The organism is Pandoraea sp. CB10b_02, assembly GCF_002216225.1.
Classification (GTDB): Bacteria; Pseudomonadota; Gammaproteobacteria; order Burkholderiales; family Burkholderiaceae; genus Pandoraea; species Pandoraea nosoerga.
Genome location: NZ_NJGW02000020.1, coordinates 1 through 57671 on the forward strand (window position 1 = coordinate 1; position 57671 = coordinate 57671).

The 57671-nt window shown below is 65.8% G+C and carries 49 protein-coding genes, 2 tRNA genes and 1 pseudogene (1 of these 52 running past the window's edge); 15 read left to right on the top strand and 37 right to left on the bottom strand.

The annotated features are described in order from the left end of the window. The first annotated feature begins 146 nt into the window (after positions 1-146). Positions 147-887: a hypothetical protein gene (locus tag CDN36_RS17935; RefSeq protein ID WP_287497480.1), complete on the top strand. Its 741-nt coding sequence runs from the start codon at positions 147-149 to the stop codon at positions 885-887. 599 nt (positions 888-1486) lie between these two features. Here the strand turns inward: CDN36_RS17935 and CDN36_RS17940 are convergent. From CDN36_RS17940 to exaC, 6 genes are all read right to left on the bottom strand, one after another. Then, positions 1487-2398 carry an IS3 family transposase gene (locus CDN36_RS17940; protein WP_287497481.1) on the bottom strand — a complete coding sequence of 304 codons (912 nt, stop codon included), beginning with the start codon at positions 2396-2398 and terminating at the stop codon, positions 1487-1489. Continuing rightward, complete coding sequence (locus tag CDN36_RS17945) at positions 2395-2709, bottom strand: DUF1153 domain-containing protein (RefSeq protein ID WP_287497482.1); 315 nt, start codon at positions 2707-2709, stop codon at positions 2395-2397. The genes CDN36_RS17940 and CDN36_RS17945 overlap by 4 nt, the downstream gene beginning before the upstream one ends. A gap of 715 nt (positions 2710-3424) precedes the next feature. Further along, a complete protein-coding gene (locus CDN36_RS17950; protein ID WP_150556107.1) occupies positions 3425-3721 on the bottom strand; it encodes a hypothetical protein in 297 nt (98 codons plus the stop codon). A 235-nt stretch (positions 3722-3956) separates the two neighbouring features. Continuing rightward, positions 3957-4253, bottom strand: a complete 297-nt coding sequence (locus CDN36_RS17955; RefSeq protein ID WP_150556108.1) for a hypothetical protein — start codon at positions 4251-4253, stop codon at positions 3957-3959. 238 nt (positions 4254-4491) lie between these two features. Further along, positions 4492-5640 carry an L-threonine dehydrogenase gene (gene yiaY, locus CDN36_RS17960; RefSeq protein WP_150556109.1) on the bottom strand — a complete coding sequence of 383 codons (1149 nt, stop codon included), beginning with the start codon at positions 5638-5640 and terminating at the stop codon, positions 4492-4494. Between the two features lie 178 nt (positions 5641-5818). Further along, the gene (gene exaC / locus CDN36_RS17965; protein WP_287497483.1) at positions 5819-7339 is read right to left on the bottom strand and encodes an acetaldehyde dehydrogenase ExaC; all 1521 of its coding nucleotides are present in this window, start codon (positions 7337-7339) and stop codon (positions 5819-5821) included. Between the two features lie 296 nt (positions 7340-7635). On the opposite strand from exaC, the gene CDN36_RS17970 reads away from it, so the two are divergent. After that, positions 7636-9564, top strand: coding sequence for a sigma-54-dependent Fis family transcriptional regulator (locus CDN36_RS17970; RefSeq protein WP_287497484.1), 1929 nt, complete (start codon positions 7636-7638; stop codon positions 9562-9564). A gap of 42 nt (positions 9565-9606) precedes the next feature. Here CDN36_RS17970 and CDN36_RS17975 read toward each other — a convergent pair whose 3' ends face one another. Next, positions 9607-10071, bottom strand: coding sequence for a CreA family protein (locus tag CDN36_RS17975; RefSeq protein ID WP_150556112.1), 465 nt, complete (start codon positions 10069-10071; stop codon positions 9607-9609). A 172-nt stretch (positions 10072-10243) separates the two neighbouring features. On the opposite strand from CDN36_RS17975, the gene CDN36_RS17980 reads away from it, so the two are divergent. Together CDN36_RS17980 and CDN36_RS17985 are read left to right on the top strand one after the other, a co-directional pair. Then, positions 10244-10319, top strand: a tRNA-Ala gene (locus tag CDN36_RS17980). Positions 10320-10336: 17 nt separating this feature from the next. Then, positions 10337-10412: transfer RNA gene (locus CDN36_RS17985), tRNA-Glu, on the top strand. A 124-nt stretch (positions 10413-10536) separates the two neighbouring features. Here the strand turns inward: CDN36_RS17985 and galE are convergent. From galE to CDN36_RS18045, 12 genes and pseudogenes are all read right to left on the bottom strand, one after another. Further along, the gene (galE, locus tag CDN36_RS17990; RefSeq protein ID WP_023593971.1) at positions 10537-11559 is read right to left on the bottom strand and encodes a UDP-glucose 4-epimerase GalE; all 1023 of its coding nucleotides are present in this window, start codon (positions 11557-11559) and stop codon (positions 10537-10539) included. A gap of 30 nt (positions 11560-11589) precedes the next feature. After that, positions 11590-13422 carry a glutamine--fructose-6-phosphate transaminase (isomerizing) gene (glmS, locus tag CDN36_RS17995; RefSeq protein WP_287497485.1) on the bottom strand — a complete coding sequence of 611 codons (1833 nt, stop codon included), beginning with the start codon at positions 13420-13422 and terminating at the stop codon, positions 11590-11592. A 191-nt stretch (positions 13423-13613) separates the two neighbouring features. Then, entirely contained in the window at positions 13614-14465 is an 852-nt protein-coding gene (locus CDN36_RS18000) for an endo alpha-1,4 polygalactosaminidase (protein ID WP_287497486.1), read from the bottom strand. 71 nt (positions 14466-14536) lie between these two features. After that, positions 14537-15917 (bottom strand): annotated as a pseudogene (gene pelG, locus CDN36_RS18005) (exopolysaccharide Pel transporter PelG). Next, positions 15917-17464: a GT4 family glycosyltransferase PelF gene (pelF, locus tag CDN36_RS18010; RefSeq protein ID WP_287497487.1), complete on the bottom strand. Its 1548-nt coding sequence runs from the start codon at positions 17462-17464 to the stop codon at positions 15917-15919. The pseudogene pelG and the gene pelF overlap by 1 nt, the downstream one beginning before the upstream one ends. Then, positions 17464-18465 (bottom strand): tetratricopeptide repeat protein, encoded by a 1002-nt coding sequence (locus tag CDN36_RS18015; protein ID WP_023593976.1) that lies wholly within the window; start codon positions 18463-18465, stop codon positions 17464-17466. Before CDN36_RS18015 ends, pelF begins: the two co-directional genes overlap by 1 nt. Then, positions 18458-19870 carry a PelD GGDEF domain-containing protein gene (locus tag CDN36_RS18020; RefSeq protein ID WP_038618930.1) on the bottom strand — a complete coding sequence of 471 codons (1413 nt, stop codon included), beginning with the start codon at positions 19868-19870 and terminating at the stop codon, positions 18458-18460. The genes CDN36_RS18015 and CDN36_RS18020 overlap by 8 nt, the downstream gene beginning before the upstream one ends. Positions 19871-19880: 10 nt before the next feature. After that, complete coding sequence (locus CDN36_RS18025; RefSeq protein WP_023593978.1) at positions 19881-20426, bottom strand: hypothetical protein; 546 nt, start codon at positions 20424-20426, stop codon at positions 19881-19883. A gap of 30 nt (positions 20427-20456) precedes the next feature. Beyond that, positions 20457-24587, bottom strand: coding sequence for a tetratricopeptide repeat protein (locus CDN36_RS18030; RefSeq protein WP_287497488.1), 4131 nt, complete (start codon positions 24585-24587; stop codon positions 20457-20459). Further along, complete coding sequence (locus CDN36_RS18035; RefSeq protein ID WP_287497489.1) at positions 24580-27351, bottom strand: bifunctional glycoside hydrolase/polysaccharide deacetylase family protein; 2772 nt, start codon at positions 27349-27351, stop codon at positions 24580-24582. Before CDN36_RS18035 ends, CDN36_RS18030 begins: the two co-directional genes overlap by 8 nt. 933 nt (positions 27352-28284) lie before the next feature. After that, positions 28285-28824 carry an outer membrane lipoprotein gene (locus CDN36_RS18040; RefSeq protein WP_287497490.1) on the bottom strand — a complete coding sequence of 180 codons (540 nt, stop codon included), beginning with the start codon at positions 28822-28824 and terminating at the stop codon, positions 28285-28287. A 37-nt stretch (positions 28825-28861) separates the two neighbouring features. Continuing rightward, the gene (locus CDN36_RS18045; RefSeq protein ID WP_287497491.1) at positions 28862-29080 is read right to left on the bottom strand and encodes a hypothetical protein; all 219 of its coding nucleotides are present in this window, start codon (positions 29078-29080) and stop codon (positions 28862-28864) included. Positions 29081-29352: 272 nt separating this feature from the next. Here CDN36_RS18045 and CDN36_RS18050 point away from each other — a divergent pair, with 272 nt between their 5' ends. Next, the gene (locus tag CDN36_RS18050) at positions 29353-30834 is read left to right on the top strand and encodes an MFS transporter (RefSeq protein ID WP_287497492.1); all 1482 of its coding nucleotides are present in this window, start codon (positions 29353-29355) and stop codon (positions 30832-30834) included. A 220-nt stretch (positions 30835-31054) separates the two neighbouring features. On the opposite strand, the gene CDN36_RS18055 is transcribed toward CDN36_RS18050, so the two are convergent. Continuing rightward, entirely contained in the window at positions 31055-31531 is a 477-nt protein-coding gene (locus CDN36_RS18055; protein ID WP_150556126.1) for a CBS domain-containing protein, read from the bottom strand. 587 nt (positions 31532-32118) lie between these two features. Between CDN36_RS18055 and infA the strand changes: the two genes are divergently transcribed. Continuing rightward, the gene (gene infA / locus CDN36_RS18060; RefSeq protein ID WP_039393473.1) at positions 32119-32340 is read left to right on the top strand and encodes a translation initiation factor IF-1; all 222 of its coding nucleotides are present in this window, start codon (positions 32119-32121) and stop codon (positions 32338-32340) included. Here infA and CDN36_RS18065 read toward each other — a convergent pair. From CDN36_RS18065 to CDN36_RS18080, 4 genes are all read right to left on the bottom strand, one after another. Further along, positions 32337-32798, bottom strand: a complete 462-nt coding sequence (locus CDN36_RS18065) for a GNAT family N-acetyltransferase (protein ID WP_150556127.1) — start codon at positions 32796-32798, stop codon at positions 32337-32339. The two genes, infA and CDN36_RS18065, sit on opposite strands and share 4 nt — an antisense overlap. Before the next feature lies 1 nt (position 32799). After that, on the bottom strand, positions 32800-33096 hold the full coding sequence (locus CDN36_RS18070) for an acylphosphatase (RefSeq protein ID WP_174966392.1): 297 nt from the start codon (positions 33094-33096) through the stop codon (positions 32800-32802). 132 nt (positions 33097-33228) lie between these two features. Further along, positions 33229-34341, bottom strand: a complete 1113-nt coding sequence (locus CDN36_RS18075; RefSeq protein ID WP_287497493.1) for a metallophosphoesterase — start codon at positions 34339-34341, stop codon at positions 33229-33231. Between the two features lie 286 nt (positions 34342-34627). Beyond that, the gene (locus tag CDN36_RS18080; RefSeq protein WP_287497519.1) at positions 34628-34945 is read right to left on the bottom strand and encodes a nucleotide pyrophosphohydrolase; all 318 of its coding nucleotides are present in this window, start codon (positions 34943-34945) and stop codon (positions 34628-34630) included. 360 nt (positions 34946-35305) lie between these two features. Here CDN36_RS18080 and CDN36_RS18085 point away from each other — a divergent pair, with 360 nt between their 5' ends. The 4 genes from CDN36_RS18085 (at position 35306) to CDN36_RS18100 (ending at position 39645) form a co-directional block, all read left to right on the top strand. Continuing rightward, complete coding sequence (locus tag CDN36_RS18085; RefSeq protein WP_353846867.1) at positions 35306-35692, top strand: 2Fe-2S iron-sulfur cluster-binding protein; 387 nt, start codon at positions 35306-35308, stop codon at positions 35690-35692. Between the two features lie 63 nt (positions 35693-35755). Next, a complete protein-coding gene (ettA, locus tag CDN36_RS18090) occupies positions 35756-37423 on the top strand; it encodes an energy-dependent translational throttle protein EttA (protein ID WP_287497494.1) in 1668 nt (555 codons plus the stop codon). A 151-nt stretch (positions 37424-37574) separates the two neighbouring features. Beyond that, positions 37575-38360, top strand: a complete 786-nt coding sequence (locus CDN36_RS18095; RefSeq protein ID WP_150556185.1) for a 3-hydroxybutyrate dehydrogenase — start codon at positions 37575-37577, stop codon at positions 38358-38360. Between the two features lie 103 nt (positions 38361-38463). Further along, positions 38464-39645, top strand: coding sequence for a DUF3734 domain-containing protein (locus CDN36_RS18100; protein ID WP_150556130.1), 1182 nt, complete (start codon positions 38464-38466; stop codon positions 39643-39645). Between the two features lie 119 nt (positions 39646-39764). Here the strand turns inward: CDN36_RS18100 and CDN36_RS18105 are convergent, their stop codons facing one another. The 4 genes from CDN36_RS18105 to CDN36_RS18120 form a co-directional block, all read right to left on the bottom strand. Further along, positions 39765-41498, bottom strand: a complete 1734-nt coding sequence (locus tag CDN36_RS18105; RefSeq protein ID WP_287497495.1) for a chemotaxis protein CheW — start codon at positions 41496-41498, stop codon at positions 39765-39767. Beyond that, complete coding sequence (locus tag CDN36_RS18110) at positions 41495-42022, bottom strand: chemotaxis protein CheD (RefSeq protein WP_150556132.1); 528 nt, start codon at positions 42020-42022, stop codon at positions 41495-41497. The genes CDN36_RS18105 and CDN36_RS18110 overlap by 4 nt, the downstream gene beginning before the upstream one ends. Then, positions 42006-42848: a CheR family methyltransferase gene (locus tag CDN36_RS18115; RefSeq protein WP_150556133.1), complete on the bottom strand. Its 843-nt coding sequence runs from the start codon at positions 42846-42848 to the stop codon at positions 42006-42008. The genes CDN36_RS18110 and CDN36_RS18115 overlap by 17 nt, the downstream gene beginning before the upstream one ends. A 175-nt stretch (positions 42849-43023) precedes the next feature. After that, the gene (locus CDN36_RS18120) at positions 43024-44721 is read right to left on the bottom strand and encodes a methyl-accepting chemotaxis protein (protein WP_287497496.1); all 1698 of its coding nucleotides are present in this window, start codon (positions 44719-44721) and stop codon (positions 43024-43026) included. 720 nt (positions 44722-45441) lie between these two features. Between CDN36_RS18120 and CDN36_RS18125 the strand changes: the two genes are divergently transcribed. Continuing rightward, positions 45442-45579, top strand: coding sequence for a hypothetical protein (locus CDN36_RS18125; protein ID WP_174966393.1), 138 nt, complete (start codon positions 45442-45444; stop codon positions 45577-45579). Between the two features lie 134 nt (positions 45580-45713). Here CDN36_RS18125 and CDN36_RS18130 read toward each other — a convergent pair whose 3' ends face one another. Beyond that, positions 45714-46019, bottom strand: coding sequence for a hypothetical protein (locus CDN36_RS18130; RefSeq protein ID WP_150556135.1), 306 nt, complete (start codon positions 46017-46019; stop codon positions 45714-45716). Positions 46020-46419: 400 nt separating this feature from the next. Further along, positions 46420-46713: a hypothetical protein gene (locus tag CDN36_RS18135; RefSeq protein WP_287497497.1), complete on the bottom strand. Its 294-nt coding sequence runs from the start codon at positions 46711-46713 to the stop codon at positions 46420-46422. Positions 46714-46940: 227 nt separating this feature from the next. On the opposite strand from CDN36_RS18135, the gene CDN36_RS18140 reads away from it, so the two are divergent. After that, a complete protein-coding gene (locus tag CDN36_RS18140) occupies positions 46941-47453 on the top strand; it encodes a VOC family protein (protein ID WP_174966394.1) in 513 nt (170 codons plus the stop codon). Between the two features lie 27 nt (positions 47454-47480). On the opposite strand, the gene CDN36_RS18145 is transcribed toward CDN36_RS18140, so the two are convergent. The 5 genes from CDN36_RS18145 to hemA form a co-directional block, all read right to left on the bottom strand. Then, entirely contained in the window at positions 47481-48080 is a 600-nt protein-coding gene (locus CDN36_RS18145) for a UbiX family flavin prenyltransferase (protein ID WP_287497498.1), read from the bottom strand. A gap of 58 nt (positions 48081-48138) precedes the next feature. Then, on the bottom strand, positions 48139-48453 hold the full coding sequence (grxD, locus tag CDN36_RS18150; RefSeq protein ID WP_150556139.1) for a Grx4 family monothiol glutaredoxin: 315 nt from the start codon (positions 48451-48453) through the stop codon (positions 48139-48141). A 137-nt stretch (positions 48454-48590) separates the two neighbouring features. After that, entirely contained in the window at positions 48591-49451 is an 861-nt protein-coding gene (prmC, locus tag CDN36_RS18155; RefSeq protein ID WP_150556140.1) for a peptide chain release factor N(5)-glutamine methyltransferase, read from the bottom strand. Beyond that, on the bottom strand, positions 49451-50533 hold the full coding sequence (gene prfA / locus CDN36_RS18160; protein ID WP_150556141.1) for a peptide chain release factor 1: 1083 nt from the start codon (positions 50531-50533) through the stop codon (positions 49451-49453). Before prfA ends, prmC begins: the two co-directional genes overlap by 1 nt. After that, positions 50534-51826, bottom strand: a complete 1293-nt coding sequence (gene hemA, locus CDN36_RS18165; RefSeq protein WP_150556142.1) for a glutamyl-tRNA reductase — start codon at positions 51824-51826, stop codon at positions 50534-50536. 309 nt (positions 51827-52135) lie between these two features. On the opposite strand from hemA, the gene CDN36_RS18170 reads away from it, so the two are divergent. Next, positions 52136-52390: a GlsB/YeaQ/YmgE family stress response membrane protein gene (locus CDN36_RS18170; protein WP_150556143.1), complete on the top strand. Its 255-nt coding sequence runs from the start codon at positions 52136-52138 to the stop codon at positions 52388-52390. Positions 52391-52789: 399 nt separating this feature from the next. Next, positions 52790-54289: an MDR family MFS transporter gene (locus tag CDN36_RS18175; RefSeq protein ID WP_150556144.1), complete on the top strand. Its 1500-nt coding sequence runs from the start codon at positions 52790-52792 to the stop codon at positions 54287-54289. Positions 54290-54386: 97 nt separating this feature from the next. On the opposite strand, the gene CDN36_RS18180 is transcribed toward CDN36_RS18175, so the two are convergent. Continuing rightward, a complete protein-coding gene (locus CDN36_RS18180) occupies positions 54387-56840 on the bottom strand; it encodes a penicillin acylase family protein (RefSeq protein ID WP_287497499.1) in 2454 nt (817 codons plus the stop codon). A 206-nt stretch (positions 56841-57046) separates the two neighbouring features. On the opposite strand from CDN36_RS18180, the gene CDN36_RS18185 reads away from it, so the two are divergent. Then, positions 57047-57481 (top strand): GtrA family protein, encoded by a 435-nt coding sequence (locus CDN36_RS18185; protein ID WP_150556146.1) that lies wholly within the window; start codon positions 57047-57049, stop codon positions 57479-57481. Positions 57482-57503: 22 nt separating this feature from the next. On the opposite strand, the gene CDN36_RS18190 is transcribed toward CDN36_RS18185, so the two are convergent. Next, positions 57504-57671, bottom strand: the 3' portion of a protein-coding gene (locus tag CDN36_RS18190; RefSeq protein ID WP_287497500.1) for a glycosyltransferase family 2 protein. Its footprint extends 978 nt past the window's final position; 168 of the gene's 1146 nt are visible here — the last part of the coding sequence; the start codon falls outside the window, past its right edge; its stop codon occupies positions 57504-57506.

Here is a 57671-nt window from a genome sequence, read left to right on the forward strand (position 1 = left end):
CAAAGCCCTGAAATACCGCTCGCCTCGCGAGTTCAGGCGAGCAGCGGCGTCATCAACCTAACGGTGTCCACGTGTCCTGAGTTACAGGGGCAACTCCACCTGGTCGGGAAGAGCGTCGAGCGCTTCGTGATCTTGCCGCGCGATATTTGAGTGAGATCGCCGGTAAGCCAACGGCCTATCTGAAAATTGCAGATACAACGGGGTTTGGTTCATTTAGTTTCGATGAGCTTTACGCAAAAATTCCAGGGGATTCAGTTCTATCAGCGGGGCCTCAAGCGGTGCTTCGAGGTGGAGCGGACTCCTTGGCACATTTGGTCTCGGCGTTAGCTTGGTTGCCGGAGTTGGAGCTTGCGCTTGGAAAAGGTCGTGGCCTCATGGATGTGTCGGCAGTCGCTCGTGTCGTAGAAGGTTGGATTGGCGGCAAGACGGTTCGAGAGCTGGCGCCTGAGTTTCAGGGAAACGAGGTCGACCAGCTTCGCAGTGCTGGCACCTATCTTTTTACAAAGGTGTCGCAGACGATATCCTGGGGGGCTCACGCATATATCCGCGGTTGGAATCTGGGTGGTAAAGGTGAGATTAATGAGCAGAGTATGGATGCACTCATGTTACCTGCATACATACAACACGGCGTGAACACGCCAGAGGCGGCGGTAGCATCACTCTTTTCGGTCCCTCGACTAATGGCGGAACCGTTGGCGAAGTGTTTTCGAGCTGCGGAAGGAAGACTTACGCCTGATAATGTTAAGCAGTTTCGCGCGTTTATCGAGCAAGCCGATGAGAAAACCTGGGGATTGGCTTTGGAGAACTCAAAGTTGAAGGGCAAGGTGGCGCCAGCTCAAGCACGGGCTGTTTGGCGACGGATGCGTGGGTTGGATGCTTCGCGTTGATTTTCCGGCTACGCCACGCCAGGCTTCGATTCATTGCTAGCGACCGTGATTGTGCGATTTGAGACTTTAGTGCCATAGGTTTTACGTGTTGCTACCTCATTCCATCGAAAAAGTAAGGAACTTTTAATTTTGATTTCGCGATGGATAGACACCTGTCGAGCAGCGACACTGTCCTTAGGTGCGTGTCTTGCTCGCGCTTGAAGGCCGGCTGCCAGGCGTTCACAGGGGGCAGCTGTTGCGCTCGTAGTGACGCATCTGGAAGAGTCCCATCCCTGTCGAGCAGGAGTCAAACCTGGTTCAGTCGGGCGCAAGGGGAGCGCCCGGCCCCATTGCGTCTCAGGTCTGATGGACCATGCCCGGATGTGCAGTACACGAGCGGTACACAAGTAAGTTCGTCCCCATTTCTCTGCACTTCTCTAAGCTACTGAATCTAAAGTTCTTTTTGTTTTTCGGTGTTACTGTCTTTTTCCCTGAATTATCAGTAACCTATTGTTTTGCAAGGAAATTTGTAATCATCAGGTGGCGGGTTCGAGTCCTGCAGCCGGCACCAATACCGAAGCGGGTCCCAGAGATGGGACCCGTTTTCTTTTTGTTCTACATCATGCGGCCTGTTCTACAAAAAGTGCTCGCCGCTCAAGCGCTACACGACGATCGCCGGCTTGTTGTGATTCCTCAGCTTCCGTCGTAGGCGTAGGTGTCGTGCTGAGCTCGGCAACTTCCACCAACATCGAGGCGATGTGGTGCCTCGTGTTTGCGTTCCAATCCATATTCCGGTCGGCAATCGCGCGGCTGGCATGTTGCAGCGTCTCGAACCGATGGCGATGCACGCATTGCTCTTTGAGCGTGCGGATCACGCGCTCAACCATGCCGTTTTGCTGCGGGCAGTGCGGCGTAATGAACTCCTGCCGCAACCCGTAACGGCGCACCAATGCCGTGTAATCGCGGCTCGTAAAGACCGGGCCATTGTCGCTGCGGAGCAGGAATGGCTTTGGCACCCGTCCGAGTGTCCCGAACCGGGCAATCAGCGCATGCTCCAACGCGCTCGAGGCAGTGCTGGCCTTGCCGCTGCGCGACAGGCGCCAACCCAGTAGTTCACGCGTATGGCAGTCGATCACCAGCGCCAACGTAGCCCAACCGTCGCGACCGGCCCAGACGCGGCACATATCCGTTGACCATCGCTCGTTCGGTGCGGTGGCGACCGACGGCATCGCTTGAACGCGAGGGCGGAAGCCAATCGGTCGCTTGCGAACCTGCCAGCCCTTCAACTGGAAGATCCGCTGCACCGTGTTCTTGTTGAACCCCAGCAGGTGCGCCACGGTCCGGTAGCCGAACGACGGCGATTCCTCAATCAGTGCTTTGATCGGTTCGGAAAAACGCGCCTGAACCTTCGGTGCAGACTTAACCGGCCGGTAATACACGGTGCGACGCGGCACCTCGAACCAACGGCACAGCTTCGAGATCGAGACGGTAATACCGTCAACTTGCAGTCCCTGGCGGATCGTCTCGATCACTTGTCGTCCTCGCCCAGCAGGGACCGCAATTTTTTTCGGGCGCGCAGCTCCAGCATCGCTTCGCCATACGCCTCTTGCAATTCCTTGATCTGCCGTTCGTACTGCCCTTTCAGATCCAGTGGATTGGCCCGTAGCGCGTTCTCCATACCCCGCTTGCCGTCGTCGACCCAGTTCTCAACCTCGGAAGGCGACAGGTCATAAGCGCGACTGGCTTCCGCCACCGCCGTTTTGCCTTGGATGATGTCCAGCACCAGGGCGCTCTTGCGCTTCGCCGTCCATCGCTTGATGTCTTCGTCCATCTTCGTGCTCATCGTCTTTTCGTCCATTATGGCGTGAGCAGGAATTCACTGGGCCAATACAGGTGTTTGTTGTATGGCCGGCTGAGCGTCGTTTTTCCTCCCGTCCCCTCTCTGACACTTCAATGTGGCGCGTCTATACGCGGCGCTTGCCGGGATATTCGCCTTCAGTTCTGGGCATGGCGTTTCCAATGCCAACGTTGGCGTCGGGGCTGCACAGGCGCAGCGCCCGGACGCGAGCGGCATTCGCCGCCATGAAAGTCGTTCGAAGCGGCGCTCGCAATGGGGCCACGCTCGCGGCAAGTCGATTCCAGATGACTTCGACTTGCCCCTTCTGCCCTTGCGTCCCTTCGCCTCTTTTGCCCTTCCACGCGCGCCGCGGGCGCGGGCTTCTCGGCCATCCTGACCATCGCCCGCTTGCTCGCCTTACGCCTGCAATGACGGTGGAGGCCCAACCCCGCACGGCAACGCCGGTTTCGCGATTCGCATGGTTTCTTTCCGCTCCTCCGCGAATGCCGTACTGCTCAATGCCGATCCCGACCATCCTGAGATCGCGCCGGCACCGGCCGGTCCAATCACAATCGGAACCGTCCTACACCCACACGATACGCCGGCGACCGGCCAGACGATGCCGCGTACCCGCATCGGCGCGCCGGGCGCCCGCTCGTTAGCGCAACGCCAACACGCTCGACGGCCCGCTCCCAGAGCGGGCCCATATCCTCCGCTTCCGTTATCCCATCACCTTGACTGGCATTCCCCGGCCCGGCGAGTAGAGCACCAGGCTGGGGCTGGTCAGGCGATCCGAGGCGACGACGGCGTGCGCGAAGCTGTCGAAGTAGATGGCGTTTTCCGAGTCCGCCACATGAGCCTTCTTGATTTCTCCGGCCGACTCATCCCATTCCAGGCCGAGATATCGCCTGTGCTGATAGAACCAGACGACGTGTCCCTCGCGTGCCAGTGACTTAGGGATATCGAGCCCGCCCCAGTCGCCGCCAGCGCCTGCTTTCGTTCCGTTTCCGACGATCATAGATGTTCCTCATGAAAGGAGGGTTGATTGGCCCATAGTGGCCAATTTCATCATCGCAGCAGTGCCGTGCCTTGAGTTTCAGCAACGTCTGAATCCATTTTTCCGACGCGTCGACACTCGAAACGTATCGACGCCGAAAGAAAACGCGCGCGGCGTATCGACGCAGCCGAACGAAAAAAGGGCCACGCGATTCGCGTGACCCTTCCCGGTCAACCCGATGAACTTGCCGCTATCGTCAGCCCTTCACCTGTGGACGGAGCCCTTTGCCGGGCGAGTAGAGAACGAGACTCGGGCTCACCAGGCGGTCCGAGGCGACAACCGCGTGCGCGAACGTATCGAAGTAAATGGCGTTCTCGGGATTCGCGACATGCGCCTTCTTGATTTCGCCCGCCAGTTCGTCCCACTCCAAGCCCAGATACCGGTTGTGCTCATAAAACCAGACGACATGCCCTTCACGCGCCAGCGATTTCGGAATGTCGAGTCCGCCCCATTTACCGTCCCCACCTGTCTTCGTACCGTCTTTGGCGCTCATAGAGAACCTCCGTAGAAGTGTGTGAATTGGCCGGTCCCGTGGCCAATTTCATCATCGCAGCAGCGCCGGGCCTTGAGTTTCAGTAACTTCCGAATAATTCGTCGAATGCGTCTACGCTCGAAACGTATCGAAACGCATCCGACGGCAATGGGATACGCTCGCAAGGTGTCACAACACGAGTCACGGAAACGGCGGTGACTCGGGGGCATGGAACGCGAAGAGGCGGGGGGCTCCTTGATCAGAACGCCCGCCGGAAAATCTCCTCGATTTCGGCCTGTTCGGCTCGCCGCGGGTTCGTGAAGCCGCACGCGTCCTGCATCGCGTTGGCCGCCAGCGTCGGAATGTCTTCCTGCTTCGCGCCGAGCTCGGTCAGACCCGCCGGAATGCCGATGTCCTTCGACAGGCGGCGAATCGCGGCAATCGCGGCCTTGGCGCCCGCTTCGTCGCTCAGACCATCGACCTTCTCGCCCATGGCCCGGGCGATGTCCTTCAGGCGGCCGGCGCTCACGCTCGCGTTGAACTCCTCCACGTGCGGCAGCAGCACGGCGTTGCAAACTCCGTGCGGCAGATCGTAGAAGCCTCCGAGCTGATGCGCCATCGCATGAACATAGCCGAGCGATGCATTGTTGAATGCCATCCCCGCAAGGAACTGCGCATACGCCATGTTCTCGCGCGCCGTCATGTCGTCACCGTGCGATACGGCGCGCCGCAGGTTCTGTGAGATCAGCGTCACGGCCTTCAGTGCGCAGGCGTCGGTGATCGGTGTCGCGGCCGTCGAGACGTAGGCTTCGGTCGCGTGCGTGAGGGCGTCCATGCCGGTGGCCGCACTCAGCCCTGGGGGCATGGCCGCCATCAACGCGGGATCGTTGACCGACAGCAGCGGCGTCACGTTGCGATCGACGATCGCCATTTTCACGTGGCGCTTTTCATCCGTGATGATGCAAAAGCGCGTCATCTCGCTTGCCGTCCCGGCCGTCGTATTGATGGCGACGAGCGGCAACTGCGGCTTCTTCGAGCGATCGACGCCCTCGTAGTCGGCAATCGTCCCGCCGTTGGTCGCACACAAGGCAATGCCCTTCGCACAGTCGTGCGGCGAGCCGCCGCCGAGCGAGATCACGAAGTCGCACTGATGCTGCCGGAGCAGTGCGAGGCCGGCTTCCACGTTGCCCACCGTGGGGTTGGGCTTCGCGCCATCGAAAATCACCGACTGGATGTCCTGCTGCGCCAGCAGCTTCGACACTTTCCCGGCAACACCGGCCTTGGCGAGTCCCGCGTCGGTCACGATCAACGCGCGGCGAAAAGGGTATTGACGCAGCGCGGCAATCGCCTCGTCGAGACTGCCGATGCCCATCATGTTGACTGCGGGGATGAAGAAGGTCGTGCTCATGGTCGTGCTCCTTGTCGATTCCGTGAACGGCGTACCGTCGCGCGTGTCAGGCCATGCGGGGCCGGACGCCAACGCCGGACGATGTCGGATTCATTCGCGGATGTTGAGGACAGCATCGCACCGCAGGCGCGATGCGTCCTTGATCTGCTGCAAACGCAACGCCGAATAGAGGCGGTACTCAAAAGAAGCCGAGCGGCTGCGTGCCGTAGCTCACCAGCAGGTTCTTCGTTTGCTGGTAGTGGTCGAGCATCATCTTGTGCGTCTCGCGACCGATGCCGGACTTCTTGTAGCCGCCGAACGCCGCGTGGGCCGGGTAGAGGTGATAGCAGTTCGTCCACACGCGTCCGGCCTGGATGGCGCGACCCACGCGATAGGCGCGGTTGATGTCGCGCGTCCACACGCCGGCGCCCAGGCCGAACTCGGTGTCGTTGGCAATGGCGAGCGCTTCGGCTTCGTCGCGGAACGTCGTTACGCCAACGACCGGCCCGAAGATCTCTTCCTGGAACACCCGCATGCGGTTTTCGCCCTTGAGCAGCGTCGGCTGAATGTAGTAGCCCGAGGCGAGCGGACCGTCCAGCATCTCGATGCCGCCGCCGGTGAGCACCTGCGCGCCCTCCTTGCGTGCGAGATCGAGGTACGTGAGGATCTTGTCGAACTGCTGCTGCGACGCCTGCGCACCGACCGCCGTCTCCGTGTCGAGCGGGTCGCCGCGCTTGATGCGCGCGACGCGCGCCATCACCACTTCCATGAAGGGCTCGTAGATCGATTCCTGCACGAGGGCGCGCGACGGGCACGTGCACACTTCCCCCTGATTCAGGAATCCCAGCACGAGCCCTTCGGCGGCCTTCTCGATGAATTCCGGCTCGGCTTTCATGATGTCGTCGAAGAAGAGATTCGGCGACTTGCCGCCGAGCTCCACCGTGCTGGGGATGAGGTTGGCCGCAGCATTTGCCAGGATCTGTCCCCCCACGGGCGTCGATCCCGTGAAGGCGATCTTCGCGATGCGGCGGCTCGTCGCAAGCGCTTCGCCGGCCTCCCGACCGTAGCCCTGGACGATGTTGAGCACACCCGACGGCAGCAGATCGCCGACCAGTTCAGCGAACAGCGTGATCGTGAGCGGCGTTTGTTCGGCCGGCTTGAGCACGACGCAGTTGCCCGCCGCCAGCGCCGGGGCCAGCTTCCACGCCGCCATCAGCAGCGGGAAGTTCCACGGGATGATCTGGCCGACGACGCCGAGCGGTTCATGAAAGTGATAGGCCGCCGTGTGCGCGTCGATCTCGGCTGCCGTGCCTTCCTGTGCGCGGATGCAGCCGGCGAAGTAGCGGAAATGATCGATGGCAAGCGGCATGTCCGCAGCGAGCGTTTCGCGCACCGGCTTGCCGTTGTCCCAGGTCTCGGCGACGGCAAAACGCTCCAGATTTTCTTCGAGCCTGTCCGCGATCTGCAGCAAGACGCGCGAGCGCGCCTGAACGGACGTCTTGCCCCACCCGGGCGCCGCCGCATGCGCGGCATCGAGCGCGAGCTCGACGTCGGCCCCGCTCGAGCGGGGGAATTCGCCGATCACGCTGCCAGTGACCGGCGACGTGTTGGTGAAGTAGCGTCCTTCCACCGGCGGGACGAACTTGCCGCCAATGTAGTTTTCATAACGCGGTTGCAGGCACAGCAGGGCGCCGGGCGTGCCGGGCGGGGCGTATCGCATGTCGTGTCTCCGGATATTGTGGTGTCGGTGGCGGCGCATCGGCCACGCGCCACGCCCAAGCAATTCGCGGGCCATCGGCGCCGAGCCTCGCGCCGACGAGCCTTGTCCGATATTCGAGCGGTCGACGTGTATCGGATCCGTGACAGTGGTGTCACCTCTCATGACACTACGTGTCACGTCCGTGGAACAGCCAATCGCCGCACGCCACGCGATTGATTTCCCGCATTGCGCTCGGCCTCGGCATGGGGGATGCTTCGGGAACGACTACGCGACCATCCGGCAGGGGGAGACGACCAATGCCAGCCACTCCAGAATTCGCGCACGCGCGCCGCGTGCTCAACGTCGTGCAGGGCGATGCGACGTCAGCGGTTGCTGCGACGGATCCGAACATCGCCAGTTCATGGCGCCGCTGCCTCGATGAACACGCACTCGATCCCGGCGCGCGCATGGCGCCGCGTGTGCTCGCGTCATCGGAGCTGCGCGAGCGACGCCATGCGATGGAGCGCCTGCGTCACGTGTCGATGCCCGTGCTCGAACGCCTGCAACGCCAGTTGACGCACCCCGATCAGGCCGTACTGCTGACCGGCCCGGACGGCGTGATCGTCGACTCCCGCCTGCACGACCGTTCGCGCGACGCTTTCCATCGTGCGGGCCTCTGGCCGGGTGCGGACTGGAGCGAGTCGAGCGAGGGCACCAATGGCATTGGCACGTGCCTGGTGGAGCGTGCGCCCGTGATCATTTGCCGGCAGGACCACTTCCGCGCGCTGCATACCTCGCTCACGTGTACCGCGAGCCCGGTCTTCGCGCCGCAGGGCGAGCTGCTCGCCGTCATCGACGTGTCGTCCACGAGCGCTGACGTTACCCGGCAGAGCCAATTCCACACGCTGGCCCTCGTGAACCTGAGCGCCAAGGTCGTGGAGAGCGAGTATTTCTTCCAGCAGTATCGCGACGAATGGCTGTTGCAATTGCAGGAGCAGGCCGATCACCTCGGCGGCTTCGCGCAGGCGCTGATCGCTTTCGACGACACGGGGCGTGTGCTCGCCGCGAACCAAAGCGCACTCAATCGCCTGGGTGCAACGCGCGGGGAAATCGTGGGCTCGCGCATCGACCGGTGGTTCGCGCCAACGCTCGATTCGCTCTTCGCGCAGGGGCACCCCGCGCCGAACACGTGCTGGCCGATTCGCACCCATACGAGCGAGCTGTTGCTGGCCATGGTGCGGGCGCCCTCGCGCGCGGCAGTGCGTGGGCCGCGTCGCAGCCACGAGGTCCCTGGCGTCGCGCAGCGCAAGGCGGCGAAACCGTTCGCCGACCCGGCGCTCGCGCAAGCCTTTGCGCGGGCGTGCCGCGTATTCGCGCATGACGTGCCCATACTGATCCGCGGCGAGACCGGAAGCGGCAAGGAGGTCTTCGCCCGCGCCGTTCATGCGGCGAGCGCCCGGGCGAACGGACCGTTCGTTGCCCTCAATTGCGCGGCGATTCCCGAGTCGCTGATCGAGAGCGAGCTCTTCGGTTATGTGGGCGGAAGCTTCACCGGTGCGCGCAAGGAGGGCATGAACGGCAAGCTGTGGCAGGCCAACGGCGGCACGTTGTTTCTCGACGAAATCGGCGACATGCCGTTTGCCATGCAGACCCGCCTGCTGCGCGTGCTGGAAGAGCGCATGGTGATGCCGCTGGGCGGCGGCGAACCGGTGCCGCTCGACATACGCGTGCTCAGCGCGACGCATCGCGACTTGCCGGCGCGCATTGTCGAGCGCCAGTTTCGCGAGGACCTTTTTTACCGGCTGAACGGTCTGGAAGTCAGCGTGCCGCCGCTGCGCGAGCGTGAGGACAAGCGCGAACTGATCTTCCATCTGCTCTCGCAAACGCACGCGCAAGGCCGCATCGCGCTCACGCACGAAGCGCAGGAGCGCCTTTGCGCCTATGCGTGGCCCGGCAATGTGCGTCAGATGCGCAGCGTCATCCGCACGCTCGTGGCGCTATGCGAGAACGGTGTGATCGCGCTGGGCGACCTTCCGGATGAATTGCGAGAGACGGACACTTCGCGGCTCGGGCGCGACGAGGCGGCACGGGAGCTCGAAGCGCCGCTGGAGGCTGCGGAGCGCCAGGCGCTGCGCGCCGCGCTCGACGCCTGCCAGGGACAGGTGAGCGCCGCGGCGCGCCGGCTCGGCGTGAGCCGCAACACGCTGTATCGGAAGTTGAAGCGATTCGGGTTGCCGCGCGCGTGACGCAGGTGGCGGTCCGCTCCCGCCCGGCGCGTGCGCCGTCGGCTACTTCGTGGGAATCGGTGTGGCGCGATCGATGGGAACGGCGGTGATGCTGTTCTGCGGCGACCCGTCGATGAGCTTGTCGGAATAGGTGAGGTAGACGAGCGTGTTGCGCGTCTTGTCGACCATGCGCACCACGCGCAGCTTCTTGAACAGCGGCGACAGCCCTTCGGAGAAGACCTCTTCCTCGTGCGGGAGTGGCTTGCCGAAGGCGACCGGTCCGACCTGGCGGCAGGCAATCGACGCTTCGGCCTTGTCCTCGGCCAGTCCGACCATGCCTTTCACGCCGCCGGTCTTGGCGCGCGAGACGTAGCATGTGATGCCTGGTACCCTGGGGTCGTCGTAGGCGTCCACGACGATCTTGTGATCCGGCCCCAACAACTTGAATGCGGTACTGACGTCGCCGACGCGCTCGGCGTGTGCCCAGCTCGCGGCGACCGTCAGTGCCAGTGCAACCACTTTCTTCATGAGGATGTCCCGTCAAAAGTCGCGGCACGCGGCCGCGCGATGCGATTCTACTCGCGTCGCGTGACGACAAACGCGTCCGGTGAACGGCCCGCCGATGGCGCCTGGGTAGCGCGCAAGGACGAAAGCGGTTGCCCACCGCGTTCAAACGCGCTATAGTCACGCCTCTTCGCGCGGGGGTATAGCTCAGCTGGGAGAGCGCTTGCATGGCATGCAAGAGGTCAGCGGTTCGATCCCGCTTACCTCCACCAAACGAATGACGGTCTCCGTCCCCTTCGTCTAGAGGCCTAGGACATCACCCTTTCACGGTGAGTACAGGGGTTCGAATCCCCTAGGGGACGCCATCTATCGGCATCGGTGCGACATCCGCACATCGCGGCCCGCCGGCGTCGGGTTCGGCAAAACGAAAAAGCCGGATGTCTTCACGACATCCGGCTTTTTTGCGTTCAGCGCCTTCGGAAGCGCGGCTTACCGATAGCCGTCCGGGTTCTGCATCTGCCAGCGCCAATGGTCGGCGCACATGCGATCGATGCCGTACTCGGCTTCCCATCCCAGCAGGGTGCGGGCCAGATCGGTCGCCGCATAGCAACTCTCGATGTCGCCCGGGCGGCGCTCGGTCACCTTGAACGGCACCGGGCGTCCGCTGGCCGCTTCGAATGCCTTGATCACCTCCAGCACGGAATAGCCGCGCCCGGTGCCGAGGTTGACCGTGAAGCCCCGGTTGAGCCGCTGGAGCGATGCCAGCGCGGCCAGGTGACCGCGGGCGAGATCGACCACGTGGATGTAGTCGCGGATGCCCGTGCCGTCCGGTGTGTTCCAGTTGCCGCCGAACACGTTCACCGCGGGGCGCTTGCCGATCGCTACCTGCGCGACGAACGGCATCAGGTTGCTCGGCACGCCCACGGGGTCTTCGCCGATGCGCCCGCTCTCATGCGCCCCCACGGGATTGAAATAACGCAGCAACGCGATACGCCAGGCCGGGTCGGCCGCCGCGACGTCGTTGAGGATGGTCTCCGCCATGAGCTTCGTCTGCCCGTACGGGTTCGTTGCCGATAGCGGGAACGACTCATCGATCGGAACGGACGCGGGGTTGCCGTAGACCGTGGCCGACGAGCTGAAGACGAGATCCTTGACGTTGAAGTCCCGCATCGTCTCGACCAGCGCCAGCAGGCTGTCGAGGTTGTTGCGGTAGTACTCGACGGGCTTTTCCACCGATTCGCCCACCGCTTTGAGGGCTGCGAAGTGAATCGCGCCGGTGAAGCGGAAGCGCGCGAACAGGTCGGCAAGCAACGGCTTCGAGCAGGCGTCTCCCTCGATGAAAACAGGCGCGCGGCCGGCGAGTTCGCCGACGCGGACCACCGACTCGCGGTGGCTGTTGACCAGATTGTCGACGATGACGACGTCATAGCCGTGCGAGAGCAGTTCGACGCACGTATGCGAGCCGATGTAGCCTGCGCCGCCCGTGACGAGAATGGTTCCGGAATTGTTCATGTGTTGCGTTCCAGGCACGATGTGCGTTGCCTATTCGACGGTGACGGATTTTGCCAGATTGCGCGGTTTGTCCACATCTGTGCCCCTCGCGCACGCGGTGTGATAGGCCAGCAGTTGCAGCGGCACCACGTGAAGCACCGGCGAGAGGTTGCCATAGTGCTCCGGCATGCGAATGACACGAATGCCCTGCCCGCTGCTCATTTTCATGTCGTCGTCGGCCAGCACGAAAAGTTCGCCGCCGCGCGCACGCACTTCCTGCATGTTGGATTTCAGCTTCTCGACGAGCACGTCGTTGGGTGCGACGGTAACGACCGGCATCTGCTCGCTCACGAGGGCGAGCGGACCGTGCTTGAGCTCCCCGGCAGGATACGCCTCTGCGTGGATGTACGAGATTTCCTTGAGCTTGAGCGCGCCCTCGAGGGCGATCGGATAATGCAGTCCACGCCCCAGGAACAGGGCGCTCGGCACACTGGCGAACTTCAGCGACCAGTCGATCAGTTGCGGCTCCAGGGCGAGCACGCTTGCGACGGCCGCCGGCAAGTGGCGCAGCTGCGAGAGGTAGTCTGCCGCGCTGTCGGCGTCGATACGGCCACGTTCCACGCCGAGTGTGACCGCCAGCGTGAACAGCGCGACGAGCTGGGTGGTGAAGGCCTTGGTCGATGCCACGCCGATCTCCGCCCCCGCGCGGGTGATGAACGACATCGCCGTCTGACGCACGAGCGCGCTGGTGGCGACATTGCAAATCGCCAGCGTGTGTTCGTGACCGAGATGCTGGGCGTGCCTGAGCGCGGCCAGCGTGTCGGCGGTCTCGCCCGATTGCGAGATGGTCACCACGAGCGCTTGCGGATTGGGTACGGATTCGCGATAACGGTACTCGCTGGCGATCTCGACCTGCGTGGGAATGCCGGCAAGCGACTCCAGCCAGTACTTCGCCGTCAGCCCGGCGTAGTAGCTGGTGCCGCACGCGAGGATCAGGACGCTTTCCGCGCGACCCAGCGCGTGCGCGGCAGCCTCGCCGAACAGGGCGGGCGAGAACGCGGCGATGCCGGAGATCGTGTCAGCGATCGCGCGAGGTTGCTCGAAGATCTCCTTTTGCATGTAGTGCTGGTAAGGCCCGAGCTCGACTTCAGCTTGATAGGCAGCCATGGTGCGCACCGCGCGCGTCACTTCGACGCCATGACTGTCGAGGATCGTCACCGTGTCGGGGGTAAGCAACGCCACGTCGCCCTCCTCGAGATAGGTAAAGCGATCGCAGCGCCCGGCAAGCGCAAGCGCATCGGACGCCAGGAAATGGCCGTCCGGCGCGAAGCCGATCACGAGCGGCGATCCCTGCCGGGCGCACACCAGGCGTCCGGGTGCGTCGTCGCTGACGACGGCAATCGCAAACGCGCCATGAAGTTGCGCAATGGCCGCTCGCACCGCCTGCACGAGATCACCGCGCTCGCCGCCATGCAGATGGGCATCGACCAGATGCGCGATGACTTCGGTATCGGTCTGGCTGGCAAACTCGTAACCCTTGGCGCGCAGCGCGTCGCGCAGGACTTCATGGTTCTCGATGATGCCGTTGTGCACCAGCCCGACGCGGTCGCGCGAGAAGATCGGGTGCGCGTTTTCGGTGGCCGGCGCGCCATGGGTCGCCCAACGGGTATGCGCGATGCCGAGCGGCGCGGCCAGGGCAGCCTCGGCCGCCTGCGCCCGCAGTTCGGCAACGCGCGCCACGCTGCGCACGCGGGTGAGCTTCTGTTGCGCATCCAGCACGGCGACTCCGCACGAGTCGTAACCGCGGTATTCGAGACGCCGCAGTCCTTCCACCAGCACCGGCACCACGTCGCTGCGCGCAACGCCGCCTACGATTCCACACATGACTTTCCCCTAAAGGCAATTGACGGGTGGCACCCCATGCGCCGTTTCGGCGAACGATGGCGCGTGCCTGCCCTGATTGATATTCCGCTCATGGATGTCCGGCATTTCGGTCGCGGTGAGCCGGTGTCGCTTACCTGCCTGTCCTGTTGCTTCGCGACCTGTTGGCGCCTCGCTGGTGGCCCGGCCGGGTCTCAATCCAGCGCGGACGCCGGATTGACCTGCATCAGATGGCCGTCGCCGACATACGGCACGAGTCCGTCGGCACGGATGCGGTTGACGGTCTGTCGGGCACATGCGACGTCGTCCGGCGGGCAATAGTCGATCGCGATGACGGGAAGCCCGTAGTTCTCGCGAATCTCCCGGGCGCGGGCGAGCAGCCATTCGCGATCCTTGTCGGACACGGCCACGTAGCGGCGCTGCGCCTCGTCCCAACCGCGATAAAGCGACTCGAAGGCCACCGCCGAGACGTCGTCATGCACTTCGGGCATCAACTCGAATCCCCGGTTCATGATGACCTCGGCGCGCGGAAAGCGACGATGAATGCGTTTGATGACGGCGACCAGACCGGCTCGCTGCCGCGCGCGTTCGGCGTCGGTCCTGCTCACGAGCTGGTACGAGTCGAGCGTGTCGAGGAAAAAACCGCGGTAGCCGTTGGCCCATAGCGGCGCGATAACCTTGTCGACGAAGAACTGCGGCCATCCCGGCGCGGACTGGTCGATGACTTCGGATTTCCACTCGCCGTTGCGGCCGATGCGCCAGGCTTTCGGCATGGCCTTGTAGTAGTCGCGCGAGGGCAGCACTTCGCCCACGCTGACATACGCGATCCAGCGCATGCCCTTCGGTTCCGCGCCGGAAGCTTCCGCGACCTTCGGGACGAAGCCGTTGTCCGGCTCCACCACCGCCTGATCGTATCCGGCGAATGCGCTGGGGTCGATCGTCTCGCCGTAATAGAACGCGATGCGCCCGGGCGAGGGCGCCTGTGCCGACGCCGCATTGAGAAAGCAGCCGGCGAACACGCCCGCCATGCCGCGGGCGAGTCGCATCAGTGCTCGGCTGCGCCGCGCGGGCGGCCGCTGTATCGTCTTGTCGGACATATCGACGTCAGGCCAAATCGTCAGTGCTGGTTCTGCAGCATGTAGGTTTCGTATTCCAGCGCGTCGAGCCGCCGGTCGAGCAGTTGCATCGCGACGATGACGACCACCGCCAGCGCGAGCGCAAATCCGTATCCGTAGGTGTTTGGGCCCAGCATCAGCGTACCCCATGTGAACACGCCGTTGGCGACGACCATCGCGAACGTGAGCGCCAACACCGTCAGGCGCCGGTCGAGATAGAAGAAGATGTTCAGAATGCCCAGGAAGAGCACCTGCAAGCTCGCGGAAATCACGTCGATGTGCAGCAACGGCAGGTACAGCACGGAAATGCCGATCAGCCGCAGCAGATGGTCGCCGAACGCGAAGATCAGCAGCGTCACCACGGCCTGAATCTTCAGGATTTCATATAGACCGGTGCGCACGGAGCGCACCATCATGTCGCGCGACATCTTCGATGTACTTGAGCGTGCCGCCGGTGCGCACCGCGTTGTAGAACTGGTCGTAATACTCCACGAAGTCGGTCTCGATGCGCAGCAGGAACACCGCCATGCCGGGAATCACGCAGAGGTACGAGATGAACACCGGGAGATCGTAAATCACCGACGCGCGCAGCGGTCCGATCACGTCCTGCCCGGTCACCGGGTAGAACCAGAACATGAACTTGTCGAGCCAGATGCCCAGGTTGAAGAGCAACCCGACGAACATCAGCGACGGGTAGGAGAAACGGCGATCGAACACCTGCCAGAGCAGGTACTCGTCGGTGCGGTAGTTGCGGTGAATCAGGCACCCCATGCCGAGCAGCAGGATCAGGTGGCCGATGACGAAGCCGCCGAGCAGGCCTTCGAGTCCATGACGATTGAGCAGCACGGCGCTCACCACCGTGACGCCGTATCCGACGAAGAAGATCGCCAGAATGGCGCGGTACTGCTTCACGCTGGTGAGAAACAGTACGCCGATCCAGATGTTGCTCACGATCACGAAGCCCGCGAGCATCAACAGGCGATAGCCCGTCGACTGGTCGCGGAACGCGGTGAGCGCGAGGATCAGACCGATGAGCCCGGTGCCGACGGTCGTGACGAGCGAGACCGCGTTGTAGTTCGGGAGCACCAGATCGGGACGCCGCTCGAAAAGGCGGTCGCTCAGGAATCGCGTGAAGGAGAGTTGCAGCACACCGGTGACGACCAGGCTGAACGCGATCAGGTAAGTGACCGACACCTGGAACTGCACGATCAGACCGGGCGGCTGAACGACCGCCAGGCTCATCATGCCGATGAGCAGGATGCCGAGAATCGACAGAATCAGCGGGCCGGCGCTGATGACGCCGGCGTAGCCATAAGCCGCAAGCGTGCTCGTCAGCGTGTCGCGCCGCAGGATCTTGCGCAGTTCGAAGCCAATGCCGGCCATCAGACCCCTCCCGCTGCCGTGGCGCGTTCCGAGCGCGCGAGCAGCATCTCGTACAGATGACGGTAGGCGTCCTGCATCTGTCCGAGTGTGTAATAACGTTCCACGCGCGCGATCGCGGCGCGTTGCGCGGCGTGCCAGGTCCGCGGTTCGAGCAGGTCCACCACGGCCTGGGCGAAGTGTTCGGGGTTCGCGATCTGCACGACCTTGCCGGCCGCGCCGAGCGCCCGGTCCTCGTCGCCCAGCCCCTCGACCAGTTGGCGGCACGATCCGACGTCGGTCGTGACGACCGGCACACCGGCCGCGTAGGCTTCGAGCACCACCAGCGGCAGCGCTTCGGAAATGGACGACAACGCGACGACGCCCACCTGCGGCAGGATGTCGGCGACGTTCTGGAAGCCCAGGAACCGCAGGTTGTCTTCCATGCCAAGGCTCGCGGCGATGTCGCGACATTCCTGCGCGTAAGCCGGATCTTCCTCCTCGGGACCGACGATCCAGCCTTGCAGGCCAGGCATCTGGCGGCTGGCGATGAAGATCGCGCGAATGAAGGTCTTGATGTCCTTGATGGGGACGACGCGACCGATCAGTGCCACGACGGGCGGAATTTCGGCGGGGCGTCGTGCGCGCAGTGGCGCGAACTTTTCCACCGGAATGCCGTTCGGGGTATTGCGTGTCTTGTGCTCGGGAGCGCCGTCGGCGATCTGGCGCAGACGATTGCCCTCGAACAGCGCGGTGATCTCGTCGGCGGCTTCGTAACAGACGCGCCCCAGTGCCTCGAAGAAGCGCACCCACAAATCCTGGAAATAGCCGACGCGCGAAATGTCGCGCTCGAAAAGACCGCGGTTGTCGCGAATCCATTGCCCCTGGAGCAGGTCGATCTTGCGCTCCTTGGTGTAGATGCCGTGCTCGGAGACGAGCAGGGGGCGCTGGTGCTTGAAGCGCAGCAGCGCGCCGAGAAAGCCCGCATAACCCGTGGACACGGTGTGATATACCCGGGCCGGAACCAGCTGGTCGCAAATGCGTGCGAGCTGCCAGAGCGGCTTGTGCATGATCCGCACGGTCCAGAAGTAGTCGGTAAACGAGGGGTCCAGACAGTACTTCTTGTAGCGCTCGGAAATGACGTCCCAGGATCGGCGGCTGTGCAGGAAGTTGGCCTCGCTGATCTGGCCGTCGTCGCCCATCATGGGGATCACGTCGTGAATCAGCTTGCCGATGCCCTGCAGGTCGTTGCGCTGGCGCAGCATGTCGTGCATCTTCTCCATCTGCGCGAACGCCTGCGCATCGCCTTCGACGGCACGCACCGGGGGCGGCGCATCGAACTCGTAGAGATAGTGCTCTTCGAAGTGCACGATGTTGTCATGCAGCTTGCAGACCTTGTCGCCGTAGTCTTCCCGGCGGCTGCCGATGAACACGACGGCAAACGTCAGGTCGGGGAACGCGCGGATCATCTGATCCACCCATGACGACACGCCTCCGCGAACATACGGGAAGGTGCCCTCCAGAAGCAACGCGATGTCTGCCGGCCGGGCGAGACGTTCGGATGTACGCATTAGCGGGTCCAGAAACGCATGACGGGATTGAGCGTCGGTGTGGACGTACCACTGCCGAGGCTGGCGAGCATGGGCCCGACCCGTCCGTATTGATGTTTGAGGAAGGCGACTTCGGCAAGCCAGGGCACGAGCCGGTCGGCGGGGAAGTGATGCGCTTCCGCGCGCTCCAGGCAAGCCTGAGCCTCGTCCGGATCGCGGCGAAGCAGCGCGCAGCGGCCCAGGAGATACCACATGGCGGCGTCGCTCTCGCGATGCGCGAGCGCTTCGCGGGCATACTTCTCGACCTGCCCCAACGTGAATCGGTAGACCTCGCCGCGCACGAGATTCTGATAGATCAGCTCCCAGTACAGCTCGGCCAGGCGGTGACTTCCCTCCGCGCGCTCGTCGTCGTTGGCGGCACGCTCACGCTGCGAGCGCGCATCGAAAATGCGCTGCATGATCTGCTTTTCCACGCCGTCGACGATGCCGTAGGCGAGCAGGCGGATTTCCTCCACCGGGTCGGACAACAGATCGCGCATGATCTCGCCGGTCGCCCGCGACGGCAGCGCCTGCACCGACACCAATGCCGCCACGCGATCCTCGTTCGTGCCGCGCACGTTGCGCAGACGGGCGCGCAGGCGCGCCCCGGCGCCGTGCGTGACCTGCGAGACGAGGTACGTCACGAACTCTGGCCGGTCCACGGCGCCCGAGCGGGCCAGCTCTCGCGGCGGGGGGAACACGAAGCCGATCGTCATGATGCCCAGGAACAGCACCAGACCACCCACGGGAATGAACAGACAGACGGCGAAGCTGTGCCAGAACGCGCCGTTTCGCCCGTGATAATGCTCGGGCAGCGCCGCACGCACGAACGTTGCGGTCAGCCCGGCGCTGAGCGTCTGCCACGCGAAGAAGAGCAGTAGCGGATCGATCGCGCCGACCGGCGCGAACAGGGTGCGGATCGCCAGCGCCTGTGCGAGCAGGGCCACGATCCCGATCACAGCCACCAGCAGTTTCTTAAGCATGATCTTGGCAGCGCTCCAGCAGCTTTTTCAGTCCTTCGCCCGGCGTGCGTTCGTCGACGCTCGCCGTATGCACCGCGATGTGCCCTGTCTGGAAATCGAGCCCGTACTGCTGGCGCAGCCCGTTCTCGATGCGCAACAGGTAGCCGTCGATGCCGCTGTCGTCGGTAATCGGCATGAGTGAGATGGCAATCTGATGGCGCGGCGTCGACTGGATCCATTGCGCGTCGAGCGCGCGACGTGAACGCACCGTCTGCTCGAACAGCGAGTCGCCGCTGGCGCCGCGGGGGAACACCAGCGCGACCAGCGACGATTGAATACCGCTCTCGCGCTTGGCGCGTGCCAGGCGCCCGAGCTCCAGCGCGAAGTCGTAGGGCGCGGCCGGGACTTCGTCGCGCACACTGGCCACCGGGGCCTGCTGGGCCACGCCGTCGGCGTAGTACGACAGCAGAACGAGCAGCAATTGCAGATTGTCGTGATTGAGCGCGAGGAACGACATGCTGCGCACGATCAACATGCCATTGATCTCGCCGTTGCCGTCGGTCAACGGCGCACACACCACGTAGGCGCTGTCTTCGCCCACGGTCGTGTCTTCGCGCACGTGCGCGAGGCGACCTTCGCGCAGGCAGGTCTGCACGAGCGGATCGCTCTCGTCGGGCGCGAAGGCTTCGCCCACGCTGGCCACGGCCGCCGTGTCGAGACGGTTGCGGTGCACGGGGAAGAGCGACGCCGTTTCGATCTGGCAGGTGAGCGCGGCGAACTCGAGCATCGGCTGCGCATTGGGCAGCGGTGTGTCCTTGCCCGGTGCGTCCTCGGTGAGCGTGAGCTCGCGCAGCCGGGTGATGGCGTCGCGCATGGTGCTCGGCTTGGTGAGCAAGTCACGTTCGAGCCGTTCATGCGACACGCGCAGCAGGTAGTGATTGCTGGTCAGCGCGAGGAGGCGATCGTTCAGGTACGTGTTGATGCCGCGCGCGCGCGTTGCCCGATTGCCCCAGATGTCGCAGAAGTGTCCGCCAACGACGATCATCGTGAAGCCGCCGGTGAAGAACATCGTCGGGAAGGGCTGGCCGTGCTGCCCATACAGGCCGTACCAGGCGGCCGCGAGCACGAGGCCCGCCACCACGCCGAGCAGTGCGCCGTATCGCAACGCCATGACGAGGGCGACGAGCCACATCCACGGAAAGCCCAGCTCGATGAGCAGCGGATCCTGGGGATGCAGCAGCCAGGCGATGGCCACGGCCAGCGCCATGCCCGTGATGACCTCGAACACCATCACGGGGCGTGTCGCCGCCGGTGCGAGCAGGCGGCCATAGGTGCTCACATTCCCGAACGGCTCCGAGCGTCGCACCTGCCCGGCAACCCTGGGCTTCGCGTCGACGGAAGCGTCCTGTTGATTGGCGGTATTCACGATGATTCCGTTACTGTTGCGCCAGCGGTGCCAGCAGATTGCGAATCAATGTCTGGCCCACGCCGGCGAGGCTCGAACGGCTCCAGCCGCTGCGGCTGCCCGTGGCGCTCCAGACCGTGTTGCCGTTGGACACGTCGATGACATCGAACGTCACGCCCGCGACCGGCTCGCCGTCGACGCCGACCTTGTAGCGCCATTCCGTTACCGCGCCCGAGAGCGCGTACTTGGCACCGATCTTGCGCGCCCATGCGAGTGCGCGCACGCGGGTCTGGGCGTTGTTGCCGCCGATCAGCGAGTCGCCGCCGTCGGGGTCGCCCACATAGCGGTGCAGGTCGGTAAAGCCGTTCTGCACCAGGATGCTCTGGGCGATGCTCTCCGCGCGCTGCCCGGCATCAGGCGTTTCGGTCGTGTTGGCGATGGGCAGAATCACCCAGCTCGCCGTCTTCGGCAGCTTCGGTGCGTCGCCGACGTTCATCGTCGAACAACCGGCCATCAACACGGCGAGGACGGCGACGCCGAAAAAGCGCTGCCACTTCTTGAATGCGTTGGTCTTCATGGTACGGCTCTCCCTTGCGGATGCGAAATATCAGTAGAACAGTCGGTAGGCGACACCGACCTGCGTGGTGGCAACACCAGTGCCGTTGGTGATGTCGTGCGAGTAGTAAATGCGTGCGTGGTCGTTGCCGATGACCGACCCGGCGATGCCCAGGTTGACCTGGGGCCCCCAGCCCTGCTGGCTGTCGTGAATGTAGCCGGCGTCCAGATACGGCCGCCAGGCGCGACGGTAGGTGTTCTGGTAGTCCTGGCCGAATCCGGCCATCACGCCGTATTGCGTGGTCGTGATCGGCATGAACTCGGACGCCAGGGGTACCGTGCCGGTCGGCAGCAGGACGGCGAGCGAATTGACGGTGTTGTTGCTCGGCGTATAGATGCCGCGCTCGGCCACGAGGCGGATGTTCAGGTCGGGGTAATCGATGCGCAGCTTGTATCCCAGTTCACCGCCGAAGCGCCAGCCGCGGCCGAGGTAGGTGCGGTCCTGCGCGTGAAAGCGATCGTATTCCGCGTTGGCCTGACCATACCACCGCCCATCGCCCGCCCACAGCATCTGCATGCTGCCGAAATCGCGGGTGGCCGCGACCTGCGTGTTGGGCGCAATGTCGGTGAACTGGTTGTAGCCGACCTGGAACGTGGTCGTGAGCGGCGAGTTGCGGTTGAACGCGGCCGACACGAGCCCCGTGAAGAAGCTGTTGAGTTCGGTGCGATGGCCGAGCGTGAACGCCAGATCCCGATCGACCGTGCGATCGCGCACGGTGAAGTTGAATATCCGGTCGTGCGCGGGCACCCAGGCCAGCTGCGAGGTATCGACGGTTCGCTGGTTGCGCTGAATGGCCTCGAGCGTCACGCCGATCCGGCTCGTGAGGTTGAGGCTGCCGATCAGCGAACTCTCAAGGTAGCTCAGCGGCGCCTGACGGGAATAGAAGAGATCGAAGCCGGCGTTGGAACGGTCGCGCAGGATCGTGTCGGTAAACGTCGTGTGAACGGCGTCGTTGTTCGGGGCGCCGTCGGCGGCGCGCCAGGCGAGCGTTTGCGCCTGCGGTGCGCGGCCGAGCCGCTCGTTGGCCTCGATTTCGTTCTCGATGGGCATGCGGCCCTGACGGCGATCGAGCAATTGCGCCATCTTGTCGCGATCGTTGTTCTCCAGCGCGAGCGCGATCTCGGCATCGGCCGGGCGCAGGAGCCGGTTCGTATACTCGCGCGCCAGCCATGCGCGCGCGAGATCGAAATCCTCGCCGGAGAGTGCCCAGGCGAGCCCGACGTCGCGCGTGGTCGCGCTGATGACGGCCTGACGCGACATCAACGACGGATCGCGCTGCCCGGGGTTGTCGGTCGCGGGCTTGAGCGGGGCCAGCTCGGCCGAGTCGCCGAGCAGCGAGTCGGCGACCTTGGCGCTGTCGGCGGAGCGTCGATCCTCGCGCAGGAGGTTGACGAGCAACTGACGCGACGTGTCCGCGTTCGAGAACACCTGCGCCAGCGTGACGCGGGCGGCCTGGGCTTCGAGCACGCCGTCGTTGTCGGACGTGAGCGCTGCCAGACGTTGCACCACGGCGCCCTGGCGGCGGCGCGACGCGAAACGCAACTGCCCCGATTCCGCGCGGGCCTGAAGATCCTTCCAGGCGCCCTGGCGAATCTTCCAGGCCGTGCCGGCGTCGCCGGCGGCCTCTTCCGCGTCGGCGAGCGACAGCATCCAGAGCGGATCGTCGTCGGAGAGCGCGGCCTGCTGGCGCAGATAGGTCAGCGCCTCGCGAGGATTGCCCAGGCGCAGCAACCCCGCACCGTAGGCGCCCCAGTAGCTGGCGTTGTCGGCGACCATGGGACGGTAGTCGTGCAGGACCGTGCGAAGCTCGTCGTCGCTGCCGTAGTCGACCAGCGCCCACAGGTAGGCCACGCGGACTTCGTCGCCGGCGTTGTCCAATTTCGAGGCGACGCGCAGATCGGCCAGCGCCGCGTCCCAGCGCTGGATCTGCTGGAAATAGACGGCGCGCGTGGCGAGCAGGTCGCCGGATTTTGCGAACTTGTCGCGCTGTTGCGCATCGAGGCCGTCGAGCAATGCCTGCACGCGGTCGTAGGCCCGCGCCTGCGTATAGAAGTAAATCGCCGCCTGCAGCGCGAGGTCCGAATCGTTCTGCCGGAACTCCGCTTCCGCCGTGCGGCCGGCGTCGAGCGGATAGCCCTGGTAGAAGTACGTCATCGCGTTGAAGTCGAGCGCCTCGGCCTTGCCGGTGCGCAACAGCTGTCGATACGCGAAGTTGGCGTCCTCGTCGCTTTGCGTGAGACGCGCGACCTCGGCGGACGTGCGCCAGTAGCCGGCGTCGGCGGGCAAGGTGCCCGCGACGTCGCGCACGCTGCGCAGCTCGGCCAGTGCCTGCGCGAGATGCCCTTTCTGGTAAAGCAGGCTGGAAATGCGCAGCGCATACTGGGACGACGGGCCGAACTCCTTTTGCAACGTCTGGAACGTGGCGAGGGCTTCGGCGTCCTGGCCGATGCGCTGCGCGACGTCGCCTTCGCGCTCGAGCAGGGCGCGACGCTGGCTGCCCGTGGCATGGCGCTTGAGATAGGCGAGCCCTTCTTCCGGACGCCCGAGCCGCTCGTACGTGTTGACGATATCGTCCTTGAGCTTGAGGTTGTCCGGCTGGCGGTCCGCCTCGAAAATCTGGGCCGCCAGATAGGCGTGGTCGTCGTTGAGTTGGGGGGCGAGCTGGTAGACGTTTTCCCACGCCTGCGCGTTGCCCGTGGATTCCGCGTACTTGAGCCAGTAGGCCAGTGCCAGCGGCGCGTGCCCGTTCCACTGCGCGACCTGAGCGAGACGGCGCGTCCAGACGAGCGGGTCGAGCTTGCGTTGCAAGGCCTGCTGCGCGAGCTTCTCGGCGTCGTCGAGCTGACGCGCTTCGACGAACGCCTTGAACGCCAGGTCGTAATCGCTGGCGTTCACGCCGTTGGCGTCGGTGCCCCCGGCGGCGGGTCGCGAGGGCGAGTCCCAGTCGGGACTGCCCGGGATGGCGAGCCTGGCTTTCGGGTCGGCCTGCGCCGGTTGCGAGGACGGCGCGGCATCGGCGGCACTCGCGCCTCGGGCCAGACCCACGTCAGCCACCCGGATGATGCGTGGGCCGTTCGACCGGTGCAGTGCACGCACGCCCGCCGGTCCATCGAGGTAGCGAAAACGTGCGGGCGCGGCGCCGTCGAGACCGCGGCCATCTGCGCCCACGCCGGGCAGCCAGCCCGCAAGGCGGAGGGTTGCGCCATGCGACGTCGGCGTGAGGCTCGAGAGCTTGGTGAGTGCGCGGGCGTACGTCGTCATCAGGTCGGTTCGGCCCGCCTGACGGGCCACGTCGAGCAGATAGCGCAGCGTAACAGGATCGTTGGACAGATCGCCGATGCGCTTTTCCCCTTCGGTGCAGGCGCGCGCCACCTGATTCGCGGAGACGAGCACCCGCATGCCGGCGAGGAACAGCCGCCGACGGTCATCGCGGGTGCGGGCCACGGCCTGCGCGGCGAAATAGGCGTTCGCGGCGTCATCGTAGGCGGACTGGGACAGCGCGGCGTTGGCGAGCTTTTCCTGCCATTGCGCGGCATTGGCGGCGTCGGCTGCCGCCAGCAGGCGGTAGTCGCGCAACATCAATTCGGTCGCGCCCGCCAGACGGGCCTTCTCGGCGAGCATGCGCAGCGTCGGCACGTCCCATTGATATTGCGACGTGGCGTCGAGCAGTTCCACGTACTGCGCCATGCGCTCGGCGCGGCCCGGATCGTCGGCCGGTACGTCGTAGGCGCGTTGCTCGGCGGCGGCCAGGGAGAGCAGGATGCCGCGACGGCGATTCTGTTCGTCGGGCATGGCGCGCAGCTTGTCCGCCACGCGCGTGGCATCGTCCCAGCGGCCGAGGCCGAGATACTGCTGGCCGAGCAGGTCGAGATAGCGCGGTGCGTCGGGCTCGATGCGCAGCCAGGCTTCGAGATAGGCGACGGAGAGCTCGCTCGGCGGTTGCGATGCCACCGAACGCGTTTGCTCCTCATCGCTCGGATGCGCCGCGCCGAGCGCGAGCACGACGCCGGCGCCGATGGCTGCCGTCAGCCACGGCGGGCTCAGGCGCTCTCGCTTCTCGACCGGCCGGGAAGCGGCGGCGCTGTCGAGCGCACGGTCGTTGGGTCGCGTTGCGTCAGTCACATTCCACCCCGATGACATGCATGGTGACAGGCTTCTCGGCAACGCCCGAGACATCGACGCGCAGGCGGCCGGCGCCATCGGCACGACCCTTCGTCACGCCGTCGACGCTCAGGCGGCACCCCGCGGCATTGGCGACGCTCACGAACGGCTTGTAGTACCCGCCGAACCGGAACGACAGGTTGCGGCCCGTGCGCTTGAAGTCGCGCACGAATCCGGCCGCCTCGCTGATGTAGGGCGTACGGTCGGCGCCCTTCGCGCCGATCGAGAATTCGGCCGTGTCGCCGCCCATGTGGATGTAGAGACCGCCCGGACCCGGCAGATAGCCTGCGATGTCCTCGGACGTGCCCATGACGGGCACGCCTTCGCCCGGCCAGCGCATTTCGCGCAGATCCGCGCCGCTGCGAACGCGCCAGCGCACGGGGGCACCGTCTGCCGTCACTTCGCGAGCAACCGCGACGCGACGCCAATCCAGCACGCGCCGAATGTATTCAGTGGTGAAGATCGGGAAGACCGGTTGCCGGAGCACGGCGTTGTAGACGTCCTTCAATGCGTTGAGCGAGGCGACCTTCGTGCCCGAGTACATGTGGTAGTAGAGGTTGACGGCCTTGAAACGGATCGGCTTGTCGGTCATCTCGAAGGTCTCGAGCACGCGCGTGTAGCCGTAATACGGGCCGAGCCAGTCGTTCGTGTAGACGTTCTCGTCCATCACCGCCGCGTACACCTGGAATTCCGTGGGCAGCAGGCCCTTCGCCACGCCGTACGGCGCGATGTTGGTCCAGCTGTTGTTCGTCTTCGTGATGATCGTATCGCCGCCATTGATTGACAGCACGCCCGCCTTCCACGCCTTGCGAATGGCGATGGCCGGCGCCTGGGCGTCGCCGGGCCACTGGAGCACCACCACCTTCTTTCCGGGAGGCGCCAGCCGCTGGTTGATGTAATCGATCGATCCCTGGATCTCGCGGTCGAGGTTGAACCGGTAGTTGGGAATGTCGAGCGAGAAGGCGTCGTCGCCGCCCCATTCCTTGTTGGCCTTGCCGTAGATGCGCTCGCCGGTCTTCTGATTGATCTGTTCGAGGTTGAACGGGTGGGAGTAGGTATGCGTGCCGATCTCGACGTTGGGCAGCGCGAACATCTTGCGCGCGATCTCTTCCAGGCGCGGCGAGATCTTCGGGTACAGGCCCGTGGGTCCGACTTCCCCCTCGATCACCGACAGCGTGGTGGGCACGAGGTATTTCGAGAAGATCTGCTCGTACAGCGCCATCGAACCGTAATCGACGCCGGGGAACTCCGCGCGCGACGCGAAGCCGTCGCCGTCGACGTGCGCGAACATCAGACGGCGCCCGTTTTCGGTCGTCACGTCGGGCACGGGCATCTGCGGCAGCGCGAGTGCCTGGCGCAGGAAGTCGATGGGCTGGATCGCCCAGCGTTCCTGTTCGATGCCCGCGAGCGACGTCACACCGTACGGGTTGAGGGAGTAACCGCCCCACGGCAGCATGCCGGCCATGTCGTAGGTGTAGTCGCCGGCCTTGAGGCGAAGCAGCGGCTCGCCCTTCGGGCCGACACGAACGCCAAGGGCGTCGCGTACGTCCGGCGTCGGCATGATCTCGAAGCCGATCATCGGCGACTTGCTCACCACCCGGGGCTCGACGGCGCCCGGCACGGTGCCCGCCACGCGTTCCAGTCCGAGCACCTGCGCCGTCTGCTGGTCGATGGGGAAGCCGAACTGGCCGATCACCGCCACACGCATGCCTTCGCGGATGCGGGCGAGCAACCAGCGGCGCCAGGCACCGGCGTTGTTCACGTTGCGGTCGATCGACACGACGATGCCCGCATACCGGTCGGTGCGCACGTTCGCCGGCATCTGGCCGCTGTTGGCATTGACGTACTGGACGTCGTAGCCGAGGTAGTTCAGCGGCATCGAAATGTCGCGCGCACCGGTGGTCAGGTCGATCGGCTCGCCGTCGCCCGGCGTCTGCACCATGAGGATCTTGCGCGGCATCACTTCGATACGGCCAACGCCGACGGTTTGCACGTCGGGATCCGTGACGAAGGCACGCACGCCTTTCTGATCGAGCGAGCGCGCGGTGGTGCGACGGCAGGCGAGGTCGGCGCTCTCGCAATAGTCCATGGCGAACGTCGGCAGATGCGCCTGGTTGCGCAACGCGTCGAGCTGCGCGAACGCCGCCGCCTGCACGTTGGCGGGGGTGTCGACGAAGATCATCGCCGCCGCGTCGTAACGGCGATACAGCCCGTCGGCCAGCACGCCGGCCAGCGCGGGGGCGAGCGAGGTCGCCGCGTTCAGGTGATTCCTCAGCACGAGCCGGGCGTCCGGGTAGCGTGCATGAATGCCTTGTACGCGCGCGACGATGCGTGCATCGCTCTCGGCGTCGCCGGTGAGCGGTGCGCCGTCGTCGATCAGGAAGTTGCGAAAGCCTTTTTGCCACAGCGGCGCGATACGCGCGTCGACGAAGGCGTCGGGCGTTTGCGTCGTGTCGCGCGCGTCGGCACGCGCGAACCACTGGGTGCGGGGAGCGATCGAGGCGTCGGGCAACGATGCCTGTGCCGGATCGATCACGACCCAGTCGAATGCCTGAAGCGCGTCGACAGGAATATCGTCGCCGTAGTACAACGCGATGTCCGGGATGGCCGACTGCGGCGAAGCCAGGGACAACGATGTCGTCGACTGGGCCTGCGCGGCCGTCGGGGCCGCTGCGACCCCGACCGTGCCGATCGCCACCGCGGCGGCGAGCAGCAGGTGAGCCATCGCTCGTACAGGCCGTGCGATCACCGGTGCGGTCCCCCCGAGGTCCATGACCGTTTGACCATGGTGCGTTGTCGATGCGTCGTGTTGTCCAGTCGAAACCATTGGCATGAGTGCAATTTGCGTTCCACGATCCACCGCTCGTCATGGGGACAGCAGGTCGATCGATCGTCGGATTAGCGCTGGCGTGCGGCCAGTACGATCGGATGCCGCGCCCGCGCGATAGATGACCACGAGTGCGGGTGATGCACATGCTGTGCCGAAGACGGGTGCGTGAATGACGTGCAACGGGCAATCGTGGCGATTGCGCGTTCCCCGACACGACGCGTCCGTGTTCCCGGCGTTGTCGCGATTGCGCGCTGTCGACGCGGCTCGGTCAGGATTCCAAATCACAGGATTCCGAAGCGGTCGAGAACGCAAAACGCCGGATCCGATGCGGGATACAGCGTGAAATTGCGCGGCAAGTTCTTGTCGACTTGCTTAGGCGACGAACTCTAAAGTACGGCCGTCCCAATAACGTCCCCCAAAAACGTGCATGGTCGCGCGGTAAATCCAGGCCCGTCGGGCCGCGGTGAGGGAAGCGACCGGCATTGCATGTTTCGCAGCATGGAAGTTGCAAAAGACGCGGGCATTTCCGGTGCGATGGCGCGTTTGCGCGCGAGGTGAAATGGGCGATGACGGCGGTGTCGTCTGGCGCAACGTAATGGACGCGAAGCGTAGCATAAGTGCGTGACACCATAAAGCGCCCTTGCGGTGCTTGGCACACCCATGTGTCGCGGCTATTTCGTCTGGTCAAATGGTCGGGGTCGAGCCATCCCGACAGGCACCGACAAGCAGGGGAGGCGTGCGGTGAGGCGACCCGGAAAACAAAACGCCCGCCGGAGGGCAACCGGCGGGCGTTTCGATTCGTTTCGCCGTGCGTCGACGGCGCGATGCTCAGTACGGATACACCGTGTCGTTCGCCACGGCACAGCGCTGACCCTGCTGCACGCGCAGCGGCGGCGCCTGCGTGACCGTGGCGACGCGGCCGTCGTCCAGACGCACGGTGATGCGATAGAGCACGTTCGGCTCACCCATGCTGTTCTCGATGCGGTTGCCCGCGATGCCGCCGATGACCGCGCCGGCAATGGTGGTGGCGGTGCGTCCGCGTCCGCCGCCCATCGTGTTGCCGAGCAGCCCGCCCGCGGCACCGCCGAGGACCGTACCGAGAATGTTCGGGCTGTTATTGGCGCCGTTCAGTTGTTCGATCGACTGGACCGTTCCGTAGAGCGCTCCCTGCTGCTGCGGCTGCTGGTATCCCTGCTGATAGCCTTGCTGGTAACCCGGCTGATAGCCCTGCTGGTAGCCCGGTTGCTGGTATCCCTGTTGGTATCCCGGCTGCTGGTAGCCGCCATATTGCTGGCCCGGAGCCACGCAACCGGCGAGCATGACGGCGCCCAGGGCCGCGCTGATTCCCGTAAGTGCTTTGATGTTCATTTTGGATCGTCCTCGTGAGCGTGAGGTAAATGCGGCGTCACCGCAGATCGAGCGTGACGTTGCGCACAATGTGGCACATCTGTTGCGACCACGACGCGGAATGTAGGGTTCCGCCGATCTTTATGCTGTAAGAAAAGGTAAGCGTTTGTAATGACGCGGCGTGGCGCACGCCGCCGGCGCCGAGGTCAGGCTCGGCATCGCGTCGAAAGGCGTTGGTGCGCGCGAGGCTGCCACGATTCCCCTGCAAAGCCTGCAAAGGGCTCCCCGATGATATTCCCATCAGGCAAGACGAGGGGGCATGCTCTGTAAATGCTTAATCCCAAAGTGGAATCCTCTCAAATTTCCGAAAAATATCGAGTGTTTATGAAGTAATCGCCCGGATATTGATCGTCTCGCGCGGGAATCATCTAAGCATATAACCAGAAATCACTTGGATGAGGCGGTACCAAGCGGTAACATCGCGACCTTTGGCGACGGCTGCCCCACGGGCCTTGTCGCTCCCACTCACGCATTTTTCCGTTCCGTTTCATGTCCGTTGACGTTTCCCTGTCTTCCGCCGCGTCTGTGCACGCTGGCTCCGCGGCGTCGGCCGCGTCCGCTGGCTCCGCCGGCTCCGCCGTCATCCGCTCGGCGGCCGACGTTGCCCGACTCGTCAACGAGGGCGGCGCCCGCGTGTCGAACGCCCGATGGATCGTGGCCATCGCACTGGGCGGTGTGTTCCTCGATGCCTACGACCTCGGCGCACTCGCCTTCGGCCTCAAGGACGTGACACGCGAGTTCAATCTCACCCCGGCGGGCACTGGCATGGTGGCGTCCGCGATCACATTCGGTGCGATTGTCGGGGCGTTCCTTGGCGGGTTCCTGACCGACCGTATCGGCCGCTACCGGGTGTTCATGGCCGACATGCTGTGCTTCGTGATTGCAGCCATCGCCTGTGCGCTCGCCCCCAACGAGTATGTACTTGCTGGCGCGCGTTTCGTGATGGGGTTGGGCGTCGGTATCGATTTGCCGGTGGCCATGGCATTCCTCGCCGAGTTTTCCAAGCTCAAGGGGCGGGGGAACAAGGCTGCGAGGGTCGCGATGTGGTGCCCGACGTGGTACGCGGCGATCTGCGCGTCGTACCTGCTGGTGCTGCTGTGCTACTCGGCGCTGCCGTCGTCGCACAGTGCGCTGCTGTGGCGCATCATCCTGGGCTTCGGGGCAATTCCCGCACTGGCGATCATCGCCGTGCGCAGCCGTTATATGAGCGAGTCGCCGGTGTGGGCGGCTAACCAGGGCGATCTCGACGGCGCGGCGAAGATTCTGAAGCGCTCGTACGGGATCGACGCCGTGGTGGCACCGGATGCCGAGCGCGCCGCGCCGAAGCGTCCCGCGTCGTGGAGCAACTACGGTGCCCTGCTCAAGGGGGTGTACCTGCGTCGTACCACGCTCGCGACGATCATCGCCGTGGCGTCGTCGTTCGCCTATAACGCGGTGGCGTTCGGGCTGCCTGTGATCATCGCCAGCTTCCTTGCCCAATCGATGCTCACGACGATCCTGACGTCGCTCGCGCTCAATCTGCTGTTCGCATTCACCGGCGGCCTGCTGGGCGTGCGCCTGGTGCCGAAGGTGGGGGCCTGGAAACTCACGGTGGTCGGCTACGCGTTTCAACTGACGGCGCTCGTCGGCCTGGCGCTTGTGGGCAAGCCCGCGGGGGGTGTCCAGGTGGCCTGGGCGCTAGGCTTCCTTGCGCTGTTCCTGCTGGGGCAGGGCTTCGGTCCGGGCGCGCATTCGATGACGTTCGCGTCGCTGAGCTATCCGACGTCGTTGCGTGGCGTGGGCGTCGGCTTCAACCAGACGCTCATGCGCGCCAGCTCGACGGTTTCGCTGTTCCTGTTTCCGGTGCTGGCCGCCGCGCTCTCGACGAAGGTGTTCTGGGTGATCGCCGTCGCACCGGCCATCGGTCTGCTGGCGCTGCTCGCGATTCGCTGGGAGCCGTCGAACTACGACGTCGACGCCGAGGACTTCTGACGTTCTGCGGGGCCACGGGCAGAATGACACGGCCGCCGTCATGGCGGCCGTTTTTCGTTGTGGGCCGGGCCGTGGCCCGTCCGTCGACGATTTGCTCGCTCGCTCCGGAAAAAACGGCGCTTCGTGTGAAGCGCCGTGCCCCCTGATTGCGCCGCCGACGGGTTCGCGAGCGGTCGGCCCGGACCGGCCCGGCTTTCCGGGCTTTCCGGCCTTTCCGGCGTCAGCTCGGCCGCGAAGGCGAGCGGCCCGCCATGGCGGCGGCGCCTCCCATGATGTAGTTCTCGAGCTGGTCGATGGTGAACTGCTGCTCGGAGATGATCGCCTTGACGAGGTCGCCGATCGAGAGCAGGCCCACGAGTTCGCCGTCCTTCATGACGGGCAGGTGGCGGATGCGATGCTCCGTCATCAGCGACATGCATTCCTCGTTCGTCTGATCGGGGCTCACGTAGCGCACTGCCGAGGTCATGACGTCGCGCACCGGGGTGTTGACCGATGTGCGTCCCATGAGCGCCACTTTGCGCGCATAGTCGCGCTCGGTGAAGATGCCCACGATCGTGCGGTCGTCTTCGCTCACGAGCACCGCACCGATGCGCGCTTCAGCCATCAGCGTCAGGGCGTCGAGCACCGAATCGGACGGGCGCACCTTGTACACCGTGTTCACCGATTTGGACTTCAGGATCTGAGCGACTGTTTTCATGATCAATCCTCCTGCGGGCTACGGGTACTTACAGCATAGTTGAGGGCGCGCCGCGCGTCATGCTCGCGTTCTCACCGAGTCGACCGGACGCCCCGGGGCGCGAAATGGTCCCTCGGTGCTCGCCATGATGCAATGCGCCACAAATTGCCTCGGAAAGCCCCCGGCATGGCCTGCCGGCAGCACATTTTTCCCACGGGCGACGCAGAAAGGCGTATGCTTGCGGAATCGGCGAAAATTCGCCGATCATCGCCTGACGATCGCGAAATGCTTTATCGGCGCCGCTGACAGCCATGTCCCGCGGGCCGGACCACTCGCTGTGCCGATGACGCGGACCGCACGGTCTTCGCCCTCCCGACACGCACTGCTCGTCATTGCGGCACTGCCGCAATGTGCCTTGCTCCTTCGAACCATCGCCGCGTTTCGGTGCGCCGCCATGTCCGACATGGCCGGTCCGCCGGGTAGGCTCCTTTTGGCGTTCGATGTGCACCCCGCCAAGCACCGGGGTGCGGCGAAGGTATTGGCGAACGAACCTTCTGTAACACCGGTGCCGCGCCCCTCGCGAGCGGCGCCCAAAAGAGGACACGATATTGGCCAAGGAAGAACTGATCGAATTCAGCGGACACGTTTCGGATGTGTTGCCGGACAATCGCTTTCGCGTCACGCTCGAGAACGGCGTGGAAGTGGTGGCATATGCGAGCGGCCGCATGCAGAAGAACCGCATCCGCATTCTCGCGGGTGACCGCGTGACGCTGGAGATGTCGCCCTACGACCTGAGCAAGGGCCGCATCAACTACCGTCACAAGAACTAGGTCAGCGACGTCGTCTGACTCTGACGCGCCAGCCGCTGCCCGTCGCGGGCGTAGCCATGGCGCGCATAGAAGCGATGCGCGGCGACCCGATGGTCGCTGCTCGTCACTTCGAATTTCTCGCACCCCCGCTCGCGGAACCACGCGTGCGCGGCCGCCATCAGCGCGTGCCCCACGCCCGAGCCCCGCACATTTTCTTCCACCACCAGCGCCGTAATGCGCCCTAGCCGCCCCGCCAGATGGAACATGGTGAGCGCGTGCAACCCGATGCATCCCACAATCTGCCCGTCGGCGTCGAGCGCGACGAACGCGGCGTCGTCGCCCTGCGCCGCCGACAGCGCGATATTGCGCCGGACGATCTCCAACGGCGTGTCGTAGCCGAGCTGCGAGAGCAGCGTCACGATGCGCGGCGCGTCATCGTCGATGGCAAGGCGTGTGCGAAGCGTGGCGGGGCGCGTCATGTCAGAGCTGTTCGAAACGGTCGAAACGCCGGCTCGTGTACTCGACTTCGCTCTCGAAGTCGGTCACGCGTGCACCGGGCGGGCCATGCCGCATCCACTCCAGCATTTTGTCGACCTGGTCGGGCGTGCCCTGCACCATGGCGACGATGTCGCCCTCGGGCAGCGCCTGCACCCAGCCGCGCACGCCGATCAGGTGACCCTCGCGCACGGCCGCCTGACGGTAGCCGACGCCCGTGATCTTGCCGCGCAGACGCACGGCAACGGTTTCGAGCGAAGAGGCGGGTGGCAGTGACTTCATGACGGCAGCAGCATGGGACATTCAGGCAAGGGCGATTGTAGCGTCATCGAATGCCGCTCGCCCGGGCAGCGCGGCGGCGCCGGGGAAGGCGCGAAGGCACGAAGGCGGATGCCGCGCAGACCGGGCCCGGGCTCAGGCGTTGCCCGGAACCAGCCGGATCCGCGTGATCTCCGAGGGCGCGCCGAAGCGCTTGGGCGGGCCCCAGTAACCGGTGCCGCGGCTCACGTACACGGCCAGCCGCCCCAGCCGATGCAGGCCATGCACGAAGGGCTGTTGCAGCGGCACGAAGTACATCCACGGCCAGAATTGTCCGCCATGCGTGTGACCGGAGAGTTGCAGATCGAAGCCGGCTTCCTGGGCCGCGGGCGCGCTGCGCGGCTGGTGTGCGAGCAATACGCGCGGGACGCCTTCGGGCGAGCCCGCCGCGGCGGCCATGGGGTCGCTGCGCTTTGCCGGGTCGAAGTGATGCGCGGTGAAATCCGTCACGCCGGCAATGGTCAGCGCCGCGCCCTCGTGGTCGAGCACCACATGCTCGTTTTCCAGCACGGTGAGGCCGAGTCGGCGCAATTCTTCGACCCACGCCGGCGCGCCCGAGTAGTACTCGTGGTTGCCGGTGCAGACATAGGTTCCGTGGCGCGACGTGAGCCGGGCGAGCGGCGCAATGTGCTCGCGCAGCGCGGGCACGCCGCCGTCGACCAGATCGCCGGTGATGGCCACCAGGTCGGGCTTGAGTTCGTTCGCGGCCTCGACGATCGCTTCGATGTACCGGCGCCGGATCGTCGAGCTCACGTGAATGTCGCTCAACTGCACGATGGTGAAGCCTTTGAGTGCGGGCGGCAGGTCGGCGATGGGCACGTCGATCTCGACCACGCGGGCGAGGCGCCGCGCGTTGTAGAAGCCGAGCAGGGTCGACACGGCGGTGAGCACCAGCACGATGATGGCCGAGCGCGTGGCGAGTTGGGCGTCGGCCCCGGAGACCGCCAGCGCCACGCCGAGCACCACGTCGCGCAGGACCGTGAGTACGAACAGCGACGAGAAGATGCCGATGGCCGTCATGCCGGCCCAGGTCAGCAGCGTCGCAAGCGGCTCGCGCTGGATGGCGCGGCTCATGAGGCCCAGGGGGATGAGCACCGTCGACGCCACGAGCCACGCCGCGCCGAGCACCTTCCAGCCGGGGGCGACCGGCAGGGGCGTGAGCAGGCGCCAGCCGATGTAGGCGTGCAGCAGCGCGATGATGGCGAGCATGAGCCAGCGCGGCCGCGCGGGCAGCGTGCGTCGCGACGGCTTGCCGTGCGCGTGCGCCGCGCCAGGCGGTGACGGCGACGCCGTGGGCGCCGTGGGGGGCGGGGACGCCTGAGAGGCCCGAGAGCCTGGAGAGGACTGCGACATGGACATGAATCTCTTCGACATTCGAGGGAATCGCCTTGGGACGCGCGCAACCGTAATGCCCGGTATGGCCGGTATGCCCGATACGCCCGGTACGCCCGGTACGCCTGGTATGGGGGCGCGGGGCGACATTGCAAGGTGTGGGTCAGGCCGGCGGCACCGGATACTTTTCGGCGTTCATGACGAGTTTCTCGTGTACGGCGCGATTCAGGTCGACACCGAGTACCGAGGCGAGCCGCACGAGATACATGGCGATATCGGCCAGTTCCTGCTCCACGTGTCGCGCTTCGCTCGTCTGCATGACGGCCTTCGCTTCGGCCTCGGTGTGCCACTGGAAGATTTCGACCAGTTCGGCGACTTCGACCGACAACGCCATCGCAAGGTTCTTCGGCGTGTGATGGCGGTGCCAATCGCGCGCATCGGCAAACGCGTGCAGCGCGGCTTCCAGGCCGGACGTGTCGATGAGGCCGGTGGGCCCGGTGGATCCAGCAGGCTGTCCCGCAGCCGCGGCCTCCGATGACGGCGCGTTGACGGTCATATTGGCGGCCACATTGGCGGCCACATTGGCGGGCTTGCCGTTGGGCTTACTGGCGGGCGCGTGTGCAGGCGTAGTTTCGGGGGCGGCGGACATGGGCGGACCGTAATGGAGATCGCAGCGCACGGCGGGCACGGAGCGAAGGGGCGGCCGGGCATTGCCGGGCGACGGACCTCGATGCCCGCGACGCGCCCGCCGAGGCGACAAAAGGTCGGGGAACGGGTTATGGTAGCGCGTTGGCGCAAGATGCGCCGTGCACCGTTTCGACGCCCACCGAGCGCCTTTGCCTTGAACCGTCCGCCCCCCGACTCCGCCAACGTCTCCGAACCGTGCGCCGACGCCGCGCGCGACACTCGTGCGCCAGGCGCGCCTGCATGCCGCATCACGCTTGCGCCGTCGGGCTGGCAATTCGATGCGCCGCCCGACGTGCCGATTCTGCTCGCCGCGCAGGCGGCGGGCGTCAGGCTGCCGAGCCTGTGCCGCAACGGCACGTGCCGGGCCTGTCTGTGCCGGGCGCAGACGGGCGGCGCACCGGCGCCGGTAACGTACCGCATCGAGTGGCCGGGCATGTCGCGCGAGGAGAAGGCCGAGGGCTGGCTGTTGCCTTGCTGCGCCTACGCGCGCGGCGAACTCGTGATCGACGCGCCCGATGCCGTGCGTGTCGCCCTTTGTTAAACTTGCCGCTATCTGGCGCTCGCCCGAGAGCCGTCACAACCGTTTCAGAATCAGGAAAGCCGAATGGCACAGTACGTATTCAGCATGAACCGCGTGGGCAAGATCGTGCCGCCCAAGCGTCATATCCTCAAGGACATCTCCCTGTCGTTCTTCCCGGGCGCCAAGATCGGCGTGCTGGGCCTGAACGGCTCGGGCAAATCGACGCTGCTCAGGATCATGGCGGGCGTCGACAAGGAGATCGAGGGCGAAGCGATCCCGATGGCAAACCTGAACATCGGTTATCTGCCGCAGGAGCCGCAGCTCGACCCGGAGCAGACAGTGCGCGAGGCCGTGGAAGGCGGCATGGGCGAGGTGATGCAGGCACGCGCGAAGCTCGACGAAATCTATGCCGCATACGCCGAGCCTGACGCCGACTTCGACGCTCTCGCCGCCGAGCAGGCCAAGTACGAAGCGATTCTTGCCGCGAGCGACGGCAACAATATCGAGCAGACGCTGGAAGTTGCCGCCGACGCGCTGCGCCTGCCGCCGTGGGACGCCAGGATCGGCGTGCTCTCGGGCGGCGAGAAGCGCCGCGTGGCGCTCGCGCGTTTGCTGCTCTCCAAGCCCGACATGCTGCTGCTCGACGAGCCGACCAACCACCTGGACGCCGAATCGGTCGACTGGCTCGAACAGTTCCTCACGCGCTTTCCGGGCACCGTGGTGGCCGTGACCCACGACCGTTACTTCCTCGACAATGCCGCCGAGTGGATTCTCGAACTCGACCGCGGTCACGGCATTCCCTGGAAGGGCAACTACAGCTCGTGGCTCGACCAGAAGGAGCAGCGCCTGAAGCAGGAAGAGGCGAGCGAGTCGGCCCGTCAGAAGGCGCTCAAGAAGGAACTGGAGTGGGTGCGCCAGAACCCGAAGGGCCGTCAGGCGAAGTCGAAGGCGCGTCTGGCCCGCTTCGACGAGCTGAACAATCAGGAATACCAGAAGCGCAACGAGACCCAGGAAATCTTCATCCCCGTGGGTGAGCGCCTGGGCAACGAGGTGATCGAATTCAGGAACGTCTCGAAGGCCTTCGGCGACCGTCTGCTGATCGACGATCTGAGCTTCACGGTGCCGCCGGGCGCCATCGTCGGCATCATCGGCCCGAACGGCGCCGGTAAATCGACCCTGTTCAAGATGCTCACGGGCCGCGAGCAGCCGGACAGCGGCGAGATCAAGATCGGGCCGACCGTGAAGATGGCCTACGTCGATCAGAGCCGCGACGCGCTCGACGGCAACAAGACCGTGTTCGAGGAGATTTCGGGCGGCGCCGATGTGCTTACCGTGGGCAAGTACGAAACGCCGTCGCGCGCCTACATCGGCCGCTTCAACTTCAAGGGCTCGGACCAGCAGAAGCAGGTCGGCTCGCTCTCGGGCGGCGAGCGCGGCCGTCTGCACATGGCCAAGACCCTGATCTCCGGTGGCAACGTGCTGCTGCTCGATGAACCGTCGAACGACCTGGACGTCGAGACGCTGCGCGCGCTGGAAGACGCCTTGCTCGAATTCGCCGGCTGCGTGCTGGTGATCTCGCACGACCGCTGGTTCCTCGATCGCATCGCCACGCATATTCTGGCTTTCGAGGGCGACTCGCACGTCGAGTTCTTCCCGGGCAACTATCAGGAGTACGAGGCCGACAAGAAGAAGCGCCTCGGCGAGGAGGCAGCAAAGCCGAAGCGAATCCGCTACAAGCCGATCGCGCGGTAATGCAGGAAAAGGCGCCGCAAGGCGCCTTTTCCGTTTGGACGCGATCAAGCGAACGTGGTGAACGCTGTATATCCGACGAGCCATGCCGGTGCGCCCAGCACCGCATGACCCGCCATTTTGACGAATCGGGAGTGTGCAAATGAGCCAGTCAGTGAATCAGTTGGATGGAAAGGTCGCCGTGGTCACCGGGGCGGCGAGCGGCATCGGCAAGGAAATCGCGCTCACGCTCGCGCGTGCCGGCGCGGCAGTCGCCATTGCCGATCTGAACCAGCAGGGCGCCGACGCCGTGGCCGAAGAGATCAAGGCGGCGGGCGGGCGCGCGATCGGCGTGGCGATGGACGTGACGAACGAAGACGCCGTGAACGGCGGCATCGACAAGGTCGCCGAAACGTTCGGTTCGATCGACATTCTGATTTCGAACGCGGGCATTCAGATCGTCAATCCGATCGAGAACTACGCGTTCGCCGACTGGAAGAAGATGCAGGCCATTCACGTGGACGGCGCCTTCCTCACCACGAAGGCGGCGCTCAAGCACATGTACAAGGACGATCGCGGCGGCATCGTGATCTACATGGGCTCGGTGCACTCGCACGAGGCCTCGCCGCTGAAGTCGGCCTACGTGGCGGCCAAGCACGCGCTGCTCGGGCTCGCGCGCGTGCTCGCCAAGGAGGGCGCGAAGCACAACGTGCGCTCGCACGTCATCTGCCCGGGCTTCGTGCGCACACCGCTCGTCGACAAACAGATTCCCGAACAGGCCAAGGAACTCGGCATTTCGGAAGACGAGGTCATCAAGAAGGTCATGCTCGGCGGCACGGTCGACGGCGTATTCACCACCGTGGACGACGTCGCGCAGACCGCGCTCTTCCTGTGCACGTTCCCGTCGGCCGCCTTCACGGGGCAGTCCTTCGTGGTGAGCCACGGCTGGTTCATGCAGTAACCGGCCAATTAGTAGCCGGCCAATTCCCGACGCGCGAGGCGGGGGCGGGAGCCGCCCGCGCCGTCGCACCCGGTCAGCGTCTGCAAGCCTCAGGAGAACGTTCATGACGGCCAATCCGCCGAAAGTCCCCAAGCGGGCCATCGAACTGCCGCCTTACGAGACGGTGGCGCTCGTGTTGCAGGGCGGCGGCGCGCTCGGGGCCTACCAGGCGGGTGTGTACGCGGGTCTGTACGAAGCGGGCATCGAGCCGAACTGGATCGCGGGTATTTCGATCGGTGCGCTCAATACCGCCATCATCGCCGGCAATGCGCCCGAGCGTCGCGTGGCTCAGCTCGAAGCGTTCTGGCGCACGATCTGCGAGCCGGCCGTGTTCCCACCGCTGCCCGCACCGTTCGAAGCAGCCATCCTCAACGGTCCGGAATCGGGGCGTATTGCGTACAGCGCGTGGCAGGCCTGGCGCGCGTTGGTCGAGGGGCAGAAGGGCTTCTTCACACCGCGCTGGCCGCAGCCGCTGCCCACCGCCATGGGCGATCCCGCGCACGCGAGCTATTACGACACGACCGCGCTGCGCGCCACGCTCGAACGCTTCGCCGACTTCGATCGCATCAACTCGCGCGAGATTCGCGTATCCGTCGGGGCGGTCAACGTGCATACCGGCAACTTCGTCTATTTCGACAATACGCGCGAGGTCCTGCGTCCGGAGCACTTCATGGCGTCCGGTGCGCTGCCGCCGGGCTTTCCCGCCGTGGAGATCGATGGGCAGTATTTCTGGGACGGCGGTCTCGTATCGAATACCCCGCTCTCGGAGGTGCTGGGCACCTCGCCGCGGCGCGACACGATCGCGTTCCAGGTGGATCTGTGGAGTGCGCGCGGCCCGCTGCCGGACAATCTGAACGACGTGGCCGACCGGCAAAAGGACATCCAGTTCTCGAGCCGCACGCGTCTCGTCACGGACAACTTGCAGCGTGCGCAGCATTATCGCCGCGTGTTGCGCGAGGTGCTCGAGCGCGTGCCTGCCGACGTGCGCGCGCATGATCCGTGGTGCCACGCGGCGCAGGAAATCGCGTGCAGCAAACGCTACAACGTGATCCAGCTCATTTACCGGAACAAGGAATACGAGGGCCACTACAAGGATTACCAGTTCGGGCTGGCTGCCATGCTCGATCACTGGTCGAGCGGTCTCGACGACATGCGACGCACCCTCGCGCATCCCGACTGGCTCGCCATGCCGAGCGACACCACGGGCTTCGTCACGCACGACATCCACCGCCACGAAGCCGTCTGAGCCGGGCTGTCACCGTCCCGGCTTCGCGCATAAGCCACGGCGCGCGCCATCACTTCGCCCGCCCGCGGCGCGCCGCTCCCCGCCCCCCCGAGACGCCGCAAGGCTTTGGCGCCGGCGCATCACTGCGCCAGCGCGGTCTCCAGCCGTAGCCTGAGCGGCTGCAGGTCCAGCAGCATCGCCGTGCGCGCCTGAGCGCCGGCCGCCGGCAACTCCACGGCTTCACGCATGTCGTGGCGCATCTCGTGCGTGGCACGGCCGAGCAGCAGCGCCGGCACTGGCAGCTTGTCGGCGTCGTCGAGCGTGACGATGTTCTCGATCGCGTCGACCAGCAGGCCAAACTTGTCCTTGCCGTGTTCGATTACGAGGATCTTGCGCCCCTGCGCATCGTCGTGCGGCGGCATGCCGTAGAGCGCGCGCAAATCGACGATGGTGACCAGCTCGCGGCGCAGGTTCAGGATGCCGCGCACGAAGGGCGGCGCGCCCGGCGCCGGCATGACGTCGGGCGAGTCGTGAATGATCTCTCGCAACTGATCGAGGCGCACCGCGAGCATGTGCTGCAAACGGAACGATACGTAAGCGTGGCGCGTGCCGCGCGACGACTTCGCGCCCATGCGCGCCGCCGCCTCGCTCGCGCTCGCGTGCTGCGTGGCGGGCGCCTCGCGATACAGCTCGCGGTGGCCGCGCGTGAGTTCGAGCACCTGTGAATGCGTGAAGAGTTCGTCGGCGTTGAGCAGCACGATGTCGTCCGCCGGATCGCGCGCGATGCAGCCGGCGAAGAGCTGCGCATGCGACGCGCTGAAGGACGGCACGGCGAGCAGTTCATCGGCGAAGTACGTGACGATGCTGTCCACGGCGTCCACGAGCAGCCCGAAGTGGACGTCCTCCTGCCTGACGATCAGGATGCGGCGCGGGTCGGACGCCGTGCCTGCGATGCCCGCATCCGGGCGGGCGGCCTGCAGGCCGAGGAAGTGCGCGAAGTCGATCACCGGCACGATCGTGCCCCGGAGGTTGAGCATGCCGACGCAGAACGCGCTCGCGAGCGCCGAATTCTGCAGCTCGGGCACGCGGATGATTTCGCGAATCGCGCTCATCGGCAGCGCGAGTCGCGAGCGCTCGACGGTGAACGACACGCACTGCAGGCGCTGACGTTGCTGGCGGCGCTGCGGCGCGCTGAGCGCCTGGCGTGCGATCAACTGCGGCATGTTTTCGATGCGCACGAGGGCGCCCGGCGCGAGGATTTGCAGAATGCGATCGCCGCCGTCGAGCTTGAGCGCGCCCGCGATGACCCGTGGCGCCGTATGCGAGGTGCCGTACTGAAAGCTGGTGCGTTGCGACGCGCGCACGCGCAGGAGCTCGCCTGTGGCGTCGAACCACAGCCCCACGCGCACGCCATCGACGTCGACGATGGCGATCTTGCCGGCGTCGTGGTGCGCCGCGGGCGCGTCGGCCGTCATCGCCAGCAGCGGCTTCAGATCGACGATGGGGATGAGCGTGCCGCGCAGGTTGAACAGCCCGAGCAGGAACGGCGGCGCGAGCGGCACGGGCGTGACGCGCGACGGATAGTTCACCACTTCCTGCAGCGCGGCGATGGGCAGTGCGAATTCAATGCCGCCGAGATGGAACGAGCCGAAGACTTCGGCCTCGTCCGTCCTGGGCATCGTGGGCACTTTGGGCACTTTGGGCACTTTGGGCACTTTGGGCACTTTGGGCGCCTCGGGCGTTGCCTTTGCCGGCGCGCCGACGCCTTGATACGCGTGATAGGGCGACGTCGTCTGCGGCAGAACGGCCGTGCCGGCGACGGCGTCGCGCGTGGAGACCGGCAGGAAGGGAAAGCCTGGCGTGCGAGCATTCATGATTCACGTCCCACGAGTCGGAGGGCCGGGCGGCGAGGGGCGGCCGCGCCGCCGTTGCAGCCGATGGTGCGCACGGCAAATGCGTGCCGTGCGCAGTCGATGGTCAGTTGGCGGCCGACGTCGCCGCCGACTTCGATATGCACGATCGGGATGCCCGCCGCGGTGACGAGCGCCTGCGCCACTCTGGCATTGGCCTCGCCGATCAGCCCGTGCCTCGCCGGCGGCTGGTGCGGCATCATGTTGCCGCCCCCGGCAATCACGGCCTCGATCTCGCCGCGCCGTGCACCGGTCGCCTTCAGGAGCGCGAGCAGCGACGGCACTGCCTGCGTGACGTACTTCGCGCCGATGGCGAGCACCGGCTGCGGCGACTCGGGTAGCAGACAGTGCGCCAGCGCGTACAGGCCGCGCGCCCGCCACATCAGGCCGATACCCACGCAGGAGCCGAGGGTTGCGCGCAACACGTCGCCGCCGCGCCCCAGGCGCACCTCGCCCATCAATACCTGGATGTCATGCGACGGCCCCATTCGGTGCTCCCTGGTTCCGGTAGATGAGCGGCTGCTCGAAGCGATAGCCGGTCGAGAGCCGCGCAAGCGACTCCGATTCGCCGACGATCAGCACGCCGTGGGGGGCGAGCGTGCGGCGCACGTTCTCGAGCACGCGTTCCTGGTCGGCAGTCTCGAAATAGATCAGCACGTTGCGCAGCATGACGAGATCGAAAGCCTCGCGTCGCGCCATGTGCTGGTACAGGTTGTGCTCGGCGAACGTGATGTGGGCGCGTAGCTCCGGCACGACCGTGAAGCCGGCCGCGTCGGCACGGAAGTACTTCGCGAGCATGGCCGGGCGCTGCTGCCGCAGACCGTCGATGCTGCGTCCGCCGTAGCGCCCCGCCGCCGCCGAGGCGAGCACCTGGCTCGAAATGTCGGTGGCGTGGATCTGATACTGGAAGCCCGGGTGGCGCGCGCGAAATTCCTCGCAAATCATCGCCGCCGAATACGGCTCCTCGCCGGAGGACGCCGCCGCCGACCACAGGCGCAGGCTGCGCCCGGGGTTCGCGGCATACCAGCGCGGCAGGTAGTGCTGCGCGAAGTAGTCCCAGACGCGCGGCGTGCGGAAGAACGCCGTTTCATTCGTCGTGACGAGATTCACGAAATTGCGCACTTCGTCCGGTGCGTTCTCCAGCAGCGCGAGATAGTCGCGGTAGCAGCGCAGTGACAGCGTGCGCAGGCGCGGACGCAGGCGGCCTTGCAGCATCGTCCACTTCTTCTCGTTCATCGAGATGCCGGTGTGGCGATGCACGGCGCGCAACAGCGCCTGCTGGGTGCCGGGGTCGACGTCGGCTTCGATTTCCATGGCGGGCCCTCCGGGCGGACGGGTGAGCCGGCCGCGCACGGCGGGACTGTCGGGCGTGGCCGGGGCAATGAGGTAATGAGGCAATGACGCAATGAGGCAGGCCGGGGGCGGGGGGACGGCGCCCTCGGGCGCGCCGCTCGCGGACGCAGCCCGCAGCGGCGCGCGCGCTCCTTCGTTACACCCTGAAGCGCGATACCGTGCGATCGAGCTCCTCGGCGCCCTGGCTCAGACCGGTGGTCGCTTGCGCGATCGTCTCGCACGCGCCCGCCGAGCGCTCGGTTTCCTCGGCCACGTGCTGGATCGCCACGCTCACTTCGCGCGCGGCCACGAGCTGCTCCTCGGCTGCGCAGGAAATTTCCGAGATCGCCTGCGTGGTGCGCGACACGCCCGCCACGATCTTCTCGAACGCTTCGCCCGCCTGACGCGAGACGTCGCTGCCCTGCGCCACGCGTTTGGTCGATTCGTTGATCAGCTTGGAGATTTCCTTGGTGGCCTGTGACGAGCGCTCGGCCAGCTTGCGCACTTCGTCTGCCACGACCGAGAAGCCGAGCCCATGCTCGCCGGCGCGGGCCGCCTCGATGGCCGCGTTGAACGCGAGCAGATTCGTCTGGCCGGCGATCTCGCCAATGACCTTCACGATCTCGCTGATGTCCTCGGATGACTTGTTGATGAGCTCCATCGCTTCGACCGAGCGGGCAATGGCGCGCGCCCCCGTCTCCGCTTCCTGCTGCGTCGATCGGGCGAGCTGATCCGCGCCCTTGGTGTTGTCGGCAATGGAGTTGATCGACGCGGTGAGTTCCTCGATCGATGCATTCATCTCTTCGACGGTCGCCCCGAGCGCCTGCGCGCCCGTGGCGACGGTATTGGCCCGCTCGGCGATGTCGCGCGAGGCGCCCGTGAACTCGCCGGCCGAGTTGACCACCTTGCCGATGACGGCGCGCAGGTCGTCCATCATATGACGAATGCCTTCGGCCAATTGGTCGATGGGATCGGTGCCCGCCACGGCGATCTCACCGGTCAGATCGCCTGCCGCCGCGCGGTTGACCGTCTCGAGCAGGCGCGCCACCTTGCGCTGATCTTCCTCCGCGCGGCGCTTCACGCTTGCCTCGAGCTCGACCTGCTGCGTGATGTCGGTGGCGAACTTCACCACCTTGTACGGTCGGCCGCTGGCGTCGAGGATCGGGTTGTACGTCGCCTGAATCCACACTTCGCGCCCGCCGCGCCCCAGCCGCTTGTAGCGGCCCGCGTCGAATTCACCGCGGTTGAGCTTCGCCCAGAACTCACGATAGGCGTCGGAGAGCGCGTAGTCCGGCTCGCAGAACAGGCGGTGATGCTTGCCGCGAATGTCGTCGAGCGTGTAGCCGAGCGTCTTCAGAAAGTTGTCGTTCGCGGTAATGACCGTGCCGTCGAGATTGAATTCGATGACCGCCTGAGCCAGATCGATCGCGCGCACCTTGCCCTCGAACTCGGCCGTCTGGCGCCGCTGCGCGGTGATGTCGGAGGCGAACTTCACCACCTTGTACGGACGGCCCTCGGCGTCCATGACGGGGTTGTACGACGCCTGGATCCACACTTCGCGCCCGCCCTTGCCGATGCGGCGGTACTCGCCCGAGTCGAATTCGCCCCGATTGAGCCGCGCCCAGAAGTCTTGGTAGGCGCTCGAGCCCGCGTACTCCGGGTCGCAGAACATGCGATGGTGCTTGCCCTCGATCTCGTCGAGCGAATAGCCGAGCGTCTTCAGGAAATTATCGTTTGCGTGCAGTACGTGGCCCTGCATGTCGAATTCGATGATGGCCTGAACCCGGTTGAGTGCGGCGCTGATGGCCTGCAGTTCCTGCTGTTCCATCTGGAATTCAGGCGTTGCGATTTCCATGACTTTTTCCCCTGTTGCGCTTGCCCCGGCGCGTAACTTGCGGCCATCACGAAAGCACTGTTGTTTGAATTCAAATTACCTAACCGAATTGCACAGCCCCCTATAGCGGTGATTACGACACCATCAAATTCGACTTTAGGTCGGTACTTGCCCGAGGATTGCCTGGTCTTTGAAAGGCGAACGCTTCGGAAAGGCCCGTCGGATAAGGATTCAAAGATAAAGGAAACAAATTGAAAGTCGACGCCGTTATCGCGTTATTACCTTTCAAACGCATGGATGGAATAAAGACTCGATTTGAGCCGCGAAGGAAAGGCGCGGCCGAGTGGCGTAGCTCGATGGCGGGGAAGGAGAGGCGGTCCGGCATGTGAAATCCCATGCCTGCCGAACGGGAAAAAAAGTCCCTCCTCCCGCGTCTGAAACGGGAGGAGGGTTGACTCAAGGCCGCACTTTTCGGGGCAATTGAAAGAGCGACGCTTAGCCATACGCAAACCGCATGCCAGCGTCGTTGCCTCGCCAAAACCCGCATGGTGACTGGTTTCGATCGGTGAATCGGGGTGCGGTGTTACGGCTTCGCCCGGCCATGTTACGTAACAAAGTGCGACACGTGTGCTGTTTGGCAACCTTCGCTTACACGGCTTACAGACGCGTGATGGGCCCGCAGACGACGCAACGATATAAAGGAAGCGAACGGATGCACGTTCCCCTATCAGGAGTCAGACCATGAAGTTAGTCGTTGCTGCATTGCTGGCCGTCACCCTTGCCGGATGCGTCGTCGTACCGGCGCGGCCGTACTACGGCGGATATCACGGTGGATATTACGGCGGGTATTACAGTCACCCCTGCTGCTACCGCTATTGACCCTTCGCCGGCCTCGGGCGGACAAGCGGCAATCCGGTCCCCGGCGCCCCAGGCGGTGAAACCGCACCGCCAGCAAGACGAAGCCCCGCGGGATGGTTGTCCGGCGGGGCTTTTCGTTGCTGCGCTTGCGTGGATCAGTGGCGATAGTGGCCGCCGTGGCGGTCCCAGCGGCGATCCCAGCCGCGATCGTGACGCCAGTGCCCCGGGGGCGGTCCACGCCAGTAGTGCGGGCGCGGTGCATAGATCACCGGCGGGGGCGGCGCCACGACCAGCGGTGCGGGCGCCGCATAGAGGGGAGGCGGCGCATAGACCGGCGCCGGCGCCACGATGGCGGGACCGGGAATGCCGATGTTGACCGAGACGTCGGTGCGCGCGAGGGCGCTGCCCGAGGCGATCGCGGCCGCGAAGCCCACAGCGGCGATCCAGTAGTGACCTTTCATCTGTTCTCCTTGTTTGACGACGCGCTCCCCGCGCGGACGAGGTCGGTGCGACCTTGTGGCGACCTTGTGGCGACTGTGGGGCGACCGTGTGGTGGTCCTGTCGTGACCCCGTGGTCGGCGTCTGCCTGTGCGCCGGCGCGCGAATCACGAGCCCCGATTTTACGAAGCGTGCACGCCCGACGGTGCTACGGCGGCACTACAGATGTAACAAGGCGTAAGGGGCTAAGGGGCTAAGGGGCTAAGGGGCTAAGGGGCCGAGGGGCCGAGGGGCCGAGGGGCTGAGGGGCTGAGGGCGTGGGGAGGCATGAGCGCCGTAAGAGGCGTGAGGGACGCAAGAGACGCAAGAGACGTCAGGGAAGTCAGGGAAGTCAGGGAAGTCAGGGAATTGAGGGGGGGGCGCTCAGCGCCGCTCGTGGTCCCGCGGCGCGAGAAAGCTGGCCGGACGACGGCCGCGCCGGGCCGAGGTGGCGAAATACGACGGACGCCGAAGCGCCTGCGTGTCCTGCGGGGAGCGCCAATAGGGCGTGCGCGGCGTGCCGAGCAACTCGCCCGGCCGGTGCGGCGAGAGCGGCGGCATCGACGCCGGCCACGCGAGCGTGCGCCAGCGCGCGCCCGCCGGTACGGCGAGCACGAGCATGACGAACAGAAGCATGACAACGGCGTAGACGACAACAGGCGAGAGGGCGGTCTCCATGGCGAACTCCGGTTGCGGACATGTCGCATGCAGGGGGCATGCGGCCTGGCACGCGAAGTGTAGCGTTTTTACTATAGTTCATGCCGCTCGGACTGACACTCGGTTGTCGCCACGCGGGTTGCGAGACTACACTACAAACGCAGTTTCCCGAATGCCGTCGCCCCGCGCGGCGGCTCGCTGGCGTGCATCGCCACTTCGCTGCCCGGGGGATCGTGATGACTCAGGCCGTGCTTGACCCCACCTCCGCCGTCGATCCGTCGGCAACGGTGACCCCCGTGGCCATCGACCATGTCGCGTATCCGAGCTACGACGCGATTCTCACCCACCGCTTCTACGTCGACGTCATGGGCTTTCGGCTTGCGGGCGCGCAGACGGGCATGAGCCGTCTGTGGGGCAAACCCTACCTGCTCGTGAGCTACGAACTCGCGCCCGGTGCGGCGCTGGCCTTCTTCAATTGCGACGGACTCGCGCCGACCGACCATCACGACACGCCCGCGGCGCAGATCCACCATGTGGCGCTGCGCGTGCGCGATCGCGAAGGCATCGAGCGCTGGAAGGCGCGGCTCGACGCCTACGACGTGCCGTTCGCCGCCGAGCGGCATGGCGACGGCGAGCATCTCTATCTGCTCGATCCCAACGAGGTCATGCTGGAGTTGTGCGTGCAGACGCCCGAGTCCGCCGCCGGCCAGCCACAGGGCGCGCTCGACACGCTGCAGCGCTGGGTCGACGGCGTGCGCTAGTGCGTGCGCTGCGCGGGACTGCCGGCTTCAGGCTTCCGCGCCCTTGCCGAGGCCGTCCCAGCTCGTGGAGACCGGCGGGGCGATGCCGAACAGATCGATGACGCGCGCAACCGTGTCGTCGACCATTGCGTCGAGCGATGCCGGGTGGTTGTAGAAGGCGGGCAGCGGCGGATAGACGATGCCGCCCATCTCGGTGACGGCGGTCATGTTGCGCAGATGCGCGAGGTTGAACGGCGTCTCCCGCACCATCAGCACGAGACGGCGCCGTTCCTTGAGCGTGACGTCGGCGGCGCGCGAGATGAGGTTGTCGGACAGACCGTGCGCCACGCTGGCAAGCGTCTTCATCGAGCAAGGCGCCACGACCATTCCGGCCGTGGCGAACGAGCCGCTCGCGATGTTCGCGCCGATCTCGCGCACGCTGTGGTATTGATCGGCCAGCGCCTGCACGTCGGCGCGTTCGAGTCCCAGCTCGTGGCGCAGGGTCAGCCAGCCGGCGCTCGAGACGAGCAGGTGAGTCTCCACACCGCCCATGGCGCGCAGGCGCTCGAGCAGACGCACCCCGTAGACGGCGCCGGTCGCCCCCGTGATGGCGACGACCAGCCGCGCGGGTGTCGCCGCCGTTGCCATCGAGGGTGCCGAGGGCGCGGAGGACGCGGGGGGCGTCGAAGGCGTCATTGGCGCCGAATTACGCGACTTCGGCGAGGATCTGCTTGAGTTCGCCGCTCTGGTACATCTCCATCATGATGTCCGAGCCGCCGATGAATTCGCCGTTGATATAGAGCTGCGGAATGGTCGGCCAGTTGGCGAATTCCTTCACGCCCTGACGGATTTCCTCGTCCTGCAGCACGTCCACCGTGAACAGGTTGTCGACGCCGCACGCCTTCAGGATCTGCACGGCACGGCCCGAAAAGCCGCACATCGGGAATTGCGCATTGCCCTTCATGAAGAGCACGACCGGGTGGTCGGTGACGATTTGCTGGATACGTTGCTGGGTAGTCATGGTGGAAAGCCCGTGGGGATGCCGGAAAATCGGCGTATCCGCCATTTTAGCGGTTTTCCGCCGCGGCCGTCGGGGCCAACGCGACGGCCGCGGCGGACATCGCGTCGGTGCCCCGCAATGCCGGCGCCGGCCCGAGCTCAGGGGCGCCGTCCGCCCGTCGTGCGCTCGATGCCGGCCAGATCGCGCTCGGAGACTACGTCCGCGAAGCCCGCCGCGGCGCACAGCGCCCGCACGTCGGCCGCCTGATGGTAGCCGTGCTCGCACAGCAGCCAGCCGTTCGCCACCAGTCGCGAGGGCGCACCGCTCACGATCGTGCGCAGCGCGGCGAGGCCGTCCGCGTGATCGGTGAGCGCGTCGACGGGCTCGAAGCGCAGATCGCCCCGCGACAGGTGCTCGTCGCCGGCGACGATGTACGGCGGATTCGAGACGATGACGTCGAAGGGCGCGGTGTCGGCCGGCAGGGCGGCGTACCAGTCGCTCGCGAGCCATTGCACGTGCGTCAGGCCGAGCCGGCGGGCGTTCTCGCGGGCGACGCCGAGCGCCGCGTCCGAGCGATCGAGCGCGATCACTTTCGCGTCGGGGCGCGCGTGGGCGATCGCCAGGGCGATCGCGCCGCTGCCGGTGCCCAGATCGAGCACGCGCGGCGCCTGGCGTGCGGCCAGACGCTCGAGCGCCAGCTCCACGAGCAATTCGGTTTCCGGGCGGGGAATGAGGACGGCGGGGCTGACCGAGAGCGTCAGCCCGAAGAACTCGCGCGTGCCGACCAGATAGGCAATGGGCTCGCCGGCGAGGCGTCGGGCGCGCAACTCGCGATAGGCGGCGACCGTGTCGGGCGCGAGGGGTTCGCGGTCTCGCGTGATGAGCTGCGTCCGGCTCCAGCCAAGCACGTGCGCGAGCAGGATGCGCGTCTCGAGCGCCGGCAGACCGGGCTCGCGCAACAACGTCGCGACGGTGAGCGGCCCGGACGCCGGCGCGTTTCCCGTCGGGCCGTGCGCCATCACGCCGTCTCGCCCAGCGACGCCAGCAGTTCCGCCTGATGCTCGGTCACCAGCGCGTTGATCAACTCGTCGAGATCGCCGTCCATGATGTATTCGAGCTTGTAGAGCGTGAGATTGATGCGGTGATCCGTCATCCGCCCCTGCGGGAAGTTGTACGTGCGGATGCGCTCCGAGCGGTCGCCAGAGCCGATCAGGCTCTTGCGCGTGGCCGCTTCCCTGGCCTGCTGGGCGCGCAACTGCGCGTCCTTGATGCGCGCGGCCAGGACCTTGAGCGCCTTGTCCTTGTTGCGATGCTGCGAGCGATCGTCCTGGCACTCGACGACGATGCCCGTGGGCAGGTGCGTAATGCGCACGGCCGAGTCCGTCTTGTTGACGTGCTGGCCGCCGGCGCCCGACGCGCGGAACGTATCGATGCGGATGTCGGCCGGATTGATTTCGACGTCCGTGACGTCGTCGGCCTCCGGCATTACCGCGACCGTGCAGGCCGAGGTGTGGATGCGGCCCTGCGTTTCCGTGGCCGGCACGCGCTGCACGCGATGGCCGCCCGATTCGAACTTCAGACGCGAGTAGGCGCCCTGGCCGACCAGGCGCACGATCACTTCCTTGTAGCCGCCCAGATCCGACTCGCTCGCCGACATGATCTCGACCTGCCAGCGCTGGCGTTCGGCGTAACGCGTGTACATGCGCAGCAGATCGCCGGCGAAGAGCGCCGATTCGTCGCCGCCGGTGCCCGCGCGGATTTCCAGGTAGATGTTGCGATCGTCGTTCGGATCGCGCGGCAGCAGCATGCGCTGCAGTGTGCCTTCCATGTCTTCCATGCGGGCACGCGCGTGCGCCGCCTCGGCTTCGGCGAACTCGCGCATTTCGGGGTCGGACGCCATCTCATGCGCGGCCGTGACGTCGTTGTGCGCCTGGCGGTATTGCTGATACTGCGCGACGACGGGGGCCAGCTCGGCGTGTTCGCGCGTGAGCTTGCGGTAGTTGTCCAGATCGCGGGTGACGTCGCCCTGGCTCAATAGGCCATCAAGCTCGACCAGACGTTGCGTCAACTGGTCGAGCTTGGCTTGCATGCTCGCTTTCATCTATTTGTCGGCGGATCCCGAGGTGCGGAACAGTTCGGGAATGAGGTGAAGGATCTGCTCGCGCGAATCGCCGCGCGCCGTGTTCAGCGCGTGGGTCGGGCCGTGCAGGAATTTCTTCGTGAGGGATTGGGACAGGGCGTCGAGCACCGCGGCCGGGTCGTCGCCGCGTGCGAGCATGCGCTGGGCGCGCTCGAGTTCGGCAAGACGCATGGCCTCGGCCGCGCCGTGAATGTCGCGGATGACCGGCACGACGCTGCGGGCGTCGAGCCATTGCATGAAGTTCTGTACGCGCGTCTCGATGATCGCTTCGGCTTGCGCGACGGCAGCCTGGCGCAGTGCGTTGCCTTCGCGCACGACTGCGCCGAGGTCGTCGACGGTGTACAGGAAAACGTCGGTCAGGCGGCCGACCTCCGGCTCGATGTCGCGCGGCACGGCCAGATCGACCATGAACATCGGCTTGTGCTTGCGCGCCTTGATGGCGCGCTCGACCGCACCCAGCCCGATGAGCGGCAGCGTGCTTGCGGTGCACGACACGACGATGTCGAACTCGTGCAGGCGCTGCGGCAGCTCCGAGAGGCGGATCGCCGTGCCGCCCAGGCGCTCGGCGAGCTTCTCGCCGCGCTCGGCGGTGCGGTTGGCGATGTACAAGGCCTTCGGGGTCTGCGCGGCGAAGTGCGTCGCGCACAGGTCGATCATCTCGCCCGCGCCGATGAAGAGTACCTTCTGCGTGCTGAGGCTTTCGAAAATGCGCTGGGCCAGACGCACCGCGGCGGCGGCCATCGACACCGAGTGCGCGCCGATCTCGGTCTGGCCGCGGACTTCCTTGGCCACCGCGAAGGTGCGCTGGAAAAGCTGGTTCAGATACGTGCCCAGGGCGCCGGCTTCCGCGGCCGTGCGCACGGCGTCCTTCAACTGCCCGAGAATCTGCGTCTCGCCGAGCACCATCGAATCCAGGCCGCTCGCCACGCGAAAGGCGTGACGCACGGCGTCCGACTGGGGCAGCGCGTACAGATGCGGGGCGAGCTCGCCCGCCGGGATGTTGTGGAACTGCGACAGCCAATGCACCGCGCGCTCGCGGGCGGCGACATCATCCGTCACGCAGTAGATCTCGGTGCGATTGCACGTCGAGAGAATGGCGGCCTCGGGCGCGCTCGACCGGCCGCTCCCGCTGCCGGCCCACAGGCTCCGGAGTCCCGCCAGCGCCGGCTCGATCCGCTCGAACGGAAACGCCACCCGTTCGCGCAGCGAAACGGGCGCCGTGTGGTGATTCAGGCCGAGAGCGAGCAGTTGCATGATGTGGGGGATCTGATAGCCCCAGATTATAGCGCGTCGACGCGACGCCCGTTTCCTCGCCGCACGGCCGGGACCGCGTGGCTGCACGGGCGCTGCGCCCCCGCAGGTTGGCTAGCGTGCCTCATGATGGCGCAGCCGGGGATTTTTGACAAATAGCCGGCGCTTATAGGCGGCATAGCATCGCCGCATGCGTCGACGGTCCCGGCATGCGGGCCGCAAGGCCGCCGGCCGCGGCTCGCCGGGACGGTTGCCGAATCGACCGGATTCGACGCTATACTGCGTTCGGGTTACCGTCCTTGGAGACACGTCATGGGCATTATCGGCACCATCGTCGTTGGTCTGATCGTCGGCCTCGTTGCCCGCGCGCTGCATCCGGGCCGGGACAATATGGGCATCATCATGACCATCATCCTCGGCATTGCCGGCGCGCTGCTCGCCAAATATGTCGGCCAGGCCCTGCACCTCTACACCGAAGGCCAGTCGGCCGGCTGGATTGCGTCGATCCTCGGCGCCATCGTCCTGCTCGTGATCTACGGCATTCTCAAGCGCAATCGCACGGCGTGACGCCGCGCGCGGGCGGGTGCGGCCCCAGGCCGCATCGGCGCGCCTGAATCGGGGGACGGCGACTGTCGCGCGCGGCGACGGTCGGGGGGTGTCGCGTCTGTGCGCTTGCGCACGCAAAACGTCGATAACCCGCCTTCGGGCAGGGTTATGCGCGGCGTAAGTCCCCGTCGCACAAGGCTTTGCGCCACGCTGTCGGCCGTGCGCCGCGGCGTCATACGCGTTTTCCCGCATTCGGCTATGCTTGGCTGCATCGCCTGGCCCAAGTCGTCTTGACGACGCGCGCGGCCGCTGCCGCCACGTTCGATCCCGTCTTCCGCCGTCCGGCGTTGCCGCTGCCCCCGACAGGAGGGCGGCGATCCTCGCAAGTTGTTGCCTTCATCCCCCAAAACCAAGAAACACATGTCTGCGACACGCAATTCCGTGCGGCCGTTCATCGTGGCGTCCGTGATGGCGGCCACGTCGATGGTGGCCATCGAAGCCACGATCATCTCGACGGCCATGCCGCAAATCGTTGCCCAGCTCGGCGGCCTGAATCTCTACAGCTGGGTTTTTTCCGCCTTTCTGCTCGCGCAAACGGCCATGACCGTGGTCTTCGGCAAGCTCGCCGACCTCTACGGCCGCAAGCCGGTGATTCTGGTGGGCATCGCCGTGTTCCTGGTCGCCTCGCTCGGCGGCGGGCTGGCCTGGTCGATGCCCGCCATGATCGCGTTTCGCCTGCTGCAGGGCGTGGGCGCGGCCTGTATCCAGCCGGTCAGCCTGACGATCATTGCCGACTACTACCCGATCAGCGAGCGCGGCAAGGTGCAGGGCTATCTCGCGAGCGTGTGGGCCATCTCGGCCGTGCTTGGCCCGATGCTCGGCGGTCTCATCATTCGCGATCTGTCGTGGGCGTGGATCTTCTGGATCAACATCCCGATCGGCCTGCTCGCCGCCGCGGGCTTCGTCGCCTATCTGCATGAAGAGGCGCCGCGCCAGCGGCCGAGCATCGACGTGCCGGGCGCCGCGTTGTTTACGGTTGCCGTGGCCGGGCTGATGATCGCGCTCACCGATGCGAACGCCTTTACCGACACGCATGTGTGGTCGGGTGTGCTTGTCTGCGCGGTCGCGTCGGCGCTGTTCGTCTGGCAGGAACGCCGCGCCAGGGACCCGATGATCTCGTTCGCGCTGTGGAGCCATCGCCCGATTGCAGCGGCCAACGCGGCGACCCTGCTCTCGGGCATGGTGCTCATGGGCCTGACGACGTTCCTGCCGATGTACGCGCAGGGCGTGCTGCGCCAGACGCCGGTCGTGGCCGGCATGGCGCTCACGATGATCATGGTCGGCTGGCCGATCGGATCGACGATCGCGGCCAAGACGTTCGCGCGCTTCGGCCTGCGGCGCATTCTCGTGGGCGGCAGCCTGCTCATGCCGCTGGGCGGCATCGTGTTCGCGCTGCTCGGGCCGAGCAGCTCGCCGCTGCTCGCCGGCTTCGGCTCGCTGCTGATGGGCTTCTCGATGGGCACGGGCAGCGTGAGCGCGCTCGTGCTGATTCAGGAGATCGTCGACCCGTCGCAGCGCGGCAGCGCCACGGCGTCGAACATTTTCTCGCGCAACCTGGGCAGCACGCTCGGCGCAACGCTGTTCGGCGCCGTGCTGAACTTCGGGCTGACGCATTCGAGCGGACTAGGCCCGGTGACTTCGGACCAACTGCGCCATGTGCTCGAAGACCGCGGCGTGTCGAACCTGGCCGACGAGGCGATCCGCGCGGTGCTGCAGCACTCGCTGCATCTCACGTTCCTGTCGATTCTCGCGATCTCGATCGGCGTCGTGCTGCTGTTCCTGCTCGTGCCCACGAATGCGGTCGATCGCTCGCGCGAGCGCAAGCGCGAGAAGCCGGAGTTCGTTGCCGGCGGACATTGAGCGAGCGTCGCGCTTGCCCGGGAGCGTTCACCCGGCAATACGGCCGGTCGGGATTTCCCGCCGGCCGTTTTTCATGCGGGACGACGCGTCTTCGCGCTCAGCGCGCCGACTCCGGCACCAGATGCAGCCGGGTCTCGGTATCAGCCTCGACCGCCGCGCGCGAATAGGGCAGCCTGAAGTACTGGCCGTCGAACCACTTCTGCGCGAGGTCGCGATAGTGCGGGCTGTCCGGATTGCCTGACTCGCCCGGCAGATTCATCGCGCGCGTGTTGTCCCAGTTGCCGACGTCGACCACGATCCGGAACGACGGACCGTTGGTCTGCCGGAAGTCGCTCACGCGGTACGTGGACTGGTTGGGCGTGAACGCGCTGCCGCCCTTGGGCATCGGACCGACGTTGAGCCTGGCGCGCATGTCGGCGTCCACCGCGTCGGCGAGCGGGTGGGCGTTGAGGTTCGTCTGCAGCTTGCCCCATTGCCACGCGCCCGGGTCGGGGCCCTGGAGCCTGACCATCTCGCCCCAGGCTTGCCCGAGACTCGTGAGCAGCACGGCGTCGCGCCTGGCGCCGGCGTTCTCGCCGAAGCGGGCGGCGGGTTGCTCCAGGGCGTCGAGCATGGCGGCAGGGTCGGGCGCACCGAAGCTGTCCGCAGCCGCCTTGGGCAGCACGGCGTTCTTGTACGCGCGGCCCAGATGGCGGCTGAACCACACTTCCTCGAGCGCCGCCTGGGCCGAATCGGCGCGCATTTCGGCGTCCCAACCCTTGAGCAGGCGCAGCGCGGCGGCCGTTTGCGGGTCGTCGCTCGAGAGCGGGGCGAGCAGCGCCGTGAGGCGCCGCGCCGGAATCGACACGATGTCGTTCTGCAGGCGCTCGGAGTCCTCGAGCGAGACCTTGTCCTTCGCGCGCAACACTTCATCGATGCGCGCGTGGCGCGAACCGTTGGTCCACTCGAAGCCGAGCTTGCGTTGCGCGTAAGGGTAGCCCGCAGGCATGTTCATCTCGTTGGACGTCGTGAAGTAACCCGCGGCGGGGTTGTACGCCGAGGGCAGCTGATCGCGCCGCCAGAAGCCCGCCCATTCGTAGCGCCCGTCGCCGGGCACGGGCAGCAGGCCGTCCCAGTTCGGACGGATCGGCGCCATGCCGCTCGGCACCCAGCCGATGTTGCCCGACGCGTCCGCGTAGACCTGATTGACGGTCGGGGCGCCCCAGGTGTCGAGCGCTTTCTGGAACTGCGCGTAGTTCTTCGCGCGCATGTAACGCATGGCGTCGAAGTACGGCGACATGCCGGGTTCGAGCCAGGCGGTGCGCACGGCATACGCGCGGTGCTTCGCACTGTCGACGTAGATCACCGGACCGTGCTTCGTGAACTTGAGGTCCGTCTGCACGGGGGCGCCGTCGCGCACGGCGATCGACTCGCGCACCGTGCGCATGGGCACCCACTTGCCGCGATACCGGTACTGATCGGGGTTGGCCGGGTTCAGGTCGTAGACGTAGAGGTCTTCCTGGTCGATGTTGAAGATCGTGAGGCCGAACGCGATCGTGCCGTTGTGGCCGATCGCCACGCCGGGAATGGCCGGCTCGCCCGCGCCGATCAGATCGAGGGTGGGCGTGCTCACCTGCACGATGTAGCGCAGGCTCGGGGCGGCGTAGGCGCGGTGGGGATCATTGGCCATGATGGCGCGCCCCGTGGCCGATTTCTGCGGCGAGACGACCCAGTTGTTGCTGCCCTCGGCCGATTCGGTGGACGCATCGTAAGGGCCGGCGTCGGCCAGCTCGACGATGTCGGCGTCGGCCCGCTGCAACGACTCCCGGGTGATTTTCACACCCTGCGTGGCCAGATCGAAAACCTTGAGCAGATCGTCGGGCAGGCACGGGTCGAGCCCGTCGGGCACCTGCGTCTTCCAGGCCGGCTGCAGGCCGACGCGCACGCTGTCCGCGTCGAGCGACGCCTTGCACACGACCTTCGCGCGAGCGACTTCGCTCTTCAGATTGCGCGTGAGGCCGTGGCTGCGAATGCGCACGATGTCCTCGGCGGTCCACTTCGACGGCCAGTACCCGACCTTGCGGAACTCGTAGGGCATCTGGTCCGGATGCGCGGCGAGCCAGTCGATGTAGGCGTTCACGCCGGCGGCAAACGCCTGGGCAGCCGGTTTGGCGTCCGGCCCGTAGCGGCGCCATTCGGCCGCCATGTCGCCGCGGTAGAGGAAGCGGCGCGCGGCGTCGTCCTGCGCGACATAGGCGCGGCCGAACACTTCGGAGAGCTGGCCGAGACCGCGGCGGCGCCACAGGTCGATCTGGAACAGCCGGTCGCGCGCGGCGTTGAAGCCTTGCACGAAGAATCCGTCGCGTTCGTTGGCGGCGAAGATGTGCGGTACGCCGTTGTGGTCGATCAGGATGTCGGCCGGCTGCGAGAGGCCGGCCACCGTGAGCGTCTGCGACGCGGCAGGCGCCATCACGGGCGCGGGCGCGGTCTGGGCGGCCGCGACCGCGGTGCTCCACGCCGCGGCGGCAAAGACCAGCAGGCTCGCGGCATGGATGGCGTTGGGGCGTTGCATTGTCTTCCTCCTGTTCTTGTCGGGGGGTGTCATTGTTGCGGAGTACCACGCAATCCTAGACGCATCCCGTGGGCATGCAACCCATATTCCGGGAAATGGAATAAATTCATGATCATCGAGGCCTGACGGCGGGCTCGCGACCCGTGGCGGTCGCTGGCGTTCGTATCGTCAGGCGAACCACGCGCCGTCTTTCGCGAACCTTCGCCATGTCCGATCCGCGTCCTTCGTCGACGACCATGCAACGGCTGCGCGCATCGCCGCGCGTGCGCACGCTCGTCGTGCCGCTCCTGCGCTTCGGGGTGTCGGGGGTGGTCTGCACGGCGGTGCACGTGATCGTGGCAATCACGCTGATCGAGGCGTTCGGTGCGGGCCCGGTGCTCGCGAATGCCATCGCGTTCTGCACGGCCACGCCTTGCTCCTACCTGCTCAATACGTTGTGGAGCTTTTCGGCGCGCGTACACCGCGCGAGCCTCGTGCGGTTCGTGCCGGTCTCGATCTTCGGGCTATTGCTCACCGCCGTGGTGGCGCGCACGGTGGAGGGCCTGGGCGGCAATCACTGGCTGGGTATCGCGGCCGTGGTGCTCGTCGTGCCGCCGACGACCTTCGTGCTGCATCGCTACTGGACTTACCGGAACGTTTGAGCGCGGCGGCGGGCGTGCGGCGTCAGCGCGACGGGAGTCGGCGTGCGCGCGTGGCGAACGACATGCTGGCGCCGGTCGGGGTGCGCAATGTCTTGCGCGCAGGCGGGAGCGCCGCGCCGGCGCCGTGCGGATGACGAAGCGCGCGGCTGCCGGCGCGTGCGGGCAGATGGCTTACCTTGACGCTCGACTG

What these genes read in the sequence shown, in the direction of transcription:
- CDN36_RS18050 (WP_287497492.1), top strand. Translation starts at nt 29,353, where the DNA reads ATGTCCGTTGACGTTTCCCTGTCTTCCGCCGCGTCTGTGCACGCTGGC.
- yiaY (WP_150556109.1), bottom strand. Translation starts at nt 5,640, where the DNA reads ATGAGCACGACCTTCTTCATCCCCGCAGTCAACATGATGGGCATCGGC.
- CDN36_RS18105 (WP_287497495.1), bottom strand. Translation starts at nt 41,498, where the DNA reads ATGAATGCTCGCACGCCAGGCTTTCCCTTCCTGCCGGTCTCCACGCGC.
- CDN36_RS17970 (WP_287497484.1), top strand. Translation starts at nt 7,636, where the DNA reads ATGCCAGCCACTCCAGAATTCGCGCACGCGCGCCGCGTGCTCAACGTC.
- hemA (WP_150556142.1), bottom strand. Translation starts at nt 51,826, where the DNA reads ATGCAACTGCTCGCTCTCGGCCTGAATCACCACACGGCGCCCGTTTCG.
- CDN36_RS17945 (WP_287497482.1), bottom strand. Translation starts at nt 2,709, where the DNA reads ATGAGCACGAAGATGGACGAAGACATCAAGCGATGGACGGCGAAGCGC.
- CDN36_RS18025 (WP_023593978.1), bottom strand. Translation starts at nt 20,426, where the DNA reads ATGAAGACCAACGCATTCAAGAAGTGGCAGCGCTTTTTCGGCGTCGCC.
- pelF (WP_287497487.1), bottom strand. Translation starts at nt 17,464, where the DNA reads ATGCGTACATCCGAACGTCTCGCCCGGCCGGCAGACATCGCGTTGCTT.
- CDN36_RS18070 (WP_174966392.1), bottom strand. Translation starts at nt 33,096, where the DNA reads ATGAAGTCACTGCCACCCGCCTCTTCGCTCGAAACCGTTGCCGTGCGT.
- CDN36_RS18175 (WP_150556144.1), top strand. Translation starts at nt 52,790, where the DNA reads ATGTCTGCGACACGCAATTCCGTGCGGCCGTTCATCGTGGCGTCCGTG.
- CDN36_RS18000 (WP_287497486.1), bottom strand. Translation starts at nt 14,465, where the DNA reads ATGCGACTCGCCCGCGGCATGGCGGGCGTGTTCGCCGGCTGCTTTCTC.
- CDN36_RS18100 (WP_150556130.1), top strand. Translation starts at nt 38,464, where the DNA reads ATGACGGCCAATCCGCCGAAAGTCCCCAAGCGGGCCATCGAACTGCCG.
- CDN36_RS18125 (WP_174966393.1), top strand. Translation starts at nt 45,442, where the DNA reads ATGAAGTTAGTCGTTGCTGCATTGCTGGCCGTCACCCTTGCCGGATGC.
- prmC (WP_150556140.1), bottom strand. Translation starts at nt 49,451, where the DNA reads ATGGCGCACGGCCCGACGGGAAACGCGCCGGCGTCCGGGCCGCTCACC.
- CDN36_RS18065 (WP_150556127.1), bottom strand. Translation starts at nt 32,798, where the DNA reads ATGACGCGCCCCGCCACGCTTCGCACACGCCTTGCCATCGACGATGAC.
- CDN36_RS18120 (WP_287497496.1), bottom strand. Translation starts at nt 44,721, where the DNA reads ATGGAAATCGCAACGCCTGAATTCCAGATGGAACAGCAGGAACTGCAG.
- CDN36_RS18130 (WP_150556135.1), bottom strand. Translation starts at nt 46,019, where the DNA reads ATGAAAGGTCACTACTGGATCGCCGCTGTGGGCTTCGCGGCCGCGATC.
- grxD (WP_150556139.1), bottom strand. Translation starts at nt 48,453, where the DNA reads ATGACTACCCAGCAACGTATCCAGCAAATCGTCACCGACCACCCGGTC.
- CDN36_RS17955 (WP_150556108.1), bottom strand. Translation starts at nt 4,253, where the DNA reads ATGAGCGCCAAAGACGGTACGAAGACAGGTGGGGACGGTAAATGGGGC.
- CDN36_RS18055 (WP_150556126.1), bottom strand. Translation starts at nt 31,531, where the DNA reads ATGAAAACAGTCGCTCAGATCCTGAAGTCCAAATCGGTGAACACGGTG.
- exaC (WP_287497483.1), bottom strand. Translation starts at nt 7,339, where the DNA reads ATGCGATACGCCCCGCCCGGCACGCCCGGCGCCCTGCTGTGCCTGCAA.
- CDN36_RS18035 (WP_287497489.1), bottom strand. Translation starts at nt 27,351, where the DNA reads ATGGCTCACCTGCTGCTCGCCGCCGCGGTGGCGATCGGCACGGTCGGG.
- CDN36_RS18135 (WP_287497497.1), bottom strand. Translation starts at nt 46,713, where the DNA reads ATGGAGACCGCCCTCTCGCCTGTTGTCGTCTACGCCGTTGTCATGCTT.
- CDN36_RS18170 (WP_150556143.1), top strand. Translation starts at nt 52,136, where the DNA reads ATGGGCATTATCGGCACCATCGTCGTTGGTCTGATCGTCGGCCTCGTT.
- CDN36_RS18040 (WP_287497490.1), bottom strand. Translation starts at nt 28,824, where the DNA reads ATGAACATCAAAGCACTTACGGGAATCAGCGCGGCCCTGGGCGCCGTC.
- CDN36_RS18185 (WP_150556146.1), top strand. Translation starts at nt 57,047, where the DNA reads ATGTCCGATCCGCGTCCTTCGTCGACGACCATGCAACGGCTGCGCGCA.
- CDN36_RS17950 (WP_150556107.1), bottom strand. Translation starts at nt 3,721, where the DNA reads ATGATCGTCGGAAACGGAACGAAAGCAGGCGCTGGCGGCGACTGGGGC.
- CDN36_RS18015 (WP_023593976.1), bottom strand. Translation starts at nt 18,465, where the DNA reads ATGCTTAAGAAACTGCTGGTGGCTGTGATCGGGATCGTGGCCCTGCTC.
- glmS (WP_287497485.1), bottom strand. Translation starts at nt 13,422, where the DNA reads ATGTGTGGAATCGTAGGCGGCGTTGCGCGCAGCGACGTGGTGCCGGTG.
- CDN36_RS18180 (WP_287497499.1), bottom strand. Translation starts at nt 56,840, where the DNA reads ATGCAACGCCCCAACGCCATCCATGCCGCGAGCCTGCTGGTCTTTGCC.
- CDN36_RS18145 (WP_287497498.1), bottom strand. Translation starts at nt 48,080, where the DNA reads ATGGCAACGGCGGCGACACCCGCGCGGCTGGTCGTCGCCATCACGGGG.
- galE (WP_023593971.1), bottom strand. Translation starts at nt 11,559, where the DNA reads ATGAACAATTCCGGAACCATTCTCGTCACGGGCGGCGCAGGCTACATC.
- CDN36_RS18075 (WP_287497493.1), bottom strand. Translation starts at nt 34,341, where the DNA reads ATGCTCGCCATCATCGCGCTGCTGCACGCCTACATCGGCTGGCGCCTG.
- ettA (WP_287497494.1), top strand. Translation starts at nt 35,756, where the DNA reads ATGGCACAGTACGTATTCAGCATGAACCGCGTGGGCAAGATCGTGCCG.
- CDN36_RS18110 (WP_150556132.1), bottom strand. Translation starts at nt 42,022, where the DNA reads ATGGGGCCGTCGCATGACATCCAGGTATTGATGGGCGAGGTGCGCCTG.
- prfA (WP_150556141.1), bottom strand. Translation starts at nt 50,533, where the DNA reads ATGAAAGCGAGCATGCAAGCCAAGCTCGACCAGTTGACGCAACGTCTG.
- CDN36_RS17975 (WP_150556112.1), bottom strand. Translation starts at nt 10,071, where the DNA reads ATGAAGAAAGTGGTTGCACTGGCACTGACGGTCGCCGCGAGCTGGGCA.
- CDN36_RS18115 (WP_150556133.1), bottom strand. Translation starts at nt 42,848, where the DNA reads ATGGAAATCGAAGCCGACGTCGACCCCGGCACCCAGCAGGCGCTGTTG.